The sequence below is a fragment of the Saccharothrix sp. CB00851 genome (assembly GCF_001905065.1).
Classification (GTDB): Bacteria; Actinomycetota; Actinomycetes; order Mycobacteriales; family Pseudonocardiaceae; genus Actinosynnema.
Window position 1 is genome coordinate 115,343 of the sequence record NZ_LWLC01000014.1, and the last position, 47,463, is coordinate 162,805.

General features: G+C 70.5%; 45 protein-coding genes (1 of these 45 running past the window's edge). 24 read left to right on the forward strand and 21 right to left on the reverse strand.

What is annotated here, in order from left to right; genetic code table 11:
• The 5 genes from ectA to A6A25_RS16420 all read left to right on the forward strand — a co-directional run.
• A protein-coding gene (ectA, locus tag A6A25_RS16400; protein WP_073890775.1) for a diaminobutyrate acetyltransferase crosses the window boundary here: on the forward strand, nucleotides 1-211 show its end. It extends 326 nt beyond the left edge of the window; only the last 211 of its 537 coding nucleotides appear in the window; its start codon lies off the left edge, out of view; its stop codon occupies nucleotides 209-211.
• The gene (gene ectB, locus A6A25_RS16405; protein WP_073890778.1) at nucleotides 208-1,464 is read left to right on the forward strand and encodes a diaminobutyrate--2-oxoglutarate transaminase; all 1,257 of its coding nucleotides are present in this window, start codon (nucleotides 208-210) and stop codon (nucleotides 1,462-1,464) included. The genes ectA and ectB overlap by 4 nt, the downstream gene beginning before the upstream one ends.
• Nucleotides 1,461-1,907: an ectoine synthase gene (locus tag A6A25_RS16410; protein ID WP_073890781.1), complete on the forward strand. Its 447-nt coding sequence runs from the start codon at nucleotides 1,461-1,463 to the stop codon at nucleotides 1,905-1,907. The genes ectB and A6A25_RS16410 overlap by 4 nt, the downstream gene beginning before the upstream one ends.
• Nucleotides 1,904-2,797, forward strand: a complete 894-nt coding sequence (thpD, locus tag A6A25_RS16415) for an ectoine hydroxylase (RefSeq protein WP_073890784.1) — start codon at nucleotides 1,904-1,906, stop codon at nucleotides 2,795-2,797. Before A6A25_RS16410 ends, thpD begins: the two co-directional genes overlap by 4 nt.
• A gap of 188 nt (nucleotides 2,798-2,985) precedes the next feature.
• On the forward strand, nucleotides 2,986-3,222 hold the full coding sequence (locus tag A6A25_RS16420) for a hypothetical protein (RefSeq protein ID WP_073890787.1): 237 nt from the start codon (nucleotides 2,986-2,988) through the stop codon (nucleotides 3,220-3,222).
• Nucleotides 3,223-3,448: 226 nt separating this feature from the next.
• Here the strand turns inward: A6A25_RS16420 and A6A25_RS16425 are convergent, their stop codons facing one another.
• The 8 genes from A6A25_RS16425 to A6A25_RS44055 form a co-directional block, all read right to left on the reverse strand.
• Nucleotides 3,449-4,120 (reverse strand): response regulator transcription factor, encoded by a 672-nt coding sequence (locus tag A6A25_RS16425; protein WP_073890790.1) that lies wholly within the window; start codon nucleotides 4,118-4,120, stop codon nucleotides 3,449-3,451.
• A gap of 101 nt (nucleotides 4,121-4,221) precedes the next feature.
• Nucleotides 4,222-4,509: a hypothetical protein gene (locus tag A6A25_RS16430; protein ID WP_073890793.1), complete on the reverse strand. Its 288-nt coding sequence runs from the start codon at nucleotides 4,507-4,509 to the stop codon at nucleotides 4,222-4,224.
• A gap of 14 nt (nucleotides 4,510-4,523) precedes the next feature.
• Nucleotides 4,524-4,811 carry a hypothetical protein gene (locus A6A25_RS16435; RefSeq protein WP_073890796.1) on the reverse strand — a complete coding sequence of 96 codons (288 nt, stop codon included), beginning with the start codon at nucleotides 4,809-4,811 and terminating at the stop codon, nucleotides 4,524-4,526.
• A gap of 242 nt (nucleotides 4,812-5,053) precedes the next feature.
• Entirely contained in the window at nucleotides 5,054-5,254 is a 201-nt protein-coding gene (locus A6A25_RS44050; RefSeq protein WP_158073746.1) for a hypothetical protein, read from the reverse strand.
• A 185-nt stretch (nucleotides 5,255-5,439) separates the two neighbouring features.
• Nucleotides 5,440-6,303: a hypothetical protein gene (locus tag A6A25_RS16445; protein ID WP_073890799.1), complete on the reverse strand. Its 864-nt coding sequence runs from the start codon at nucleotides 6,301-6,303 to the stop codon at nucleotides 5,440-5,442.
• The gene (locus A6A25_RS16450) at nucleotides 6,303-6,656 is read right to left on the reverse strand and encodes a type VII secretion target (protein ID WP_073890802.1); all 354 of its coding nucleotides are present in this window, start codon (nucleotides 6,654-6,656) and stop codon (nucleotides 6,303-6,305) included. The genes A6A25_RS16445 and A6A25_RS16450 overlap by 1 nt, the downstream gene beginning before the upstream one ends.
• Before the next feature lie 13 nt (nucleotides 6,657-6,669).
• On the reverse strand, nucleotides 6,670-7,203 hold the full coding sequence (locus A6A25_RS16455) for a YbaB/EbfC family nucleoid-associated protein (RefSeq protein WP_073890805.1): 534 nt from the start codon (nucleotides 7,201-7,203) through the stop codon (nucleotides 6,670-6,672).
• Between the two features lie 91 nt (nucleotides 7,204-7,294).
• Nucleotides 7,295-8,173, reverse strand: coding sequence for a hypothetical protein (locus tag A6A25_RS44055; protein WP_158073747.1), 879 nt, complete (start codon nucleotides 8,171-8,173; stop codon nucleotides 7,295-7,297).
• 259 nt (nucleotides 8,174-8,432) lie between these two features.
• Between A6A25_RS44055 and A6A25_RS46830 the strand changes: the two genes are divergently transcribed.
• The 5 genes from A6A25_RS46830 to A6A25_RS16485 all read left to right on the forward strand — a co-directional run bounded on the left by A6A25_RS46830 (nucleotide 8,433) and on the right by A6A25_RS16485 (nucleotide 11,286).
• Nucleotides 8,433-8,996: a class I SAM-dependent methyltransferase gene (locus A6A25_RS46830; RefSeq protein WP_083668402.1), complete on the forward strand. Its 564-nt coding sequence runs from the start codon at nucleotides 8,433-8,435 to the stop codon at nucleotides 8,994-8,996.
• Nucleotides 8,997-9,032: 36 nt separating this feature from the next.
• Entirely contained in the window at nucleotides 9,033-9,482 is a 450-nt protein-coding gene (locus tag A6A25_RS16470) for an NfeD family protein (protein ID WP_073890814.1), read from the forward strand.
• Nucleotides 9,467-10,480, forward strand: a complete 1,014-nt coding sequence (locus A6A25_RS16475) for an SPFH domain-containing protein (protein WP_073890817.1) — start codon at nucleotides 9,467-9,469, stop codon at nucleotides 10,478-10,480. The genes A6A25_RS16470 and A6A25_RS16475 overlap by 16 nt, the downstream gene beginning before the upstream one ends.
• 131 nt (nucleotides 10,481-10,611) lie before the next feature.
• Nucleotides 10,612-10,797 carry a hypothetical protein gene (locus A6A25_RS16480; protein ID WP_143193204.1) on the forward strand — a complete coding sequence of 62 codons (186 nt, stop codon included), beginning with the start codon at nucleotides 10,612-10,614 and terminating at the stop codon, nucleotides 10,795-10,797.
• A 300-nt stretch (nucleotides 10,798-11,097) separates the two neighbouring features.
• A complete protein-coding gene (locus A6A25_RS16485) occupies nucleotides 11,098-11,286 on the forward strand; it encodes a hypothetical protein (protein WP_143193205.1) in 189 nt (62 codons plus the stop codon).
• A 273-nt stretch (nucleotides 11,287-11,559) separates the two neighbouring features.
• Here the strand turns inward: A6A25_RS16485 and A6A25_RS16495 are convergent, their stop codons facing one another.
• From A6A25_RS16495 to A6A25_RS16520, 6 genes are all read right to left on the reverse strand, one after another.
• Nucleotides 11,560-12,102: an SRPBCC family protein gene (locus A6A25_RS16495; protein WP_083668394.1), complete on the reverse strand. Its 543-nt coding sequence runs from the start codon at nucleotides 12,100-12,102 to the stop codon at nucleotides 11,560-11,562.
• 60 nt (nucleotides 12,103-12,162) lie between these two features.
• The gene (locus A6A25_RS16500; protein ID WP_073890831.1) at nucleotides 12,163-12,537 is read right to left on the reverse strand and encodes an ATP-binding protein; all 375 of its coding nucleotides are present in this window, start codon (nucleotides 12,535-12,537) and stop codon (nucleotides 12,163-12,165) included.
• A gap of 615 nt (nucleotides 12,538-13,152) precedes the next feature.
• Nucleotides 13,153-14,391 carry a cellulase-like family protein gene (locus tag A6A25_RS16505; protein ID WP_073890833.1) on the reverse strand — a complete coding sequence of 413 codons (1,239 nt, stop codon included), beginning with the start codon at nucleotides 14,389-14,391 and terminating at the stop codon, nucleotides 13,153-13,155.
• The gene (locus A6A25_RS16510) at nucleotides 14,388-14,660 is read right to left on the reverse strand and encodes a carbohydrate ABC transporter permease (protein WP_198932734.1); all 273 of its coding nucleotides are present in this window, start codon (nucleotides 14,658-14,660) and stop codon (nucleotides 14,388-14,390) included. The genes A6A25_RS16505 and A6A25_RS16510 overlap by 4 nt, the downstream gene beginning before the upstream one ends.
• Nucleotides 14,563-15,330 carry an ABC transporter substrate-binding protein gene (locus A6A25_RS16515; RefSeq protein ID WP_198932728.1) on the reverse strand — a complete coding sequence of 256 codons (768 nt, stop codon included), beginning with the start codon at nucleotides 15,328-15,330 and terminating at the stop codon, nucleotides 14,563-14,565. Before A6A25_RS16515 ends, A6A25_RS16510 begins: the two co-directional genes overlap by 98 nt.
• Complete coding sequence (locus A6A25_RS16520; protein WP_073890839.1) at nucleotides 15,327-17,648, reverse strand: beta-galactosidase; 2,322 nt, start codon at nucleotides 17,646-17,648, stop codon at nucleotides 15,327-15,329. Before A6A25_RS16520 ends, A6A25_RS16515 begins: the two co-directional genes overlap by 4 nt.
• A gap of 129 nt (nucleotides 17,649-17,777) precedes the next feature.
• Here A6A25_RS16520 and A6A25_RS16525 point away from each other — a divergent pair, with 129 nt between their 5' ends.
• The 5 genes from A6A25_RS16525 to A6A25_RS16545 are packed head-to-tail and all read left to right on the forward strand — an operon-like array spanning nucleotide 17,778 to nucleotide 21,961.
• Complete coding sequence (locus A6A25_RS16525) at nucleotides 17,778-18,488, forward strand: FadR/GntR family transcriptional regulator (protein ID WP_073890842.1); 711 nt, start codon at nucleotides 17,778-17,780, stop codon at nucleotides 18,486-18,488.
• Nucleotides 18,485-19,240 (forward strand): SDR family NAD(P)-dependent oxidoreductase, encoded by a 756-nt coding sequence (locus A6A25_RS16530; RefSeq protein WP_073890845.1) that lies wholly within the window; start codon nucleotides 18,485-18,487, stop codon nucleotides 19,238-19,240. The genes A6A25_RS16525 and A6A25_RS16530 overlap by 4 nt, the downstream gene beginning before the upstream one ends.
• Before the next feature lie 29 nt (nucleotides 19,241-19,269).
• A complete protein-coding gene (dgoD, locus tag A6A25_RS16535) occupies nucleotides 19,270-20,415 on the forward strand; it encodes a galactonate dehydratase (protein WP_073890848.1) in 1,146 nt (381 codons plus the stop codon).
• A gap of 5 nt (nucleotides 20,416-20,420) precedes the next feature.
• The gene (locus A6A25_RS16540) at nucleotides 20,421-21,044 is read left to right on the forward strand and encodes a bifunctional 4-hydroxy-2-oxoglutarate aldolase/2-dehydro-3-deoxy-phosphogluconate aldolase (protein WP_241828747.1); all 624 of its coding nucleotides are present in this window, start codon (nucleotides 20,421-20,423) and stop codon (nucleotides 21,042-21,044) included.
• Nucleotides 21,041-21,961 carry a sugar kinase gene (locus tag A6A25_RS16545; RefSeq protein ID WP_073890855.1) on the forward strand — a complete coding sequence of 307 codons (921 nt, stop codon included), beginning with the start codon at nucleotides 21,041-21,043 and terminating at the stop codon, nucleotides 21,959-21,961. Before A6A25_RS16540 ends, A6A25_RS16545 begins: the two co-directional genes overlap by 4 nt.
• Before the next feature lie 1,055 nt (nucleotides 21,962-23,016).
• Here A6A25_RS16545 and A6A25_RS16550 read toward each other — a convergent pair.
• Complete coding sequence (locus A6A25_RS16550; RefSeq protein ID WP_241828748.1) at nucleotides 23,017-24,048, reverse strand: LacI family DNA-binding transcriptional regulator; 1,032 nt, start codon at nucleotides 24,046-24,048, stop codon at nucleotides 23,017-23,019.
• A gap of 320 nt (nucleotides 24,049-24,368) precedes the next feature.
• Between A6A25_RS16550 and A6A25_RS16555 the strand changes: the two genes are divergently transcribed.
• Nucleotides 24,369-27,098 carry an exo-rhamnogalacturonan lyase family protein gene (locus A6A25_RS16555; protein ID WP_073890861.1) on the forward strand — a complete coding sequence of 910 codons (2,730 nt, stop codon included), beginning with the start codon at nucleotides 24,369-24,371 and terminating at the stop codon, nucleotides 27,096-27,098.
• A gap of 22 nt (nucleotides 27,099-27,120) precedes the next feature.
• Nucleotides 27,121-29,004: a DUF2264 domain-containing protein gene (locus A6A25_RS16560; RefSeq protein ID WP_198932729.1), complete on the forward strand. Its 1,884-nt coding sequence runs from the start codon at nucleotides 27,121-27,123 to the stop codon at nucleotides 29,002-29,004.
• 11 nt (nucleotides 29,005-29,015) lie between these two features.
• Here A6A25_RS16560 and A6A25_RS16565 read toward each other — a convergent pair whose 3' ends face one another.
• From A6A25_RS16565 to A6A25_RS16575, 3 genes are read right to left on the reverse strand one after another with little or no spacing between them, the layout of a single operon-like run.
• Nucleotides 29,016-30,659: an extracellular solute-binding protein gene (locus tag A6A25_RS16565; protein ID WP_073890864.1), complete on the reverse strand. Its 1,644-nt coding sequence runs from the start codon at nucleotides 30,657-30,659 to the stop codon at nucleotides 29,016-29,018.
• A 55-nt stretch (nucleotides 30,660-30,714) separates the two neighbouring features.
• Nucleotides 30,715-31,602: a carbohydrate ABC transporter permease gene (locus tag A6A25_RS16570; protein WP_073890867.1), complete on the reverse strand. Its 888-nt coding sequence runs from the start codon at nucleotides 31,600-31,602 to the stop codon at nucleotides 30,715-30,717.
• The gene (locus tag A6A25_RS16575; protein WP_083668405.1) at nucleotides 31,599-32,588 is read right to left on the reverse strand and encodes an ABC transporter permease; all 990 of its coding nucleotides are present in this window, start codon (nucleotides 32,586-32,588) and stop codon (nucleotides 31,599-31,601) included. The genes A6A25_RS16570 and A6A25_RS16575 overlap by 4 nt, the downstream gene beginning before the upstream one ends.
• 238 nt (nucleotides 32,589-32,826) lie before the next feature.
• Here A6A25_RS16575 and A6A25_RS16580 point away from each other — a divergent pair, with 238 nt between their 5' ends.
• The 3 genes from A6A25_RS16580 (at nucleotide 32,827) to A6A25_RS16590 (ending at nucleotide 35,914) form a co-directional block, all read left to right on the forward strand.
• Nucleotides 32,827-33,840 carry a hydroxyacid dehydrogenase gene (locus A6A25_RS16580; protein WP_073890870.1) on the forward strand — a complete coding sequence of 338 codons (1,014 nt, stop codon included), beginning with the start codon at nucleotides 32,827-32,829 and terminating at the stop codon, nucleotides 33,838-33,840.
• A 39-nt stretch (nucleotides 33,841-33,879) separates the two neighbouring features.
• Nucleotides 33,880-34,668 (forward strand): sugar phosphate isomerase/epimerase family protein, encoded by a 789-nt coding sequence (locus tag A6A25_RS16585; protein WP_241828750.1) that lies wholly within the window; start codon nucleotides 33,880-33,882, stop codon nucleotides 34,666-34,668.
• Nucleotides 34,669-35,434: 766 nt separating this feature from the next.
• Entirely contained in the window at nucleotides 35,435-35,914 is a 480-nt protein-coding gene (locus A6A25_RS16590) for a hypothetical protein (protein WP_073890873.1), read from the forward strand.
• Between the two features lie 146 nt (nucleotides 35,915-36,060).
• Here the strand turns inward: A6A25_RS16590 and A6A25_RS16595 are convergent, their stop codons facing one another.
• Nucleotides 36,061-38,361 (reverse strand): rhamnogalacturonan lyase family protein, encoded by a 2,301-nt coding sequence (locus A6A25_RS16595; RefSeq protein ID WP_083668395.1) that lies wholly within the window; start codon nucleotides 38,359-38,361, stop codon nucleotides 36,061-36,063.
• Between the two features lie 40 nt (nucleotides 38,362-38,401).
• Nucleotides 38,402-39,436: a sugar-binding domain-containing protein gene (locus tag A6A25_RS16600; RefSeq protein ID WP_241828751.1), complete on the reverse strand. Its 1,035-nt coding sequence runs from the start codon at nucleotides 39,434-39,436 to the stop codon at nucleotides 38,402-38,404.
• Between the two features lie 743 nt (nucleotides 39,437-40,179).
• On the opposite strand from A6A25_RS16600, the gene A6A25_RS42260 reads away from it, so the two are divergent.
• From A6A25_RS42260 to A6A25_RS16615, 3 genes are all read left to right on the forward strand, one after another.
• Nucleotides 40,180-40,761, forward strand: a complete 582-nt coding sequence (locus tag A6A25_RS42260) for a zinc ribbon domain-containing protein (RefSeq protein WP_083668396.1) — start codon at nucleotides 40,180-40,182, stop codon at nucleotides 40,759-40,761.
• 373 nt (nucleotides 40,762-41,134) lie between these two features.
• The gene (locus tag A6A25_RS16610; protein ID WP_073890879.1) at nucleotides 41,135-41,671 is read left to right on the forward strand and encodes a hypothetical protein; all 537 of its coding nucleotides are present in this window, start codon (nucleotides 41,135-41,137) and stop codon (nucleotides 41,669-41,671) included.
• 3 nt (nucleotides 41,672-41,674) lie between these two features.
• Nucleotides 41,675-45,256, forward strand: a complete 3,582-nt coding sequence (locus A6A25_RS16615) for a WD40 repeat domain-containing protein (protein ID WP_073890880.1) — start codon at nucleotides 41,675-41,677, stop codon at nucleotides 45,254-45,256.
• Between the two features lie 36 nt (nucleotides 45,257-45,292).
• Here the strand turns inward: A6A25_RS16615 and A6A25_RS16620 are convergent, their stop codons facing one another.
• Nucleotides 45,293-46,399 (reverse strand): GDSL-type esterase/lipase family protein, encoded by a 1,107-nt coding sequence (locus A6A25_RS16620; protein WP_198932730.1) that lies wholly within the window; start codon nucleotides 46,397-46,399, stop codon nucleotides 45,293-45,295.
• Between the two features lie 398 nt (nucleotides 46,400-46,797).
• On the opposite strand from A6A25_RS16620, the gene A6A25_RS16625 reads away from it, so the two are divergent.
• Nucleotides 46,798-47,427 (forward strand): copper chaperone PCu(A)C, encoded by a 630-nt coding sequence (locus A6A25_RS16625; RefSeq protein ID WP_143193207.1) that lies wholly within the window; start codon nucleotides 46,798-46,800, stop codon nucleotides 47,425-47,427.
• The last annotated feature ends 36 nt before the right edge of the window (nucleotides 47,428-47,463 follow it).

Sequence of the window (47,463 nt, forward strand, 5' to 3'; positions counted from 1 at the left end):
CACGCGGTACGTCGAGACGACGGTCACCGCGAGCAACACGGCGTCGATCCGGTTGTTCACCGCGGTGGCACGCGACCACGGCGTCGGGCACACCCGCGAGCCGCTGTTCACCACCGGGGTCTTCCCCGACCCGCACGAAGCCGAGGAGCTGCACCGCCTCGGCCCCTGGCCCGAGCCGAACCACCCCCGGACACCACCAGGAGAGACGTGAGCATCTTCGCCAGCCTCGAATCCGAGGTCCGCAGCTACTGCCGGAGCTGGCCGGTGGTCTTCGACCGCGCCGTCGGCGCGCACCTCTACGACGAGGACGGCCGGGAGTACCTGGACTTCTTCGCGGGCGCGGGCGCACTCAACTACGGGCACAACAATCCCGTCCTGAAGAACGCGCTGGTCGAGTACCTGGCGGAGGACCGGATCACCCACTCGCTGGACATGCACACGGCCGCCAAGCGCGACTTCCTGGAGACCTTCGACGAGCTGGTGCTCCGACCGCGCGCGCTGGCGTACAAAGTCCAGTTCCCCGGCCCGACCGGCACGAACGCCGTCGAGTCCGCGCTCAAGCTGGCGCGCAAGGTCACCGGGCGCGAGTCGGTGGTCAACTTCACCAACGCCTTCCACGGGATGACGCTCGGCGCCCTGTCGGTCAGCGGCGACTCGATGAAGCGCGGTGGCGCGGGCATCCCGCTGGTGCACGCGACCCCGATGCCCTACGACAACTACTTCGACGGGCGCTACCCCGACTTCTTCTACTTCGAGCGGTTGCTGAGCGACGCGGGCAGCGGGCTCAACGCGCCGGCCGCGGTGATCGTGGAGACCGTGCAGGGCGAAGGCGGTATCAACGCGGCCCGCTTCGAATGGCTCGCCAACCTGGCCGCCCTGTGCCGCGAGCACGGCATGCTGCTGATCGTCGACGACGTGCAGATGGGCTGCGGTCGCACCGGTCCGTTCTTCAGCTTCGAAGCCGCCGGCATCGTGCCCGACATCGTCTGCCTGTCCAAGTCGATCGGCGGGTACGGGCTGCCCATGGCGCTCACCCTGGTCCGACCGGACCTGGACGTGTGGGAGCCGGGCGAGCACAACGGCACGTTCCGCGGCAACAACCCGGCCTTCGTCACCGCCACCGCGGCACTGCGCGCCTACTGGGCCGACGACCGGCTGGAGAAGAGCACCAGGACCAAGGGAGAGCAGGTCGAACGGGTGCTCCGGGACATCGCCGCGGGCGTGCCCGGCAGCGAGCCGAAGGGCCGCGGGCTCGCCCGCGGTCTGGCGTTCGAGGAAGCCGGGCTGGCGGGCCGCGTGGCGGGCGCGGCGTTCCGGCGCGGTCTGCTGGTCGAGACGTCCGGCCCGGACGACGAGGTGGTCAAGCTCATGCCGCCGCTGACCGTCACCGAGGACGAGCTCGACCGCGGGCTCACCCTGCTCACCGACTCCGTGATTGAGTGCACCACGGGAGGAGCACCGTGATCGTCCGTTCCCTGCACGACCTCGACGGCACCGACCGCGACGTCGTCACGCACAACTGGCGCAGCAAGCGCATCATCCTGGCCGACGACCGGGTCGGCTTCTCCATGCACGAGACGGTGCTGAAGGCCGGGACCGTCAACGACTTCTGGTACGCCCACCACGTCGAAGCGGTGCTGTGCGTGGAAGGTCACGGCGAACTGGTCGACAAGGAGACCGGCGAGGTGTTCGCGCTGCGGCCAGGCACGCTCTACCTGCTCGACAACCACGAGCGCCACCAGGTGCGGCCCATCACCGACCTCCGCACGATCTGCGTGTTCAACCCACCGGTGACCGGGCGGGAAGTGCACGACGAACGTGGCGCGTACCCCCTGATCCACTTGGCCGACCCGGAGCGCGGTGACGACCGGTCGAGCCTGCCATCCGACGAGGAGACCCGCGCATGACCGCGACCACGACCACGGACCGGTACCCGACCCGCACCGCGGCCGAGACACCGCCGATCGGCCGGACCGAGCCCGTCGTGTGGGCGGGGGACACCTCCGGGCCGCTCGACGCCGAAGCGTTGGCGTCCTACGACGCCAAGGGTTTCCTCACCGTCGAGAACTTGCTGAGCCGCGACGAGGTCGAGCTGTTCCGAGGCGCTGTCGGTCGGCTGCGCACCGACCCGGTCGTGCGTGCCGATGAGCGCACCGTCGTGGAGAAGCAGTCCGACGACGTGCGCTCCATCTTCGAGGTGCACCGGATCAGCGAGCTGGTCGCCCGGCTCGCCGCCGACCCGCGACTGCTCGACCGCGCTCGCCAGATCCTCGGCTCGGACGTCTACGTGCACCAGAGCCGGGTCAACTTCATGCCCGGTTTCACCGGCAAGGGCTTCTACTGGCACTCGGACTTCGAGACCTGGCACGCCGAGGACGGCATGCCGCTGATGCGCGCCGTCAGCGCGTCCATCGCGCTCACCGACAACCACCCCTTCAACGGTGGCCTGATGCTGATGCCCGGTGCGCACCGCACGTTCGTGCCTTGCGTGGGTGCCACGCCGGACGACCACTACCGGTCCTCGCTCAAGGAGCAGGAGATCGGCGTGCCCAGTCAGGCGAACCTCACGGCGCTGGCGGCCGAGCACGGCATCGAGCAGTTCACCGGACCGGCCGGCTCGGCACTGCTGTTCGACTCCAACAGCATGCACGGCTCGGGCAGCAACATCACCCCGTTCCCCCGCTCGAACATCTTCCTGGTGTTCAACAGCGTCGAGAACGCCCTGGTGGAGCCGTTCGCGGCGACCCGGCCCCGACCGGACTTCGTCGCCTCGCGCGATTTCACGCCGCTGGGCTGACGCCGATCGTCAGGGACTCGTCAGGTCCACCGGGCACCGTGCGAGGCATGATGGTGTGGCGACTCGCGGAAGGCGGTACCTGCCGCGAGTCGACCATTCAAGCGCCGATGTCGTCCTCGACCGCCGACACCCGCCGAAGGCCCACGCATCACCTTGTCCGAAAAGGACGGTACCCGACCGGGCTCACGATGACGGTGGCGTCGCGGCCGGCCGACGGGGACCAGGCGATCACGTTACCGACCGGGACGAACGTCTTCCTCGAACCCGAGGTGGGGCGCTACCTCGCCGACAAGGTGCTGGACGTGCGCGAGGACGTGGACGGCCGGTTCCACGCGGTGATGAACGGCGACTCGATCACCATCGACGTGGTGGACTACCAGCCGCACGACCGGATGTTCTGGATGGACATCCACCCGGTGACCTGACCGGAACGGGTGGTGGTCGGAACGATCGGCCACCACCCGGCCTTGCGGTCGCCGTCTTCCTCGCCGTCCGGAGGTCCCCGCGACGACGCCTGACCGACGGTGTTCCGCACTCGGGTCGTCCACAGCGGCCCAGGTCCCACTGGCCGACGGCTCACGAACCGGTGGTCTGGCGATCAGCCGGTTGACGTGGTCGGGGCCGACCAGGGCCGCGGTGACAGCTGCGGCATCAGAGGTCGGCCCGGTAGCCCGCGCCGCGCACGGTGACGATCAGCTTCGGGTCGTCGGGGTCGGGTTCGACCTTGCGGCGCAGGCGGCGGATGTGGACGTCCAGCAGCCGGGTGTCGCCGAAGTAGTCGTAGCCCCACACGCGCTGCAGCAGCTGCTCGCGGCTGACCACCCGCCCCTCGGCCGAGGCCAGCTCCACCAGCAGCCGGAACTCCGTGCGGGTCAGGTGCACCTCCACGCCCGCGCGCAGCACCGTGCCGACCTCGGGCTGGATCTCCACGTCGCCCAGGCGCAGGACTCCGTCCTGGCGGCCGGTGCGGCGCAGCAGGGCGCGCATGCGGGCGGCGAGCACGCTGGCCATCAGCGGTTTGGCGACGTAGTCGTCGGCGCCGGCTTCGAGGCCGGCGATCACGTCGCTCGCGTCGGTGCGAGCGGTGACGATGATGATGGGCAGGTCGCCCTGGGCTCGCAGGATCCGGCAGACCTCCAAGCCGTCGACTCCGGGCAGCATCAGGTCCAGCAGCACCACGTCGAACGTCGTCGTCTGCAAGAGGTCCAGGGCGTCTTCGCCGGACACGGCGTCGGTGACGGTGAAGCCCTCGTCGTCGAGCGCGAGTCCCAGCGCCTGCCTGATGTGCTCGTCGTCCTCGACGAGCAGCACGGAGAGCGTCATGCCTCGATTGTCGGATCCACGTGCTCCGCTCGCCGCGTGTGCGTGCGCTGCGGCGGCAGGATGCAAGCCGATTGGAAGGTACGTCGTCCACACCCCCGCGGTCAGAGCCGGTGGTTGATCGCGAAGCGGAACTGCCCGTCCACGTCCATGCGCACGTCCAGCAGCTTGCCGCGCAGGTGGCGGGCCGCGTCCGGGGCGACGAACACCCGACCGCCGGAAGGCGCGAGGAGCACCTCGTCGTGTGCCGCGGGACGGGCCGGGACGGCGAGCGTGATCGCCCGCACCCCGTCCCGCTCGGACCACCCGATCCGCAGGCCACCGTCGTCGCCGTCCGCGTCACCGGCCAGACCGGCGATCACCGCGCTGGCGGCGTGGGTGATGTCCAACATCGGGAGGACCCCTCTCAAGCCTGCGGGTAGACGCCGAAGTGGATGCGCCCCGCGTGACGCCGGCGCACGTCGAGCACCTTGCCCGTCAGTGCCCGCGCGGCGCGGGGATCGAGGAAGACGCGCACGTCGTCACGGACGACGACCACGTCGTCGACTTCCGGGTGCGGCTGGATGGACAACTCGAAGTCGCGGTCGGTCGAGTGGTCGGGGCACGTGATCCTCAACCCGCCCTGTCGTCCGACTCCGGTGGCCGTGGTCAGCTCGTCGATGGCACGGGCGGCCGTGGTGTCGATGTCGATCACCGTCGATCTCCTCCGTCGCTCGGTGGTCCGGTCACCCCGAGACTAGGTACCCGTCGCCGTCCTCGGACGGATTCGCCTTGTACCGCAAGGAGATCGTCAGCCAACGGTCCGGTTCCCGTTGGATGGCAAGGTAATCGTCAGGTGCACTTGAGCCGAGCAGTGGCATGCTAGGCGTTTTCCGGCAGGCGACACACCTTGCGGCCTCTCCGCGGCGCTCGACCGAGGTCGCCCAAGAGCGGGAGTCAGGCGGCGCCCCGGATCCGGTCGAGCCGGTGACGGGCGAGGTGGTGCAGCATCTCGGCGAGGGCCTCGTGCGCGACTTGGCCCTCGAGGTCCCGCCGGGCCGCGAGCACCGTCTCGGCGACCACCTCCCGGGGGAGCGCACCTCGGACCTCGGCGGTCAACCTGCTGATCGCTTCCAGGCAGTATCGGTCGGGTTGCACCTGTTGAGTGATCAAGGGACTCTCCAACTCTGTGGCTTCTCGTCCAGGATGCACTCGCTGTCGCGTCCCTGACCTGACGACTGGGTGACAATGATGGTCAGCGAGTCGGTTGTGCCGGCAGGGACGCGCAGCCGGTCGACGCCGCACGGAGCTGCGGCGCGGTGTTCCCGTGTGCGGGACCGAGGTCAGGCGGGGGCCGTTGCCTGGCTCTTCTTCAGCTCGTTGAGCGCACGCCAGAAGGCGTCGAACAGGTCGCGCAGCTGGACCAGCCAGGTCAGCGCGCTGGACAGCGCCTTGCCCAAGGCCTTGAGCAGGCTGGCCACGATGCGCACCACCTGGGCGATCTTGGCGGTGGCCTGGGCGACGACCAGCGGCGCGGCGGCGCCGAGGGTGCAGGCCAGTTCGATCGCCCAGCTGACCAGCGCGCCCGCCAGCGTGGCGAGCAGGTCGCGGATGGCCACCCGGATGCCTCCGACCACCTCGGCCATGGCCATGGTGATGCCCGCGATGCCGTGCGCGCCGCCCGCGGCGCCCTTGGCGATGCCGGCGATCGCGTCGGCCTTGCGCAGGTAGCCGTCGGCGGCGTCACCCGTCCAGGAGGGCACCCCGGTGCGAGCGGTCTGCTGGAACTCCTCGCCGAGCTTGAGCATCTCCTGCTCGATGTTGGTCCAGGTCTGGGCGTAGCCCTTGACCATGTCCGGGTTGCCGGTCACCGCGTGCAGCGCGGTCCGAGCCGGTTCGACGTGTTCGAGCATCCAGGAGAACAGCTGCCCGGCGACGTAGGCGATCGGGTCGACGGCCGCACTGGCCACGTCCAGCGCTGCTGCCGCCACCCCGGAGATGATCAGGCCGAGGTCGTTCTGGTCGATGCCCTGGGCGATGGTCCAGCCCGCTTCGAACGCGGTGATGCCCGTCATGAAGCCCGTGCCCTGTTCGGCGTCGGGCGCGCCCATGTTCTCCAGCGGGTTGGCGTCCTGCAGGTAGTTGTTCCGCAGGTCGGACCGCTGGTCGACCAGGGGGTTGGTGCTGGCGTCGTCCACGTCGACCATCAGTTTCCTCCTCCGACCCGCGGTGCCTCCGACACGGCCTCCAGCGACCTGACCAGTGCCTGCATCACCGCCGTGATCTTCTCTTCCGCCTCGCGGTAGACCTTCGCGGTGTCCCCGAGGCCGGTCACCAGCTCGTGCATGTTCTCCGCGGTGGCCTGAAGGGTGTCCACGCCGCGTTGCTGCGGTTCCTTGAGCAGGTCGGCGAACGGCCTGCACAGCAGCCCGTAGGCGTCGTCGAGGCTGGTGACGTGCCGGCCGGCGTCGGTGGCCGTGTCCGCGCGCGCGGCGAAGCCGTCCAACGCGGCGGCCTGGGTGGCCAGTTCGCCGGAGTCGACGGTGAACCCGTCTGCCATGGTTCGTGCCCTCTCAGCGCAGGAACGACCGGTCTTCCCAGCCGTCGTCGGGGTCGTTGCCGTCCGCTGCTTGCCGCGGCGGACGCGACGGCGGGGGTGGCGGTGGCGGCACGTCGTCCTCGACCCGGCCGATGCGCATCTCCTGGTGCACCTCGTGCCCCGTGTCCGGCTCGACGACTTCGTGGGGGAATCGCTGCTGGTACTGCGCGACGAGGTTGCGGGCGGGCTCGTCGTCCGCCGGCACGGTCGCCGCGACGAGTGTCTGGACCTGCTGCCGCAGCTTGGCCTGCGCGCTGTGCAGGGCCGCCATGATCTGGCCGGACAACGCGGCCGGTTCGGCGCCGCGGGTGCGGTCGGACAGCGCGATGTCGGTGGGGACGCCGTTGCTGTCCACGGTGACCCGGACGGAACCGTCGGGGGAAGCGGCACTGGCGTTGGTGGCGTCCATCCGCTGCTGCAGTTCCCGGTACCGCTGGGCCCGCTGTTCGAGACCTGCGGCCCACTTGTCCAGGTCTTCGGCCGCTTTGGCGGGGTCGGGATCGATCACGGGTGACCTCTCTGGTCGAGCACGGGTGCAGCGGGTTCGGACGTTAGCCGCTTGACGGGGTTCCGGTGGGTGTTTCGTCGTGTTCGTCCGGTTACGGGGCGGTCACACGCCGTGCCCAGCGGTCTCTTCGGGTCAGCACCAGGTTCCTGACCAACAGCGCGTCGTGGACGGGGACCATCCAGTCGCCGGAGGTGGTCCGCACCAGCACGGCAGGGCCGGGCGGCGCGTAAAGCGCGGTGCCGTCCGGGAGTCGCAGCCAGGTCAGCGGGGTGGATCGCGGTGGCAGCGCGGTGGGGACGACGTCCCGCAGGTCGGTGAAGCGGACGACGTGCTCGGCGCGCGGGCCGGCGCCCCGGCCCCGGTGCAGGCGGGCCGACCACGTGAGCCGGTCCTCCTCGACGTCGAGCCGCGCCGAGGCCAGGTCGGGGGTGGCGAGCGCGAACCGCACGGCGAGCGCGAGCGTGAGACCGGTGGCGCCCAGCTCCGGCACCACGGGCGTGGTCAGGGACCGGTTCGCCCGGTGGGCGAGCACGCAGGACGCGACCGCGCAGGCGAGCGCCGCGGTGGACAGCGCGCCGGTGAGCGCCTGCCCGCCACCGGAGGTCGAGGAGAGCGCGAGTCCGAGGCTGGGGATGACGCCGAGCAGCAGCTGGCAGCCCGCGACGAGGAACGCCGAGGGGAGCCAGGACGGTGGCCGGGTCAGTCCACTCCGGCGCAACCACCACGCGCCGCCTGAGGCCACCAAGGTTGCCGCGACCGCCGGCAGCGCCGCCCACCACGACCCGGCGAGGACCGCGAACGCCGCGCAGACGGCCGCCACGGTCGACGGCAGCACCAGCGCCGACCACCGCAACAGCGCCCTTGTCCGCACCCACCTCGGCTGCAGCGCCGATACGGCGCCGAGGCCGGTCACACCGGGGATCGTGCCGGGGAATGCCATCAGGCCGCCGTCCACCCGAACGGGATGCACGAGGAGGTCCGCTCCGGTCCGAAACGGCGCTTCGCCGGGTGACGCATGGAGTCCTCCGCCCACGTCGAACAGCCCACCGCGGTCGCGAGTGGGTGTGCCGACCAGACTTCCCGGCGCTCCGGGGAGAAACATGCCCTACCCGCCGGCCACCTGCAAGCGAATGGGGAAAATCGTGCCGGTTCGACGGGCTCGGACCGGTCGGCCGGTGGGGAAGGAGTCGGTCGTGGTGAGCGGGGCGGCGGGCACGGCGGTCGGGCCCATGGTGATCGCGGCCGTGGAGCAGCACCGCCCGCCGGGGGAACGCCTGGTCCACGACCCGTTAGCGATCTCGGTGCTGCCGCCCTTGTCGAGGTGGGTGGCGGGGCTGGCCCGACGGCCGGGCGTCCGGGCGGCGCTGATCAGGGCGTCGGAGCGGGCCGCCCCCGATGTCTGGGGTGGTGTCGCCTGCCGCAAGCGCTACATCGACGACCAGTTCACCCGGGCGTTGGATGACGGCATCCGGTCGGTGGTGGTCTTGGGCGCGGGGCTGGACACCCGTGCCCACCGGTTGGCCGTGCCCGCGGACGTGGTGCCGCCCCGGGCTGCCGGAGTCGCTCGCCCGGTGCGGACCAGACGAGCGGCCGCCGGTGCCCGGGATGGCGGAGGTCGCCGAACGGGCCGGCCGCGACGTGCGGGGCGTGGCGGCCGACCTCCTCGACGGCCACCTGAAAAGTTGGACGTTCCTTGCCGACATCCGGCAACGAGCGGCCCGTTCTGGCCGCCGGGTTCCCGCGTTGTCCCGGCACGTGGTGCGGGAGAATATTGGAGCAGGTCAAGGGCCTGACGACGAGGGCGTTGGCGGCCGGGGACGGAGCACTCCATGGACGCTTGGCTGGTCTGGCTGTTGCTCGGCTTGTTGCTGGGAACGGTCGAGGTTTTCACTCTCACCACCGCACTGGGCATCCTGGGTGGGTCCGCGCTGCTCACCGCCGGTGCCGCCGGTGTCGGGTTGCCGTTGCCGGCGCAGTTCGCGGTGTTCGCCGTCGTTTCGGTCCTGGGGTTGCTGCTGGTCCGCCCGCTGGCCCGCGACCACCTGCGCAAGCCGCAAGCCGCGCGGTTCGGGGTGGAGGCGCTGGTGGGGGAGTCCGGTTACGTGCTGCGTGAGGTGACGCGGCACGACGGCCGGGTGCGGATCGCGGGGGAGGAGTGGACGGCACGCCCGTTCGACGACAGCCTCGCGATCCCCGAGGGCGCCACCGTGGAGGTCCTGCGGATCAGCGGCAGCACCGCGTTCGTCTACCCGGGGAGTGGCTCGTGGAAGCTTCAGTGATCGTCGCCGTGGTCATCGCGCTGCTGGTGGTGCTGGTGGTGTTGAGCGCGGTGCGGATCGTGCCGCAGGCGCGTGCCCGCAACGTGGAGCGGCTGGGCCGGTTCCAGCGCACGCTGCAACCGGGGCTGAACGTGGTGATCCCGTTCATCGACCGGGTGCACCCGGCGATCGACCTGCGCGAGCAGGTGGTGTCGTTCCAGCCGCAGCCGGTCATCACCGAGGACAACCTGGTGGTGGAGATCGACACGGTGCTGTACTTCCAGGTCACCGACCCGCGTGCGGCGTTCTACGAGATCGCCAGCTACCTGCAGGCCGTGGAGCAGTTGACGGTCACCACGTTGCGCAACGTGGTCGGCTCGATGGACCTGGAACGCACGCTGACCTCCCGCGACACGATCAACAGCCAGCTGCGCGGCGTGCTCGACGACGCCACCGGCAAGTGGGGTCTGCGCGTGAACCGGGTGGAGATCAAGGCCATCGACCCACCGCGCACCATCAAGGACGCGATGGAGAAGCAGATGCGCGCCGAGCGGGACAAGCGCGCCGCCATCCTGACCGCCGAGGGTCAGCGGCAGTCGCAGATCCTGACCGCCGAGGGTGACAAGCAGGCGGCCGTGCTGCGGGCCGAGGGTGAGCGGGCCGCGGAGATCCTCAAGGCCGAGGGTCAGTCCCGGGCCATCGACCAGGTGTTCCAGGCCGTGCACCGCAACGATCCCGACCCGAAACTGTTGGCCTACCAGTACCTGCAGATGCTGCCGCAGCTGGCGCAGGGACCGGGCAACACGTTCTGGGTCATCCCCAGCGAGGTGACCTCCGCGCTGCAAGGGGTCTCCCGCGCCTTCACCGAGGCCCTGCCGAAGATCCCGGCCACCGGGCCTGCGGCTACCAGCGATGATGCCGCCGCTCGGGCGGCCGACGACGCGAACCGGGCCGCGGAGGCTGCGGCTGAGGCGGCCGCGGACGCCGAGACAGCCGGCCGGGTCACCGCGCCCGCCTGACCCACCCCCGACCACGGGGCGGTCTCCTCGAGGGACCGATCGCCGCACCGGAGCACTGCCGACCGAGGCGTGCTCCGGTGTGCTCGTCCGATGTCCGGAACGGCGGGGTGCCCGGACGGGGGGTGGGGGACTTGATCGAAGCCACGATCCGGATCGTGCGGCGGTTGCGGTGGACCACGGTGCTCGTGCGCGGCCAGGACGACCTGACGCGGCCCGCCCAGTACACCGTGTCGGACGCGGTGGCGACGCTCGCGGCGCGGCCGGTTCGATCGAGGTGCGCTACGCCGTCGACGGTGTCGAGCGGACCCGCTGGATGAACCTCGACGACACCAGCCCGGTGTTCGACGTGGGAGACCCGATCACCGTGTTCCACGACCGGCAGGACCCGGAGCGCATCGCCGCGCCCGGGGTGGCCAACGACCCCTACCTGCCGTCCATGCTGACCATCGGCGCCTTGGTGGTGTCACTGGTGCTGCTGCCTCCCGGGGTGATCGGGTCGGTCAGGTGGGGGCGCCGGGCCCGTGCCGTGCGTCGCCACGGCTGGCGCCGAGGTGGTCCAGGCCCGGGGCAAGCGGCTGCACCGCATCGAGTTCCCCGCGGACCCGTCGGAGCGTGCCGTGACCGTGGTGACCACCCGCCCGGTCAATCATGCGATCCCGCCGGAGTTCCGCACCGGTGAGGTCCTCGTCGGCGGTCGCGGCCGTCGCCTGACGCTGGTGTTCACCCTCGGCCCGGTCCTCGCCGCCGCGCGAGCGACCCGGACCGGGGCCCCTGCGCCGACCATGGATCATGGTGTTGTCGACTGACAAGTGTCAGTCGACAACAGTGCGTTGGTGCACGTCCGGGATGCCGTCGTGGTCGTCGTCCCGCGTCTCCTCCTCGTGGATAGGCCGGTGAGCTGACCGTCGCCGTTCCCGTCGCGGCTGCGGGCGCGGAACCGGTCGGCTGCTCCGACCCGGACGTCCGCTGAACCCGCGGTCCGGTGGACGCGACCTCGCCCGAGGTCCGTGCCGGCTCACCGGCGATGACACCGACATCGCGCGGTCGACATGTCGTTGACCCGATGGCGCAGCCGGTCCTCACCCCGGCGTGATCGCCGTGGCCACGCCTGCGTTGCCAAGGGATTCCGCCGTCCACGGCGCGGTCGGTTGTTTCGCGCGGACCACGGTGGCCAGTGCGTCGAGCGCCCGCTCCAACCAGTCGTCCAGCAGCGGCACGGGCAACTCCGCGGGACCCGTGAGTTCCACGGAGACGGCGCTGCGCCCTGGTGCGAGGCGCAGCACCCGCAGGTTGCCGGTGTAGGTCGTCGCCGTGTTCTCGCCCCAGCACACCCGCAGGCCGTCCCAGTCGATGCGCACCTGCCGCTCACAGGGCTCGTCGCGGAAGCCGCGCAAGGGCCACAGGCGCAGCAGGCCCGGTCCGTACAGCTCGATCTCGACACCGGGCGGCAGCCAGGCGGACAGGTGCTCCACGTCGGTGATGACGTCGAACACCACGTCGGCGTCGGCGGGCATGGTCTTCGTCCGTGCGGTGCGAGCGGGGACGCGAATCCCCGTGCCCGGGTCACCTTGGGGTGCCGACTGGTCAGCGATCATCGGGGTCCTCTCGTCCGGTTCCCCCATCCTCTGCCGCCGTGCCCGCGGGTTGACCTGACGGATTGGTGACGATCGTCGGTCGTGGCGTCAACCCTCGAAGTCCAACTTGGCGTACACGGTGGTGGTGCCGTCGTGGGAGAGCACTCCCCACCGGCTGGACAGTGCGTCGACCAGCAGCAGACCGGCCGAGGGTCGCCACGGCCAAGCTCGCCTGCATGCGCGGTCGCGCACGGTCACCATCATCGCTTCGCCGAACTCGTCGAGGTCGAGTTCCAGGACGTATGGAGCCAAGCCGTGGGCGACCGCGTTGTCGAACAGTTCCCCGGCGACCACGCCCACGAGCACGACGTCTTCCGGTGGCCAGCCTTCCAGGCGCTCCTCGATCCACCGGGCCACTCCCACCGACGAGATCGACTCGTCGTCCCGGATCACCAGGACCACCGCGCCGTCACCGACCTCCACCCGACGATGCTCGCACTCCGCTCGGACTCGGCACCTGACGACAACCTTGCGATCGCGAAGTGAACCGGCCGGTTGTCCCGGGGTGTGGCCGCCCACCGCTCCCGCACCTCATCGCAAGGTGAACGCAAGGTCGATCAACGGCCTTGTCGGGGACAGTGGTGGGGAGTCCGCGAGACGATGAGGGTGCGAAACGGGTGTCGGCCGCAGTGACGCGGCCGACACCTCGCTCCCACTGTCATCCCCGATGAGGAAGTCGACCGCCGGTATCGTGACCGCCATTCCCCTTGAGGGTGACCCCGTCGTCGCACTTCTGCTCATCTGCGACGATTGCGGTCGTCAGTTCGACAACGGCAGTGGCGAGAGTTGGATCGTGCTCTGGTCCCGAGCGCTCGTGAAAGGTTGGGCGGGCCGGGATCGGGCGATCGGCCCACACCGTTGTGATTCGTGTGCGACGTGAGGCCGACGAGCCGCACCGCCAGAGGCACGGGCGGGTTCACGAGTCGTCGACGACCCGGGTCAGCTGTTGGGCGCTGAGAGCGCGATCGACGCGGGGTCAGCGCGGTGGTGTGTGCGCAGCATCGGATAGTTGCGTATCTCTAGGTTCGGAGCGGTGAGTCAGTCGCTGAGCAGGGCGTTGCACTCGCGCTGGAGCGTGATGTCCTGCCACATGGGGTGGTGCGGGGCGGCGTTGGAGCACACGACCGAGCCCCACACCCCGACGCGTGCGGCTTCGGTGGCGGCGGTGCGGCAGAAGGCCGCGCCGACAGGTCCTTCCTCGAAGGTGCCGTGCAGCGGGGTGTAGCCGATCCAACCCTCGCCGAAGACCAGGGGGACGCGGGTTTCGGCGGCCCAGTCGGCGGCGGCGTCGATCCAGGTGGTGAGCTGCTGGTGCATGGCGGTGCGGTGGGTGGCGTAGCGGTCGTAGAGCCAGGCGTCCCACTTGGCCGGGTCGCACCAGTCGTGCACGTACACCTCGCGCCGTCCGACGATCGTCGCCTCCAGTCGCCACCGCTGGTCCGGTGGCGGTAGCCAGTCGTCGAAGTCGGGAGCGCCGGGGCGCAGCAGTTCCCGGTGCGCGCGATCCTGCGGGAACGGGCGGGACGGGTCGCGCAGGGCGAACTCGTCGAGCAGTTCGTCCAGTACGCCGTAGACGTAGGGGAGGAACACCGCGACGTCCACGTCGCGGGGGATGCCGCGCATCGAGCCGACCGGGACCCGCGCGTAGTTCACGGTGACGAGCCGGGCGGGGTGGCGCTGCTTGAACCGCGCGATCCCGCGTTCCAATCGAGGTCGCAGCGCGACCACGGGGTCGCCGTCGAGCCCGTCGGCGAGGTGTCCGGCCTGGACCTCGTTGTGCAGTTCGGTGAACGCCACGCGGTCGTCCAGGCCGTGCGACGCGAGGAAGTCCACCAGGTCGGCCAGCGCGTCCGCCAGCGCCACGGCGCGGTCCTCGGGGTCGATCGCCATCACCGCGTCGAACCAGGCGCGGTCCAGCGCGAACGACGGGCTCTGCTGGTACTCCCAGCTGGACAGGATGACGTGGCAGTCGTGCCGCCGCGCCGCCCGGAACAGCGCCAGCAGGTGGGCACGGGCGTTGATGACGGTCTCCGCGCCCACGTCGTACCAACGCACCCGCGATCCGTACCCGCCGCCCAACGGGCCCAGCCGCAATCGCGTGGTGTCCACCCCCGAGCCGAACAGCAGCAGGGGCATGGCGCAGATCCGCACGGTGTTGTAGCCGCGCTCCACCGCCTCGGCGAAGGAGGTGTCCAGGTCCTCGAACGGCTCGCCCGGACCGGTGCGGGTGTACCAGGTGAAGTCCCACAGCGTGATGGCCAGCTTGTCCGGGGTCATGCCTTCACCGCCCCCGCGGTGAGACCTTCCAGCAGTTGCTTGCGCAGCAGGAAGAACACCAGCAGGCTCGGCACGGCGGCCAGCACGGACCCGGCGAGCACCAGGTCGTACTGCCGCCCGGTGGCGCCGAACAGCGCCTGGATCCCCATGGGCAACGTGTAGTCCTCCGGTTCACTGATGACGATGAGCGGCCACAGCAGGCTGTTGTAGCTGTTGAGGAACGACCACACGCCCAGCGCGCCCAGCGCCGGGCGCAGCAGCGGCAGCACGGCCGCCGCGTTGCAGCAGCATCTGGGTGTAGCCGTTGACGATCGCGCCGTTGTCGCCGACCGACACCATGCCGAGGCTGATCTGCTCGTCCCGGGCCAGGCGCTCGCCGTGCTCGGCCAGTTCCTCCCACGTCGACACGTCCTCGGGGACGCCGTGCTCGGCGAAGACGTCCTGCCGGTAGTACAGGACGGTGATCGAGTTGTCCGAGTCCAGGCCGTAGGGCTTGCCGCCCACTGCGTAGGGTGCGAGTTTGAGCAGGTCGTCGCCGAGGGGCGCGACGGTGTCGGTCAGGTCGACGAACAGGTTCTCCGCGATGACCGAACCCATGACCCTGGGGAACTGGTCGATGACCAGGCCTGCCAGGTCCGGCGTGTTGCCGTCGGCCACGGCTTGGGCGATCATCCGCGTGACGATGTCGCCCGGCGCGACCGAGGTGGTCCGCGGCCGGAAGGCGAACTTCGATCCGCCGGTGAGGGCGGGGTCGGCGGCGGCCTTGGTGAAGGTGGTGACGTAGCCGGGGTCGTGAGTCCAGATCCGCAGGTCCACCCCGCCGGAGGTGATCGGGGCGGTCGAATGCGACCCGCACGCGGCCAGCGCGCCCGCCGTTGCGGCGCCCAGCGCGCCGCGCAGCAGGGAGCGCCTGGTGAACGGGTTCCTCGGCGCGCTCACCACAGCTCCACCCGCGTGCGGCGCACCAGCCGGACCGAGTCGACCGAGGCGGTGTCCAGCGCGGCCTTGTACTGCGCGCGCACCGACGGATCGACGTACACCGCGGCTTCCGGTGGTCGCGGCAGGACCCTGATCTCGATCCCGTGCTCCGCCACCTCGTCGGCGAACCGGCGCAGACCGATCTCCCACGGCGGGCCGTACCAGAAGTGGTCGGCCACGAGCCGGCCGCCGACGTACGCGCGTGCCACGTCGCCGGTGAAGCCGACCGCCAGCAGGACCTCGTCGTCACCGCGCAGAGCTTCGGCCGGCACGTCGAGGTGGAACACCGCGGCGTGCCCGAAGTCCTCGTCCAGCGGCGCCGAGCCCCTGCGCTGGGGACCACCTGTCCTGGCGGGTGGGGACTGCGCGTCGGCGCGCACCACCTCCAGGGCCGGTTCGTGCTCCGTGCCGCCCGCTTCGAGGCGGATGCGGGTGAACGCGCCGTGAGGCTCACCGACGACCCGCCCGGGAGCGGGGAGGAACGACACGTCGAGGTGGTCGGCCGTCGTCTCCGCCCACAGCGCGTCGCCGTCGGCCACCAGGGCCTCGTCGCACAGCACGAGGGTGTCGACGCCGGCCACGTCCAGGCGCTGCAAGCGCAGGCCGCTGGCCTCGTCGAGCACCAGCAGCCGTGCGCTCGCGCCGTCCGGTGTGGTGGCGGTGAGCACGGCGTCGACACCGGTGCGGGCGACGGTGACCACGCCCGACTCGTCGATCGGAGCACCGGACACCTGAGTGCCGGCGGGGAAGGCGAACTGCGGGCTGACACCGGCGGTGGCGACGAACACGGCTGTCGGCACGCCGTCCCAGTCCGGGCGCGCCACCGGTGTGGCGCTCGCCCAGGCCAGTTCCACCTCGCCGACGCGGTAGGCGATCGGCCACGCGAAGTGCGCGCCGGAGCGGATCGTCACGCCCTGGGCGGGCAGCTGCACGGTGCGGTCACCGAGCACCACCTCGAAGCGCACGTCGTGGTGGTCGGGCAGCGGCTCGTGCGGCTGGTGGTTGTTCACGAACAGGAAGGCCGGGCCGCCGCTCCAGCGCACCGACCAGCGCAACGTGCCCCGGTCGTCCAGGTGCGGCGGCTGCTCGTCGGGCAGGTGCGGTCCGGCCGGGGCGAGGTCGGCGCCGCAGTCGCGGAGGAACAGGTGCTGGAGCCGCAGCGCGGCGAACGACGGGCGGACCTGCCCGTACTCGCCCAGCGGCGCCTGGAAGTCGTAGTTCACCACCGGCAGGTCGTTGGGGTAGCCGGTGGCGTGCGATTCCTGGTTGCGGGTCGCGAGGTCCAGCCGCTGGGAACAGCCGTGGTAGAGGTAGTAGCCCTGCCACGCCGACCCGCTCGCCAGCTTGGCCAGGGCGAGCGCGGACACGTCGGCCGCCGGGACCAGCGGGCGGCGGTGATAGGCGATGGCCATGCCCCCGCCCAGCTCGCACGTCGCGTACGGGTAGCGCGTGTCGTCGGGCCCGCTGCCCTTGGGGGCGGTCGTGCGCAGGTCGGCGCCGATCGCGTGGTCGTCGCGGATCAAGGTGGCGAAGTAGTGGCGGCGCACCTCGCGCGCCCACCCGTCGGAGGCGTCCTCCCAGAACGCCTCGGGGTAGCCGCCGTAGAGGGGGAGCAACAGGTCCGGCGGCAGCTGCGCGGCGCCCCACCCGGTCGCGGTCCACAGAGGAGCGCTGATGCCCACCTCCTCGGCCAGGGCGCGGAGGGTGGCCAGGTGGTCGGGCTGGTCGTACAGCTCGTTCTCCACCTGAACCGCGACGACCGGGCCGCCGTCTCCCCACCACAGCCCGGCCAGCTGTTCGGCGATGGCGGTGTAGTAGGGCCGCACCAGGGTCAGGTACGCCGGGTCGTCGGTGCGCGGCGTGCAGTCCACCTCGGACAACCAGTCCGGGAAGCCTCCGTTGCGGCACTCGCCGTGCGACCAGGGACCGATGCGCGCGGACACGGCCAGGTCGAGTTCGGCGCACAGCTGCACGAAGCGGCGCACGTCGCGGTTGCCGTCGAAGCGGCGCTGCCCGCGGACCTCCTCGTGGTGGTTCCAGAACAGGTAGGTGGCGACCACGTCGATGCCGCCCGCCTTCATCAGTGACAACTCACGCCGCCACAGCGACTCGGGGAAGCGGCTGAAGTGGAATTCACCCATCACGGGCAGCCACGGTCGCCCGTTCCGGCTCAACGCCCGGCTGTCCACCCGGACCGGCCTCGCGTCGCCGGGGGCGGAGCCCATCGGCAGGTGCCCCGCCCGAGCCGGGCCGGGGTCGTGCGCGTGCAGCGAGAGCATGCGGTGCTCCTGGACTCCTGTGTCAGCGGGCGGGTTCATCGTGAGCAGCCGTCACCCGACTGTCAAGAAGTATTCATAAATAATGACGATTTGGTAGGCTGTCGCCAATCACCGCTGGGGAGGAGCAACATGGCCCGCTACACCGGCCGCGGGGTGCACTACCAGGTCATGCAGGACATCGGTTCGCGCATCGTCGGGGGCCGTTACGCGCCCGGTGACGTCCTCGACCTCCGGGCGCTGGGGGAGGAGCTGGACGTCAGCCTCACCGTGCTGCGCGAGGCGCTGAAGGTGCTGACCGGCAAGGGCCTGGTCGACGCGAGGCAGAAGCGCGGCACCTTCGTGCGGCCCCGCTCGGCGTGGAACCTCCTGGACGCCGACGTGATCGACTGGCGCATCGACGGCGGTGACGCCGAACGCGTCCTGCGCGACCTGGCCGACCTGCGGTCCGTCATCGAACCCGCCGTGGCGCACCGCGCCGCCCTGCGCCGCACGGACACCGACCTGACGTCGCTCGACGCCGCTTTGGACGCCATGGCCGCGGCCGGTGACGACGCGGCGGCCGCCGCGGAAGCCGACGCCGCCTTTCACCGTGCGCTCCTGGTCGCGACCGGCAACGAGCTGTTCGCGCGCATGGACCTGCTCCTGGAACCCGGCCTGCGCGCCCGCGACCGCCTGGTGCACGCCCACACCGACGTTGACGACCCCGTGCCCAGCCACCGAGCGGTCCTCGACGCCGTGCGCGACGGAGACGCCCCGCGCGCCGAGCTGGCGATGCTCGACCTGCTGGCCAAGGCACTGGAGGACATCGACACCATGGCCGCGCCCGCGGAACGCCGGTGACCGGGCCGCTCGCCGGGCGCGTCGCCGTGGTCACCGGCGCCGCCCGGGGCATCGGGGAGGCCACCGCGCACCGCCTGGCCCGCGACGGCGCGGCCGTCGCGCTACTGGACGTGTCCCCCGAGGCGCAGGCCGTGGCGTCGGCCATCGCCTCCGCCGGCGGATCGGTGATCGCGCTGCACTGCGACGTCGGTTCCGAGACGGACTGGGCCGACGCGGTCCGGACGTGCCGCGAGCGGTTGGGGCCGGTCGACGTGCTGGTCAACAACGCCTACACCGTCGACGTGCGGCCCGCGCACGAGACCACCACGGCGTCGTGGGAGCGGCAGCTCGCGGTCAACCTCACCGGCGCGTTCCTCGGCGTCCGGGAGTGCCTGCCCGACCTGCGGCGCGACGGGCGCGGGGCGGTGGTGCTGACCTCCTCGGTGCACGCCCTGATCGGCCTGCCCGGCCGCGCCGCCTACGCCTCCGCCAAAGCGGGGCTCACCGGCCTGACCCGTCAACTCGCCGCCGAGTACGGCACCGAGGTGCGGGTCAACGCCGTGCTGCCCGGTCCCGTGCTCACCGCGGCCTGGGACGACATCGGCGAGGACGACCGCCGCGCCAGCGCGGAGCAGACCGTCGTGCGCCGCCTCGGCCGACCCGAGGAGGTCGCCGCCGTCATCGCTTTCCTGGTCGGCGACGACGCCTCCTTCGTCACCGGCGCCAGCGTGCCGGTCGACGGCGGCTGGAGCGTCTACAAGACCTCGTCCTGACCGGTCCCGACCCGAGAGAAGCGCACCGCGTGAAGATCACCGCCGTCGAGACCTTCCTGGTCCCACCCCGCTGGCTGTTCTGCCGCATCGCCACCGACGAGGGCGTCGTCGGGTGGGGGGAACCCGTCGTCGAGGGCCGTGCCGAGACGGTGCGCGCCGCGATCGGTGAACTGTCCGACCTGCTGCTGGGCGCGGACCCGCGCCGCATCGAGGACCTGTGGCAGCTGATGACCAAGTCCGCCTTCTACCGGGGCGGACCGGTGCTCTCCAGTGCCGTCGCCGGTGTCGACCAGGCGCTGTGGGACATCCTCGGCAAGTCGCTGGGCGTGCCCGTGCACCAACTGCTCGGCGGCGCGGTCCGCGACCAGGTCCGCGTCTACGGCTGGATCGGCGGGGACGAGCCCACCGAGGTCGCCGACGCCGCCGCGGCACAGGTCGAAGCCGGGCTCACCGCGGTGAAGATGAACGCCAGTGGCCGGATCGGGCGGCTGCCCAACCGCGCCGAGATCGCCGAGGTCGTCGACCGGCTGGCCGCCGTCCGCGAGGTCATCGGCGACACCCGTGACGTCGCCGTGGACTTCCACGGCCGCTTCAGCACCGCCGCCGCCCGTCGCGTGCTGCCCGAACTGGCACCCCTGCACCCGCTGTTCGTGGAGGAGCCCGTCCTGCCCGAGCACGGCGACCGGCTCGCCGAGATCGTGAACGCCAGCCCCGTGCCCATCGCCTGCGGCGAACGCCTCTACTCGCGCACGGACTTCCTGCCCGCCCTGCGCGCCGGGATCGCCGTCGCCCAACCCGACCCCTCCCACGCCGGCGGCATCTCCGAGGTGCGCCGCATCGCCTCGCTGGCCGAGGCGCACGACGCGCTGCTGGCACCGCACTGCCCGCTCGGACCGATCGCCCTGGCCGCGAGCCTCCAGGTCGCCTTCGCCACGCCCAACTTCCTCATCCAGGAGCAGAGCGTCGGCATCCACTACCACCAAGGCGCCGAGCTGCTCGACTACGTGGTGGACCGCACGCCGTTCGCCTTCCCCGAGGGTGCCATCCGCCGGTGGGAGGCCCCCGGGCTGGGCATCGAAGTGGACGAGGACGAGGTGCGGCGCGCCGACGCCGTCGGCCACCGGTGGCGACCACCGCTGTGGCGGCACGACGACGGCTCGTTCGCGGAGTGGTGACACCGATGGGGAGGACGACCTTGAGCATCACCGGCGCCCTGGCCGAGCACCGACTGCTCGCCATCATCCGCGGCAACGACCCCGACGCGTGCGTCGACACCGCCAAGACCCTGCTCGACCACGGCGTGGCCATGCTGGAGGTGTCGCTCACCAGCCGCGACGCGTTCACCGTCCTCGAACGACTGTCCGGGTCGGGACCGTGGATCGGCGCGGGCACCGTCCTGACCGCCGACGACGCCCGCCGAGCCCGCGACGCCGGTGCCACGTTCACCGTCACCCCCGCCCTGGGAGAGGGGGTCACCGCGTCGGTCGAACTGGGCCTGCCCGTGCTGGCCGGCGCGCTCACACCGACCGAGGTGCACGCCGCCGTCAGCGCCGGAGCCGCCGCCGTGAAGCTCTTCCCCGCCTCGACCCACGGACCCGACTACCTCACCGCCCTGCGCGGCCCGTTCCCCGGCGTGCCGTTCGTGCCGGTCGGCGGCGTCGGCGCGGCCGACGTCGCCCGCTACCTCGCCGCCGGCGCGCTCGCCGTCGGCGTCGGCAGCCCGCTGGTGGGCGACGCCCCAGACGGGGGCGACCTGTCCGCGCTGGCCGACCGCGCCACCCGCTTCCTCCGGGCGGTGTCATGACCGACGTGGTGCTCGTCGGTGAGACCATGATGTCCTTGCGCGCACGCGGCACCTGGCGGCTCGGCGCCGACGCCCGCACCTCGGTGGCCGGCGCCGAGGCGACCGTCGCGATCGGACTGTCCCGCCTCGGCCACGCGGCGCGCTGGGTCGGCCGGGTCGGCGCCGACGAACCCGGCGAACTGGTCCTGCGGACCCTGCGCGCCGAGGGCGTGGACACCGCGGCCGTCGTCCGCGACCCGGACGCGCCCACCGGCCTGATCCTGTTCGAGCAACGCACTCCCGATGTCACCCGCGTCGTCTACCACCGCGCCGGGTCCGCCGGGTCGCGCCTGGACCGCAACGACGTGGCGGCGGGTGCTGACTGCGATGCACGCCTGCTGCACCTCACCGGCATCACCCCGGCCCTGAGCACCACCGCGCTCGACGCCGTGCACGCCGTCCTGGCCCACGCCCGTGAACAGCGGTGGACCGTGTCGTTCGACGTCAACTTCCGTGCCAAGCTGTGGTCGGCGGACCGCGCCGCCGACGTGCTCTCGCCCTTGGCCCGCAGGGCCGATGTGGTGATCGGCTCGCCGGACGAGCTCGACCTCGTCGGCGGGCCCGAACAGCTGATGGCGGCCGGCGTCGCCGAAGTGGTGACCAAGCACGGCGCGGACGGCGCCTCGGTGCGCACCGACGACGGGCACTGGACCGCGCCCGCGCACCGCGTCACCGCCGTCGACACCATCGGCGCCGGTGATGCGTTCACCGCCGGGTACTTGTCCGGACTGCTCGACGACCTGGAGCCCGAGGAGCGCCTGGCCCGGGGCAACGTGGTCGGCGCGTTCGCGGTGATGGCCATCGGTGACTGGGAAGGACTGCCGAGCAGGGACGAGCTGACGCTGCTCGCGTTGGGCGACGGGGTGGCGCTGCGCTGACCAGCGCTCGGTGAGGCTGGCCGAGCTGTTCGAGGAGGGCTGGGAACCGATCCTCGCCGGCTGGATCGGATGCCTCGGGCGTTGGTCCGGGACAACGTGTCAGCGGTCGGCCAGGGGCGCGGCGGGAACCGGTGCCGACCGAGGCGATGAACGCCTTCCGCGGCACGCTGGGGATCAAGGTGGTACGGCTACTTCGAGACCTCGATCCTGCCCGGCCGCGGTTCGTCTCGCCAACCGACTTCAGCGCACGGCACGCCGGGTGGCTGTTGTTCACCACACGTCCCGGTGCCGAGCGGGAACTCGGCACCGGGGCACGAGGCCGTGCGGCGCTCCGCGGTCACGTCGGGGCGACCGTCAGGCGGCCGTGCGGGACTACTGTTGGTTGGTGCCTGTGCCGCAGGGGTACTGGGCGAGTTCGGCTGTTCGGTTCCCACGGCGGAAGGAGTCGGGTGGAGCTCCTGTGAACGTGCACAGTAATTGGCCGCCTCGCGGATGTAAACACGGCCTCTTCGTTGGTATTACTCGACAATCGGAGTGACAATCGCTGTGAACGTTCCCAGGCCATCGTCTGTTCGGTCGAGTCTGGATCTGGCGAACGGCGCTATCTGTCGAATGTTCGATGGAAGGTGCGGTGGGTCCGCCGGTGCACGTTGGTCGCCGCTCGGTCCACAGGGTCCCTGGAGGTGGTTCCGAGGCCCGGTAAGAACGTTTACTCCGACGCTGTTGGAGGTCGAGGACGCAGGCACGAGGCGTCCAAAGGGGTCCCGGCGAGAGTCAGGCTGTTGACAGGCGCAGGCGATCCTCTAAGCTGTGTCGGAGAGTAAACGTTTTAACCGCTGGGTTCCGACTGCTTCCGCGCAGACGGGTGTGGTCGTCGAACCGTCGGTCGTGCAGCAGACGATCCTCGGGTTCGGCGGCATGAACCACCACGTCGGCGAGGGCGCAGACGGCAGGAACTCTTCTGCTCGCCGTCCGACATCGCCTGGCGGTAGTCGACGACCTCGGCGTGCGGTGAGCGACTCCGCCACACTGCCCACTCGGCTTGAGGAGAGGTTCTAGCGAACCGGGGGATCGGTGTGGATGAGGGGGCGGACGGAGTCGCGGATGACGATGTGGGTGCCCAGCATGACGTGCTCGGCCGTCTGGGACTTGTTCCGGACGCGTTCGAGGGCCATGCGCACGGCGGTGCGGCCCAGTTCCTCGTGGGGCACGTGGACGGTGGTCAGGTCGATGTCGGCGGACGGTGGCAGGTCGTCGAAGCCCACCAGTGAGATGTCGTCGGGGACCCGCAGGCCGTGTTCGCGCAACGCCTGGCGTGCGCCGGCGGCGATGAGGTCGTTGCAGGCGAAGACGGCGGTGAAGTCGGGTGGTCCGGCGGCGAGCCGTTCGGTGATCATCCGGTGGCCCTCGCGGCGTTCCATGCTGCCCACGACTTCCAGGGCGGGGTCGTGGGGGACGCGGTGGTCGGCCAGGGCCTTGCGGTAGCCGGCGATGCGGCTGCCCTGCGTGCTGTAGTCGTCGCGGCGGCCGAGGAACAGGATGCGGCGGTGGCCTGCTGAGAGCAGGTGGCTGGTGATGGCGTGGGCGCCGCCGGTGTTGTCGTACTCGACGACCAGGGCGGGCACATCGGGGCCGAGGGTCGGGCGGCCGCAGAGGACGAGTTGGGAGCCCGCCAGGGTCAACGCGCGGGCGTAGTCGACCATGCGCTCGCGGTAGGCCTGGTCGGCCACGATGTTGCCGACGAGGATGACGCACTCGGCGTGCTCCTGGCGCATGAGCTGGACCGTGGCCAGTTCGCGCTCCGGGTCGCCGCCGGTGGTGCCGACGATGCACAGCTTGCCGTCGATGGCGGCCTGCGTCTGCACCCCCTGCGCGACGTGGGCGTAGTGCGGTGAGACGACGGAGTTGACGATGATGCCGACGCTGCGGCTGCTCGCACCGGCGAGGCCGCGCGCGTTGGCGTTGGCCACGTAGTCCAACTCGCGCACGGCCTTCAAGACCCTGGTGCGGGTGGCGGGGGCGCTGGGGTAGGTGCCGGACAGGATCCGGGACACCGTGGCGACGGAGACGCCCGCGTGTGCGGCCACGTCCCGGATCGTCGTGGGGCGTGGTGCCCCGCTGTCGGACGCCGCGCGCCGGACCATCCCGCCCCCTCGAAACCCGGTGGTAAACCGCTTACACGAGATGTTTCCGGCTGACCGTCCTGCTGTCAAATCACCGCAGGTGGAGCAGTGCGCGCCAGGTGTCACCGCGATCGGTCCTCCGGTGCCGCTGGGGCCGTAAACGCATTCCGACGTGAGCGGATGACGTTGACAGGAACCGCAGGTAATGCTGCGATGATACCGCTGTAAGCGGTTCAACAGCGTGTCGTTCCACCGGTGCAACGCTCATCTCTCGTGGAGTCCGCATGTCGATGATCTCGCGACGAAATCTCCTGCTCGGTGCGGCCGCGGTCGGTGCGGCCGGGTCCTTCGTCCACCCCGTGGCCCAGGCCGCCGCCGAACCCGGCACGGGCGCCGCTGTCAGCGGCCTGCCGGAGGACGGCGTCCGGCTGAAGTGGCTGGAGGGCGGCACGCCGCGGCAACTGGCCGCCGGGTCGACGTGGGGTGTGCCGTGGCCGAAGGGCAAGGTGCCCCGGGAGCAGGCGTTCGCGCTGCGGACCGCCGCGGGACAGCAGGTGCCGGTGCAGACGTGGGCGACCGCGTACTGGCCGGACGGTTCGCTGAAGTGGACCGCGCACGCCATCGGCACCGACGTGCCGCCCGCCGAGCAGTACGTGCTCGCGGCGGGGACGCCTGCCGCGCCGGCGACGGCAGTGACGGTCAAGGACGGCCGCAACGAGGTGGAAGTTTCGACCGGAGTCGTCCGGTGCGTCATCCCGAAGAAGGGTGATCAGCTGGTGCGCGCCCTGTTCCGGGGTGACCGTGAGATCGCGCGCAACGGCCGGTTGGTGTGCCTGCGGCAGGAAGACCCGGGTGACGATGAGGGCGGCGCGGCGAAGCCGGAGAGGTTCACGGGCCGGGTGGAGAAGGTGACGGTCGAGCAGTCCGGCCCGGTCCGTGCGGTGATCCGGGTCGAGGGAGGGCATCGGCACGGCAACCGGACGTGGTTGCCGTTCACCGTGCGGCTGTACTTCTACGCGGGCAGCGACGGCATCCGGGCTGTGCACACGTTCGTGTACGACGGTGACGAGAAGAAGGACTTCATCCGCGGCCTGGGCATCCGGTTCGAGGTGCCGATGCGCGACGAGCCGCACAACCGGCACGTGCGCTTCGCCGGGTCGGGCGACGGCGTGCTGTCCGAGGCGGTGCGCGGCATCACCGGCTTGCGCCGCGACCCCGGTGCGGCGGTCCGCCGGGCGCAGGTGGCCGGGCAGGCCACCCCGCCCACCGCGACCTGGGACACCCGGGTCAGTTCCCGGCTGCACCTCATCCCCACCTTGGGCGACTACTCGTTGCGCCAGCTGTCCGCCGACGGCTTCCAGATCCGCAAGCGCACCAAGGCCGGCCACGGCTGGATCCCGGTCGACTCGGCGGGCCGGGCGGGAGGTCTGGGCTACGTGGGCGGTCCGAGTGGCGGGTTCGCGTTCGGCATGCGCGACTTCTGGCAGCTGCACCCGACCCAGCTCGACATCCGGGGCGCGGCCGGCGACGCCGCCGAGGTGACGGTGTGGCTGTGGTCGCCCGACGCCGGGCCGATGGACCTGCGCTTCTACCACGACGGCATGGGCCAGGACACCTACCCGGAGCAGTTGGAAGGCCTGGAGATCACCTACGAGGACTACGAGCCGGGCTTCGGCACGCCGTACGGGATCGCCCGCACCACCGAGCTGGTGTTCTGGGCGCTGGAGGCCACACCGGCGGCGGACCGGGTGGCGGGTCTGGCCCAAGCGGTCCGGACGCCGCCGCTCGTCGTCGCGCCGCCGGCGCACCTGCACGCGGCCGGGGTGTTCGGTGACTGGGCGCCGGTCGACCGCTCGACCCCGGCGAAGGCGCGCATCGAGGACCGGCTCGACTTCGTGTTCGACTTCCACCGGGGGCAGGTGGAGCAGCGGTCCTGGTACGGGTTCTGGGACTACGGCGACGTCATGCACAGCTACGACCCGGACCGGCACGTGTGGCGCTACGACGTCGGCGGGTACGCGTGGGCGAACTCCGAGCTGTCCCCGGACCTGTGGCTGTGGTACCACTACCTGCGCACCGGCAAGGCCGAGGCGTTCCGCTTCGCGGAGGCGATGACGCGGCACACCGGCGAGGTCGACGTCTACCACCTGGGCAAGTGGCAGGACCTGGGCACGCGCCACGGTGTGCAGCACTGGGCCGACAGCGCCAAGCAGTTGCGGATCAGCACCGCGGGCTACCGGCGCTTCCACTACTTCCTCACCGCCGACGAGCGCACCGGCGACCTCATGCGCGAGCTGGTCGACTCGGACAAGACGTTCTTGGCGCTGGACCCCCTGCGCAAGATCCGCACCGGGCCGTACGAGCCGGATCCGCACGCGCTGGCCGTGGGGACCGGCACGGACTGGAGCGGTCTGGCGATGGCGTGGCTGACCGAGTGGGAACGCGGCGGCGACCCGATCGCCCGCGAGAAGCTGCTCAACGGCATGCGCACCATCGCCGCTATGCCCAACGGGTTCGCGCAGGGCGGCGGCCTGTACGACCTGGACAACGGCGCGTTCGCGCCCGCGCAGCCTGCGGTGAGCGTCGGTTCGTTGGGATCGGTGTTCGGGCTGGTCGAGGTGTGCAGCGAGCTGATCGACCTGACCGGTGACGAGGCGTTCACGAGGGCGTGGCTGCAGTACTGCCGCCTCTACAACGGCACCGCCGCCGAGCAGCAGGCCGAGACGGGCCAGTCCTGGGGCAGCCTCAACCTGCGCCAGGCACACTCCCGGCTCACCGCCTACGCCGCCGCCAAGCTCGGCGACACCGCCTTGGCCGCACGCGCGTGGAAGGAGTTCGACACCGGCCACGCCGGTTACCCGGCGAACCGCGCGTTCACGTCGGTGCGGGTGGAGGGCCCGACCGTGCTCAAGCCGGTCGACGAGGCCACCTTCGTCTCCACCAACGCCAGCTCCCAGTACGGCCTGGCGGCCATCCAGTGCCTGGCCCTGGTGGGGGACCACCTCCCCTCCTGACCCTTCCGGAAGGATCCCCACGGTGCAGCACCTCCCGTTCCCGCCGCCCGATCCACGACGGTCCCCGCACACCGGCTGGACCCGGGCGCACTGGGAGGCGGCCGCGGACCACCTGCTGGCGTCCGTGGAGCCGTACGCGACGGCCGGCTTCGCCCAGTACCGGCTGCCCGGCAGGCCGAGCCGGGCGGGGGAGCGCAGCGACGGGCTGGAGGGCTTCGCCCGGACGTTCCTGCTCGCCGCGTTCCGGATCGCGGGCGCGGGCGGCGATGTGCCGCCCGCGCTCCTGGAGCGCTACGCCGCGGGCCTGGTCGCCGGGACCGATCCGGCGCACCCGTTCGCGTGGCCCGCCCTGGCCGACATGTCCCAGCAGCTCGTGGAGGCGGCCTCGGTGGCGCTGGCCCTGCACGAGACGCGACCGTGGCTGTTCGACCGCCTGGCACCGGGCGAGCGCGAGCGGGTGGTGGCGTGGCTGGCCGGGTTCGTCGGTCGGCGGACGCCGGACAACAACTGGGTGCTGTTCCGGGTCGTCGTGGAGCAGTTCCTGGCGCAGGTGGGCGGGCCGCACGAGCCGGACGAGATCGCCGGCGGGCTGGCGCGGATCGAGGACTGGTACGTCGGTGACGGCTGGTACTCCGACGGCAAGGGCAAGAACTTCGACTACTACTGCGGCTGGGCGATGCACCTGTACCCGGCGCTGTGGGCGCGGATGGCCGGCGACACCGTCCGCCAGGAGCTGTACGCGTCGCGACTGCGCCGGTTCCTGGAGCAGTACCAGCACTTCTTCGCCGCCGATGGCGCACCGGTGCACCAGGGGCGGTCCCTGACCTACCGGTTCGCGACGGTGGCGCCGTTGTGGCTGGGCGCGCTGACGGGCGCGTCACCCCTGCCGCCGGGCCGGACCCGGCGCCTCGCCAGTGGCGTGCTGCGCCACTTCGCCGAGCACGGCGTGCCCGATGAACGGGGGCTGCTCACCCTGGGCTGGTACCAGCCGTTCCTGCCGACCGTCCAGGACTACTCAGGCCCGGCGTCGCCGTACTGGGCCAGCAAAGCGTTTCTGGGCCTGCTGGTGCCGCCCGACGACCCGGTGTGGGCCGACCAGGAGGAACCGGCGCCGGTGGACGTGGCGGACCAGGTGGTGTCGCTGCCCGCACCCGGCTGGCTGCTGCACGCCACCCGCTCGGACGGCGTGGTGCGACTGGTCAACCACGGCAGCGACCGCGACCGCGTCCCGCCCCCGGACGGCGTGCCGGACCCGCACTACCTCAAGTTCGCCTACACCAGTCACACCGGACCGGAATTCGGCGGAGCGGCGTCGGGGGTGGACAACCACCTCGCCGTCGTCGCCCCCGACGGCACGGCCTCCGCGCGCCGGCGCATCGAGCCGCTGACCGTGGCGGACCGCTTCGCCGCCTCGGCCTACCGGGACGGCGCCGTGCACGTGCTCACCGCCTCGGTCGTGCACGGCGCGGCGGAGATCAGGATCCACCAGGTCAACGCACCGGCGGGGCACCGGGTGCAGGACGGCGGCCACGCTATCGCCGGACCTGCTCCACTCGAGCTGCGTGAAGGCGACGGCGTGGCGCTGGCACGGCGTCCGGACGGGCTGACCAGCGCCGTGCGGGCCCTGCACGGCTACACCGGTGCGGGGGTGCTGAAGGCCGAGGGCACCAATGCTTTCGGCCCCTGTTCGGCCACGCCGTACGTGATCGCCGACGAGCACAGCGGGGGAACCGCGATCTACGTCAGCCTCGTGCAGCTCGGCGTGATGGACGAGCCGCCCGCGGTCGGCGTCCGGGTCCAGGACGACGTGGTCGTCCTGGAACTGCCGGATGCGCGGGTGGCGACGGTCCGACTGGACGGTGTGCCGACGTGCGAATGGGCGTTTCAGGGGCGGCAGCGCCCCTGAAACGCCCCGGCTCACTGGTTCGCCGCGTGCTCCTTGGCCAGTTCCTCGGCGACCTGGTCGCCGCCGGCCTGCTGCCACTGGGTGACGACGTCCTTCCAGGCCGACAGCGGCTTGCGGCCGAACGTGATCGCCGCGATCCCGTCACCGATGATCTGCGAGAGCTGTGCGCCCTTGCTCGCCTCGGTGGCGGAGCGCAGGCCGGTGGCGGGGTTGCGCACGCTGCGGGGCAGGGTGGCCTTCTGCCAGTCGTGCACGGCCTTGGCTGTGTCCGGGTGGCCGGGCAGGTAGAGCACGGCGGGCGCGGTGCCGAGGTACTTGGTCGGCAGCAGGGAGTTGTTCTCCTGGTTGTACAGGTCGGTGGTCTTGATGCCGTCGGCGTCCTTGGTGAAGTGCTCGCCTTCGACGCCGTAGTTGGCCAGTTCGTACTCGGTGGTGCCGAACGGGGCGCTGAGGTAGTCGCAGATGCGCAGCAGCAGCTTGATCCGGGCGGGTTCGGCCTTCTTGAACGTGACGTAGCCGAAGGTGCCCGAACCCTGCCACGGGGTGGCCTGCGGCCCGTACGGGCGGCCGAGGTCGAGGGCGAACCGGCCGTTGATCTTCTTCATCGTCGCCAGGCTGACCGAGCCGAAGCCGTCGTTCATCGAGGCGACCGTGCCGTTGTGGAAGTAGCTCTGCATGTCGGTGGAGCTGGTGGTGAGGCTGTCGGGGTAGTGCGCGCCCGCCTCGACCAGCTTGCGCATGACCTCCAGGGCCTGCTCGAACTGCGGCGTGGTCAGGGTGGACGTGAACGCGCCGCCGCCCTCCGACCACGTGTTGGGCGCGCCGAGGGACCCGGCGTGGTAGGTGATGCCGCCCAGCCCGCCGAAGAGGGTCTTGAACCAGCCGACGCCCCACTTGCGGTCGCCGGTGAGCTGCTTCATCGCGTCGAGGTACTGCTCGGTCGTCCAGTCCTTCGGGATGCCCGCCGCGTCCATCGCCGACCGGTTGACGAACAGGCTGTTGGCGGGCATGGGGCGTTCCAGCGGGATGCCGTGGATCCGGCCGCCGATGCGGCCCATGCCCTTCCAGGCGTAGGTGGGGATGTTGGCCAGGTTCGGGAACTCCCTGACCGCGTCACCGCCGACGAACTCCGACAGGTCGGCGCACCGGGCCTGGACGAACTCGGCCGCGTGCGGCAGCGCCAGGTTCGAGAACATGATCACGTCCGGCAGGTCGCCGCCGGAGGCCATCAGGGTGGCCATCTTCTGCCCGTACTCGGGATCGGGCACGACGATGACCTTCAGGTTGACGCCGAGCGCCTGGTTGACCGCCTGCCAGTACCGGTTCTCGGCGACCGGCTTGGGCGGCGCGCCGTAGGACACGACCATCACCGTGACGTCGGAGCCGTCACCGACCGGGTTGTGCACCGACCGCACGACCTTCTCCGGGTAGGTCAGGAACAGCGGCTGCACGCCGGAGTCGTCGCCGGGGGCGTCCGGGGTCGGGCCGGCGAACGGCACGTACGTCGGCCACGGGGCCAAGTCCTTGCCCGCGTTGGAGACGCCGCCACCCGACGAGCCCGAACCACATGCCGTGAACAGGGACGGTGCGGCCAGGCCGAGGGCGCCGAGTCCCGCGAGCCGCAGCAGGGAACGGCGGTCGATGCGGTGGTCCATGTCGAGGTTCCTCTCCCGGCGTGACGCCGAAAGGAGTGGTTGCGGTGGAAGGGGTTCAGGCCTTCACGGCCCCGGTGACGACACCCTTGACGAAGTAGCGCTGCACGAAGGGGTACACGCACACGATGGGCAGCGTCGCCAGCATGACCACGGCCATCTGCACCGACTGGGGCGAGGCGGTGGCCAGTTCCCCCGAGGTCTCGGCGAGCGAGGCGCCGCCGGTGACGTACTGGCGCAGGACGGTGCCGATCGGCCACTTGGTCTGGTCGTTGAAGTAGATGATCGCCTCGAAGAAGCGGTTCCAGTAGGCGACCGCGTAGAACAGGCCGATCACCGCGATGACCGCTTTGGACAGCGGCAGCACGACCTGGCGCAGGATGCCCAGCTCGCCCGCGCCGTCGATCCGGGCGGCGTCGATCAGCTCCGGCGGGATCGACTGGAAGAAGCCGCGCATCACGACCAGGTTGAACACGTTGATCAGGAATGGCAGGACCAGCGCGGCGTAGGAGTCGAACAGCCCGGAGCCCTGCACCACCAGGAACAGCGGCACCATCCCCGGCGGGAACAGGAACGTGAACAACACGAGCAGCAGCATGGGCTTGCCGCCGTACACCTTCGGCCTGCTCAACGTGTACGCCAGACCGATCGTGCACACCAGGCTCAACGCCGTGCCGACGATCGTGACACCCGCGCTGACCAGCAGCGCACGGGTGATGATCCCGCCTTGGAGGATCTCGGAGTACGCGTCGAACGAGAACTCGTCCGGCCAGACCACCCAGCCGCCGTTGGCGATGACGTCCTGCGGACTGGCCAGGCTGGTCGCCAGGACCGTCCACAGCGGGAAGACCACCAGCGCGACCACCACGGTCAACGCCACGGCCTTCGCCACCCGCACAGCGGGGGAGGGACGGCCCATCCAGGCCGGCGCGAGTGCTCTGCTCATTCCTTGTACACCCCTTGCTCGCCCAGCCGGTGCGCCACCTTGTTGGCCGTGTAGATGAGCACCACGCCGATCACGCCCTTGAACAGCCCGACCGCCGCGGCGTAGCCGAAGTCGCCGCTCGCGAAGCCGGTGTAGTAGACGAACGTCTCCAGCACCTCGCCGGTCTCGGGGCCCACCGACTGGCGCTGGAGGAAGAACTGCTCGAACCCGATGGACAGGAACTCGCCCAGCCGCAGCACCAGCAGCAGCACGATCACCGGCCGGATCGCGGGCAGCGTCACGTGCCACAGCCGCCGCCACCAGCCCGCGCCGTCCAGCGCAGCGGCCTCGTACTGCTGCTCGTCCACCTGCGACAGCGCGGCCAGGAAGATGATCGTGGCCCAGCCGCACTCCTTCCACACCAGCTGCGCGACGACCAGCGGCCCGTAGGCATCGGGGTTGCCGATGACCGAGATGCCGCCCAAGCCCAGGGTCGACAACCAGCCGTTGACCACGCCCGCGCCGCCCAGCATCTGCTGGAACAGCGCGATCACGATCACCCACGACAGGAAGTGCGGCAGGTAGACCACGCTCTGCACGAACCGCCGGATGGTGTCACCGACGATGCTGTTGAGCAGCAGTGCGAGCGCCAGCGGTGCCGGGAAGAAGAACACCAGCTGCAGCACCGCGATGACCAGGGTGTTCCGCACGGCGTTCCAGAAGGCCGGGTCGCCGAACATCCGCTCGAAGTGCGCCAGGCCCACCCACCGGCTGCCTCCGACGCCGAGGAACGGCACGTACTCCTGGAACGCGAGCACGTTGCCGAACAGCGCGCCGTAGTGGAAGAACAGGAAGTACGCCAGACCCGGCGCCGCGACGCCCAGCAGCACCCGGTTGGCCAGGATGCGGCGCAGGTGGCCCGGGCGCGACCGGCCCGTCCCGGCGTGGTCGCGTGCCTCGTCGGTCGGAGGACTGGTCCTGCCGGTGCCACCGCGGACCCGCGTCATGCTCACAGCGAACGCCTCTCTCGCGGTGCCGAACCGAAACGGAACGGTCACAAAGTAAACCGCTTACATGCCAACGTCAACAACCGTTCATGTCAGGTCCCTGGACCGGGATGCCGCCCTGATCGCGAGTGTCCTTCGACAGACATCGTTGTCTGCGGAGAACGCGGACCTCTAGAGTGGCGTCGGTAGGTAACCGTTTACACAAGCCTTCGTCGATCTGCCGAGAGGGGTCAGCACTGTGCCACGGCGACCCGTCGCGGTCTTCGCCCTCGCCTCGTGGGCGCGCCGCGACGTCTTCCCTGCCGACCTCGTCACCCGGTTGCGGCAACTGGTCGACATCGACCCGGACACGACCTTCACCTCGTTCCGGGACCCGGACGCCACGGCGGTCCTGGCCGAGGCCGACGTGCTGATCACCGGGTGGGGCGGCCCGTTCATCGACCTCGATGTACTGGTCGCCGCGCCGAGGTTGCGCGTCGTCGTCCACGCCGCCGGCACGGTGAAGACCCGACTGGACCCCGTCGTCTTCGAACGCGGCATCATCGTGTCCTCCGCCGCCGGGGTCAACGCGGTCCCGGTGGCCGACTACACCATGGCCATGCTGGTCCTGGGCGCGAAGCAGGCGTTCAGCCGTGCCGAGCGGTACGCCACCGCCGTCGAGGGCGCGCCCCGTGACTGGCTGTCCGGGGATGGCACGGGACTGCACGACTGCACCGTCGGGGTCGTCGGCGCCTCCAGGATCGGGCGGCTCGTGCTGGACCGGTTGCGGTCGTTCGACGTCGAGGTGTTGCTCTACGACCCGTACGTGACCGCCGCCGAGGCCGCCAGCCTCGGCGCGGAACGCGTGGGCATGGACGACCTGTGCCGCCGCAGCAACCTCGTCACCGTGCACGCCCCGGCCCTCCCCGAGACCCGCCACCTCCTCGACAGCCGCCGCCTGGAACTGCTGCCCGCGGGTGCGGTCGTGATCAACACGGCCAGGGGCTCGCTGGTCGACACCGAGGCGTTGACCCGGGTGTGCCGGACCGGCGCGGTCTCCGCCATCCTCGATGTCACCGACCCGGAGCCGCTGCCGCCGGGTCACCCGCTGTTCGCCCTGCCCAATGTCCTGATCACCCCGCACCTGGCCGGCGCGCAGGGCCGCGAGCTGCGCCGGCTGGGCGAGTTCGCGGTCGCGGAGGTGGACCGGTACCTCAAGGGCGTACCGCTGCTCGGACGGGTGGAGCCCGCGCGCCTCCCGTACATCGCTTGAGACCGTGGCAGTCCGTCCGTCCGGACGAGTGGAGGTGATGTGACCGTGGTGTGGCGGTTCGCGGTGAGCACGCTCGGCATGCCGGGCACTCCGGTGCGCGACAGCGCGCGGGTGGCGGCGGAGCACGGCTGCCACGGCCTGGAGATCCGAGTTCATCCCGACGAGGAGGTGCGCCTCGGCCTGCCACCCTCGCGGACGGCCGTCGTGCGCGCACAGGTCGAGGACGCGGGGTTGGCGGTTGCCTGCCTGGCCGGCTACGCCAAGGTCTGCGCGCCAGGCCCTGACGAGCCGGTGGTCGCCGAGCTGCGCGACCTCGTGGCGCTGGCGTCCGGACTCGGCGCTCCCGCGGTGCGGGTGTTCCCCGGCGGGACGGCCGGTGAGATCGGTCCGGCGTTGGACCGGATCGGCGCGGTCCTGCCCGACCTGCGCGACAGCGGGGTTCGGTTGCTGGTCGAGACCCATGACTCCCACCCGACCGGCGAGGAGGCGTTGCGGCTGGTCGAGCCCTTCGAGGACCCGGAGCTGGTCGCCGTGCTGTGGGATGCGGTGCACCCGTGGCGGGCGGGGGAGCGGCCTGCCCGGACCAGGCAGGTGCTGGGCGAGAGCCTCGGCTACTTCCAAGTCAAGGACGTGGCCGCGGGCGAGCCCACACCGGTGCCGCCGGGTGAGGGTGCGGTGCCTCTGGAGGAGTGCGGGGAGTCGCTGCGTTCGTGGTCGGGCTGGATCTCCCTGGAGTGGGAACGTGCCTGGTACCCCGACATTCCTCAGGTTCCGGCGGCGCTCAGCGCCGCCGCTACCTGGTTCGAGACGTGGCGTCCACGTGGCTGACACGTCCCCGTCCTGACCGCCTCCGTGATCACCGGCGAACCGGCCGGGCGGGACCTGCGCGGCCGTAGTGTTCTCTCGTCATCGACAAGAATGCGGAAGCGGCCATCGATGTGCCGTCAGTGATCGAGGGTGGCCCCGGATCGCTCGCCGCGGTGCGCCCGAACGATGCTCCGAGCGCTGTCGGCCAAGCGTCCGGTTGCGGCAAGTCCGGCAGAACATAAAGCGCTTACCCGGTTCAGTCAACCGGTTGACCTGCCTGGATCGATGCCTCTACCGTTACCGAAGGTAAACGGTTACATCGCAGGGTCCATGCTCGAGCGGCGCGCGCGGGCAGGTACCCCTCGCGGTAGCTGCCGCGGGCTTCGGACGGCTGTCCCGTTCGCCGAAGCTCGTCGAACCGCCTGCGACCACCGGTCCGCTTGGTGCTCGACCGGGCCGGACATCGTTCGCCCGGCAACGCCCGACATGAGGTGGACGGTGCCCGCTGCACGAGATGACCCGTTCCGAGGAGAGACGATGAAGTCTGCCCGTTCGGCCCAGCCACACGCGCGTCACATCGCGATCCAGCCGTCCGCGGACATCTGCCGGCAGGCCGGAAGCCGGCCATGAGGATCATGAGGCTCGGCGCCGCGGCGGTGCTGGCGTTGGCCACCTCGGCCGCATCCTTTGTTCGGACGAGCACGGTGAGACAAGGACCTGCGTCGGCAACACGACGCTCGCAAGTGAAGGCCCGACGCGACACCCACCTCTAGTGATGGGACGTTCCATGACACTGATCGCGACCTCATCGAGGCGGTCGCTGATCACCTTCGCGGTGATCACGTTGACCGCGGTGGCGAGCCTCGTCGCCATCGTGCCGCAGGCCAACGCCGCCACGAGCCAGTTCCGGGGCATGAACTGGGCGGTGCTGGGTGACAACTTCAGCACCGGCGCGCTGGTCGTGCAGGGCCTGAGCCAGTCCGACAGCAACGCGACGGTGCGGGCCAAGGCCAATGCCCTCTACGACGACATGGCCGCCACGATGGGCGTCAACACCGTCCGGCTGCCCATCAACACCCACACCGTGGCCAACACGACCTGGTGGAACGGGGGTGGAGTTGTTGCCGATCACGTCGAGGCAGCGCCCGGACGAGGCGTTGATCAGGGGTGGTCCGATGGCCGCCGACGCGGTGGGGGCGGTGACGAGGGTCGTCAGCAGCGCGGCCACCGGGAGAAGGGCTCCGGTGAGCCTGGTCCGAGCGGTTGACAAGGGGTACCTCCGTGGGCGATCGGGGTGAAGGCGTCGAGATCCGGACGTAGCCGGACGGCGGTCCCGTGCCGGCAGGAGCGGTCCACCGCGGGTGTTGACCGCGGTGGACCGCTCGTGGGGTCGACCGACCGCGCCGAACGTGTCTACCTGGGCTGGTAGGTGATGTTCGGGCGGGGTGGGGTGGCCATGCCCGCGCCGAGGAAGTAGTCGACGTGGTTGGACTGGATGTAGCCCTTGAGGGTCATGGCGTTGCGGTAGGCGGGGTTGTGGGCGAGGGTGTAGAGCCTGGTGTTGCCGGGTCGGTCGGTGGTGAAGATGATCAGTTCGTTGAACGCGGCGTTGGTGTAGAGGACTTCTTCGCGCCAGTCGCCGTGGATGTCGCCTTGGAGGACGGGGGAGTTGCCCTGGGCGGCGTCGACCGCGCCGTAGTTGGAGGTGGTGAGCAGGCGGGGGACCCTGCTCGTGGTGGTGGGGTTGTTCGGGTCCCACTTCTCGAACTTGCCGTCGTTGAGCAGTTCCATGGCGGTGTCGCCGTCCCAGTACAGGCCCAGTTGCGGCCAGGGTTGCAGCGAGGTGTCGGACTGGGTGAGCCGGTTGGTGGGTGCGCTGTAGAGGCCGTCGAAGGACCAGACCTCCATGCCGGGGTGGCGGGGGTCGACGTCGCCGACCATGCCGCGGCCCACGTCGACCACGCCCGAGCCGGTGTGCCGCCAGATGATGCTGCCGTTGGCGGCGTTGTAGTAGTACTCGCGCAGGCCGCTGGGGTTGTTCTGCTGGACGCCGTAGCCCTCCAGGCCGGGACGGGCGGGGTCGATGTCGGTGATGTGGAAGCGGTCGCCGTGGATGACGCCCTGTGGGCCGAGGGAGTAGCGCAGGCGGCCGTCGCCGTTGAGCACGAAGCCGATCTCGGCGATCTCGTCGCGGCCGTCGCCGTCCACGTCGATGATGCGGGTGTTGTGCCCGTCGGGCAGGTTCTGGTTGCCGCGCAGGAACTTCCACTGCATGGTCAACGCGCTGCCGGTGAACCGCCAGGCGGTGAACATGAGGTTGAAGTCGCCGCTGCCGATGCGGTTCTTCATGAACGCGACCAGGCTGGGGTTGACGCCGTCGAGGTAGCCGACGCCGAAGCGGGCGTACATCGGGCCGTCGGCCAGGTAGTCGGTCGGCACGGGTGCGGTGGCGCGGGGCGCGCCGGTCATCCCGTCGAGGATGGCGATGTGCTGGCGGTTGTTGTTGCTGTCGGTGAACCGGACGCCGTTGCCGAACGTGACGCCGTTGGCGATGCGCACGGCGACTTCGGCGCGGCCGTCGCTGTCGAGGTCCTGGACGGTGACGCCGTCGTTGTGGCCGACGTTGATGGTCGCGGAGCCGCCCTCGATGTTGTTCTGGTTGGTGCTGTTGGGGCCCATGTCGACCTGCCAGAGGAACCGGCCGTCGCGGCGGTAGGCCTCGATCTTCTGCGGTGAGGTCTGGCGGTCCAGCACGTAGTCGTACTCGCCGTCACCGTCGAGGTCGCCGACCCACAGGAACTTCACCGCACCGCCGGAGCGCAGCGGCACGCGCACCACCGGCTCGGTCGCGGCGTTGGCGCGCAGGGTGAACGCCCCGCTGGGCGCCTGCTCGACACCGTTGACGACCGGTCGGACGCGGTAGCTGCTGGACTGTGAGAGGTTCGCGGTGGAGTCGACGTAGTTGGTGCCGCCGGTCAGCACCGAGCCGTTGAGCTTGACCTCCGCGCCGCCCCCGGTGGAGCGGTAGACGTTGAAGCCGATGCCGGCCGGGTCCAGTCCGAGCAGTCGCCAGGACACCAGGACCTGGCTGCCGCCGGATCGCACGGCCACCACGCCGCGGCCCAGGCTCTCCATCTTGCGGCCCTCACCGGGTGGTGTCTGGTCGTCGACCTTGACCATCCGCCACTGCTGGTTGACCCCACCGTTGTCGGTGTACTGCGAGATGCGGCCACCGTCGCCGGTGGACCGCTCCCAGACGTCCATCGCCTTGCCGCTGTTGCGGTTGACCAGCTTGACGTGGCCGCTGTCGGTGTCCAGCACCTGCCACTGCTGGTTGGCCGCGCCGGTGTCGGGCCACTGGATCAGCTCGGCGCCGTTGGCGGTGGACCAGTCCAGCACGTCGATGACCTTGCCGGAGTGGCGGGCCTTGAGCCGGTAGTAGCCGTCACCGGAGGAGACGAACTGGAACTGCTGGTTGGCCTGGTCGAGCGGTGCCCACTGCTGGACGCAGGCGCGGTCGGCGGTGGACTGCTCGCACACGTCGATCGCCTTGCCGCTGTGCCGGGAGACGAGCTGGTACCAGGCGTTGGTGTCGATGGTCGCGGCGGCGGCAGGTGTCGAGGCGACCGCCGTGACGACGCCTGCCACCACGGCCAGGACGGTCGCCAGGACGGCGGGACGCCATCTCCGACGCGCAGGGGTGGAGCGGGTCATGGATCTTCCTTTCCACGTTCGGGGACTGGGTTCGGGTGCGTCAGTAGCCGGCCGGCATCCGCGTGGTGAGCCCGCCGGGCAGGGTGATCGGGCTGGAGGTGACGGTGGCGGTCGCCGCGGTCAACCCGCTGCAGGTGGCGCGCAGGGTCATCTCGCCCGCTGTGCGGCTGGCGCGGAGGAACACGCGGTTGATGCCGGCCTCGGTGTCGACGTAGGGCTTGTGGACGCTGCCGGGTTTGTTCGGGTTGAAGCCGCCGAGGAACTGGTCGATGACGTTGGCGGACACGGTGACGGTGCGGGGATCGCCGTGCTCGTTGCGGACCTGGGCCTCGGCCGTGACGGTCGCCGAGCGACCGGCGATGTCGAAGTTGCTCGCGTACACGTAGGTGCCGGTGGTGCGGAGGTTCGTGTACAGCGGCAGGGTGAAGTAGGTCCTGGGAAGCACGTAGAGCCGGACGCTGCGGGTCAGGCCGCCGTAGGTGGGGTTGAAGTCGCGGCTGTCCCACTGGAACGAGGTGTTGGTCGCCTGCTCGGGACGCCACTTCGTGTTGTCCGCCTTGACCGCGATCACGTTCTCGGTCCCGAACCGCACCTGGGCTGTGATGTCGAGCCCGAACGGGGTCACCCCGTACTCGTACAGCCCGACCTGGACGCCGTTGACGAAGACCGTCGTGGCCTGGCGGACGCCCTCGAACTCGATCAGCACCTTCGAGCCGGCCTGCTCGGCGGGCAGGGTGAACCGCTTGCGGTACCAGGTGATCTGCATGGCCACGGCGGACTCGCCCGAACTGGTGATGTGGTTGTCGAACGAGTCCACGTCGTTGTACGTGTGCGGCACGCTCACCTTGGTCCAGGTCGAGTCGTCGAACGACACCGCCTGGGCGTTGGCCACGTCTCGCTGGGCGAACCGCCAGAACGGGTTCATGTTGTACACCGTCCGGCTCGACGGTGTCGCCGCGGACGCCTCCGCCACCGTGCCGAGGACACCGGACGCGACGGCCACCGCCGCGCCCATCCCCGCCAGCACCGTTCGACGGCTCACGCCGTCGGGCGCGTATTCCCTCGCAACGTCCATGCGTTCCACTTCCCTGGAGTAGGTGGCGGCGGTACGACTGGCCTTGAGAGCAGCGCAAACAGATGCGGACCGCGGCGGCAGGTGACATGTCGGTCACCGTTGCCATCCCGCGCACGAGGCGCGGCATGGGGCGGCATGGCACTCGCAGTCAGCGCGACCAGGGGCGGCTTGACGTTCTGTTAGCGCTAACAAAAATGGCAGCACGCAGCCGCTGCTTGCCGCGTGTGCCCACCTCGATGGCGGCGACCGAGAAGGGGAGGGCTCGGCTTCAGGAGCGCTGCGGCATGAAGGCCGACCGGACGAGCTTCTTGCCGCGCAAGGGCGGTCCAAGCGGCCTTACTCTGCGGTTCTCCATGCATCGCCTCCTTGCGAGCAGGATCCTGACCGTCCGTCGACTCGTGCCGGCCCACTTGTCTGGGAGCGTTCCCAGAAGACGATAGCGCAACTTTTTCGAGGCCGACAAGACCATGAAGGTCAAGAACAAGCTGGGTTAGCGTTCACATGACTGCGGTGCCATCGCTGGCTGGCCTGTCGGGGTGACGCCTCCGGGGGGCATGCCGGAGCGTTCGACTGTCGCTCGGCTCTGGCCTGCTCGTCACGTCAGCCTCCCGTCGTCATTGGCGGTCGCCCGAACAGGGCGAGGCGAACAGAAGATAAAACGTTTACTGGGAGCCGTCAACTGGTTGACCACGTTGGATCTCGGGTCCTACGCTGGCGAGTGAGTAAGCGGTTACGTTCCTTCGATGTCGAACCGTCACAGGTCCCGACCGCGTCGGCAGCGGGCGCTGGCGCGAGGCGAGCACGTCAGCGCCGGAGGACACGAAACCCGGCTCCTGCACGGCACCGACCATCTCTGCCTGATCGGTAGAGGCGAGCGCGTCTACCTGTTGGCGGGCCGACTTCAGTGCGGGCTATGCGGGCGGAAGATGAACTCGCATTGTTCCCACGGCCGTGCCGCCTACCGCTGCCGTCACGGTCACACCAGCGCCCGCACCCGACCGGAAGGCGCACCGGGCAACCTCTACCTACGCGAAGACCACCTGCTCACCCGCATCGCCGCACACCTCACCGCCGCGGGCATCGCCGACAACCCGGGCCAGGAGCAGACCGCACGGCTGGTCGACGAACTCGGACTCGTCTTGCGCTGCGACGCCGCCGGGGTCGCTCTGCTCGACCGCTCCTGCCCTCGCACCGGCAGACACCCTACGAGCAGCGACCATCCGAGTAGGCTCAAAGCGAGGTCGGGAAACACAAAGCCCCACGAGACTTCCAGATACCTGGAAATATCTCGCGGGGGCAAATTATGTATCCGAGAGCCGCCGTAACCACCCTGCCCACGCCATCCGTCCACAACAGACGCCGCGAAGGCTGAGTGCCACGATGCCCAGTCTCGTCTGCGAATCGGGGAGCCGGGTAATCGGAAGCTGACATCTTCGGATGCCCAGCGACTTCTCGTCGAGATCGGAAGGCTGTGAAGTTGTCCCCGAAGACCGGACACCGGATCTCATACCACGAGGGTGTGGCCTTGACGGTTCGGCGACGGCGTTGACGCTCCTATAGTTGTCAAGCGGCCTGTGCGGTAGTCGGGCGAGTTCCTCAACGCGGCCTTCGACCGGCTGGGTGATGCGGCTGACGCAGCAGCCACCTCGGTGCCACACTCGTGCCCCACGACCCGCGCGGCTGGATGAAGGGTGTCACATGGCGGATCCGCTGACCTTGGCTGTCGTCGGCGCTGTCGCGCTGACCGAGGGCGTGCAGTTCCTCTACGCCCAGGCTGGCGAGGCGCTTGAGGCCCGGCGCGAATCGCGCAAGTCCGAGGTGGAGTTGGATCCGCCGGACGTGTTCGAGAAAGCGCCTTGCCGCGCGCGGGTCGACCTCGCCGCAGTCGGTCGGCTGGAGCGGGATCTGCGCGAACTGCGATCGGCCTTCGCCGAGGTCCATGCCGGCGTGGACGAGATCGATGCTGGCGACCTCGACACCCTCGAACGAGTCGAAGCCCTACGCCGGGCGCTGGAGACTGTCTACCACGCGCCCTTCACGTTCCGCGGTGAGCCGGCGCGGGCAGCAGCGGTCGCGACCGCGCACGGTGAGGTCGATGTGGATGAGGTGCTGGGCCATGTGGCCGGTCTACGGGCGCGGAAGGTGCTCGGCGGATCCGTCACCGGCAGCCTGCGAGCCGGTCGAGTGGCGGGCGGGGCGCGCGCGGTCGGCGTCGAAGTCGACCGGATCGGGTAGGCCGTGGCGGAGTTCGCCGGACGGCAGTGGCTATTCAGTCGCCTGGCCGCATGGGAGCGCGGCGACGCGCGGGTCCTGCTGATCGAGGGGCCGCCGGGAAGCGGGAAGACGGCGTTCGCGGAACGGCTCGCCGAAGCCGGCGGGCTGGCGTACGCCCATTTCTGCCGCAGCGGCAAGACGTCCACGACCAGCCCGCTCACCTTCGTCCACGATCTCAGTGAGGCTCTGGCCGCCCGGGACGAGAAAGTACGGCGGGCGCTGCTCGAGGCCCACCCGGTGCGGGTGAACGCGGTCGGCGCCGTGCAGGTGCGGGAAGTGCATCCGGGTGCCGAGGTCAGCGGCGTCCACGTCGACATCACCATGCACCGCTATCCGGCCACGCTGGCGTACGAGGAGCTGGTCCGCAAGCCACTCGAACGGGCTGGCAGCACCTCCCCGACTGTGCTGGTTGACGCACTCGACGAGGGCGCCGAGTTGGGCCTCGACAGCATCGCCGAGCTGCTGTCGCAGGTTGTCACCGACACCGCTCCCGGCGGAGTGCGCTTCGTGCTCACCTCCCGCAGCGCGGACCCTCGGGTCGACGACCGGTTCCCGGACGCGGAACGGATTCACCTGGTCCGCGACGCCCCGCCCGGCGAGCGGGACCTCCGCGACTTCCTCGTCGTCCGGCTGGCCGCGATGCCGGAACGGGAACGGCAGGTTGCCGTCGACCGGATCGCCGGGGCCGCCGGCGGGATCTTCCTGTATGCCCGGCACGTCGCCGACACGCTGCTCGCCGATCCTGCGGCTTGGTCGCGGGTCGAGAGCGTTCCGCTGCCCGGCTCCCTGACCGAGGTGTATGGCAAGTTCCTGACACGGTCGCTCGTCCGAGACGAACAGCAGCCGGCATGGCGGGAGCGCCTGCGTCCGGTACTCGCGCTGCTCGCGGTGGCTCGAGGCGACGGCTTGCCGGAGTGGCTCCTCGCCGCGGTGTCCGGGTTGGCACGGCCCGAGGCCCACGACGCCGTCACCGACTGCCGGCAATTCCTGGAGATCGGTGTGAACGACCGGATCCGGATCTTCCACGAGTCGTTCCGCGAGTTCCTGCTGAGCACCTCGCCCTACCCGCTCTTCACCGACGACGCCCGCGACGCGCTCTGCCGTCATCTCCTGCTGCACCACGCACCCGACTGGCGGAGCGAGGACGACCGGTATTCCGTGGAGAACCTTCCTCGGCACCTCCTGGACTCCAGCACCCCAGGACAAGCAGCGACCCTGCTCACCGACTTGGCGTTCGTCGAGGCCAAGATCGCGGAGTTCGGCGTGCCCGCGCTGATGCGCGATCTGGCAACGGCCGCCGGCGAGGTGCCCGCCGCGGAGGACGCAGGTCGGCTGCGACAGCTGTATGACGTGATCGACCGGTCCGCGTACCGGCTGTGGACCGACCCCGCCGGGGATCGGCCCGGCCGCGTCGGCCAGCAGCTCCTGCTGGCGGTGCGAGACCGGGAGCACGCCTGGATCGCCGAGCTCGCCGAACGCCACCTCGAGCAGATCGGCACGCCCTTCCTGCGCACCAAGTGGCACGTCCGATCAGAGAGCCCTGCACTGCTGCGTACCCTAGCCGGCCACCGGGACGGCGTGGTGTCGGTCACCACCGACGCATCGAGCAAGCGGGCACTCTCGGCCTCGGCCGACGGCACGGCCCGGCTGTGGGACATCGGGACCGGCGAGCCGCTCGCGGTCCTCGGCCCGCATGCTGCGGGCCTGGTCACGGCCGCGTTCGTCCGCGACGAGACCGCGATCCTGACCGCGGCCACGGACGGTTCGCTGGGCGTGTGGGACGCGCGCACCGGTGAGCTCATGGATTGGCACGACGTCGAAAGCGGCATCGCGGTGGTGGAGGTCGCCGGCGACGGCAGCTCATGTCTGGTGGGTAGCCGGGAGGGCACCCTGCTCAGCTGGGACTTCGCCACGGCGCCCGATGAACTGCTCCCGGCCGCGGCGTCGGCGATCTCCCTGATCCGCGCGGACGACCGTGTCGTCGTCGCCGGCACGGCCGGCGGCGAACTCCACGTGTGGCGGGCCGATGACCGCACCTATCTGGGCGTGCTGACCGGCCACACCGATCGCGTGTCCGGGCTACGGCTGGTCGGGCAGATGCGCGCGGTCTCGATGAGCGCCGACGGTTCGCTGCGGTGGTGGGACCTCGCGTCGCTCACCTGCGTGCGCGAGATTCGGCCGGATGGGGTGAGCCAGTACTACGACCTGGCCTGGGTGCCCGGATCGCCCGTCGTCCTGTGCGCGGGCAACGCCTGGTCGGTGGATGTGTACGACGTGCTCACCGGCGATGCGCTTGAGCGGATCCGTTCGGACAACCTGCTTCCCATGGTGCTCGCCATGGCACCGGATGGCACGACCGCTCTGGCGACCTCCGTCGAGGATCGGCGGATCCGGGTCGTGGACATGGCTTCGCGGGAGGTGACTGGTGAGCTATGCGGGCACGGCGACCTGGTGGATGGCGTCTGCGTCACCGCGGACTCCCGGCTCGCCCTCACGGTGTCGCACGACCGCACCGTGCGTGTTTGGGATCTCGCTGCTGCGAGCGGCGATGGCTTCGACGGTCACGGTGCGGCTGTCCGCGCGATGTCGGCCGCGCCGCACCGCAATCTCCTGCTCTCCAGCAGCTCCGACGACACGCTCCGCGGGTGGGACCTGGAGACGGGCGAGCCCCGGCTGTTCTTCTCACGGATCCAGCAGTTCATCTACGCGATCGATGCCGCCGCGTTCGAGAACTTCGCTCTCGTCGGCGACCAGCGCGGCGACCTCCTGCTCTTCCCGACCGGCGACGACGCGCAACTGACCGCGCTGGACTACAGCCGCGGCGCCCCGCCTTCCGCCATTGCCGAGACCGAACGCGGGGTCAGCTCGATAGCCGTGTTCTCGAATCTGCGGCTGGTCGTGTCGGCGCACTGGCACGACAGCGACGTGCGCGTGTGGAACCTGCTCGGCGGTACCCGGCTGGTGCACACCCTCTCCGGGCACACGAAAGGGGTGTGGCGACTCGCGGTGCTGCCCGGTGGGCTCGTCGCGAGCGCGGGTCAGGACGGCGTCATCCGAGCCTGGGACGTCGTGGCGGGCACGTCCGCCTTCACGCTCAGCGGCGGTGACGACGCCGAGGTTCTTGCGCTCGCCGCCGACCCCAGCGGGCGCTTCCTACTGGCTGGCTGCGCCGATGGGACGCTGCGGCTGTGGGACGTGACAGAACGGCGCGAGCTTCGGCGGATCGCGGCGCATGACGCCGAGGTGATCGCCGTGGCGTGGCCGTCGCCCGGCGTGGCGTACTCGTCGGGCAGCGACCGACGCTTGGTCGAATGGGCCGTACCGGAATGCACGCAGACGATCGCCGTCGACATGGGTTCGGTGATCACCACCGTCGCGGCTGCCGGCGGCGCCGTCTGCTGCGGCACGCTCGCGGGCGAGGTCTTCTCCCTCACCCGCGTCCCGGCTGTGGAGTACCCAAGCGGCTTCCAGGGCGACGACCGGTTCCAACTTCCCAGCCCTCCCGCGGCCCGGCGCCGCTGGCTGCCAAGACGGCCGCCCGCCTGACGTCCCTCTTTTCCTTTCGCGTTCTCGACCATCCGGTCACCGCGGATGCCCGACGGGGACGCTGTCGCCCGACCGGCTCGGGAGGTCCGTCGTGAGGCGGAGATCGCCGTTGTCACCGGGGACACATGCTGCCTCGCGGTCCGCGGTGCCCAGGAACTCGCCGATGCAGCCGGCGAACTGCCGGTGGCCTTCGCTGTTGGGGTGGAACGACTGCACGCTGGCGTGCTCGGCCCGTTCGGCGTCGCCGAAGGAGTCCCAGTCCAGGGTGAGTCGGGTGAACCACTCGCTGCCGGGGTCGTCGCCACCGGTGCACGCTTCGTGACCGTGCCCGGCCCGGGACAGGTCGAGGAAGCGGGCGTCGGCGCGTTCGGCCGCCTCGCGCAGCGCGTCGGACAGGCTGCTCACGGCGTGGTCCCGGATCCACGCCAGGTCCTCGCTGTGGAACGGGCAGGCGCTGAGGTTGCGCAGCTCCTCCGGGATGCCGGGGGCCAGCGGTGAGGCGTAGGAGAGCTGGATCAGCTGGTAGCTGTCCTTGCCGTACCCCGCCTCGGCCAGGACGGACCGGATGTCGCCGAGCGCACGGCTGATCTTGGGGACGACGGCGTCCAGCCGTTGCCACCAGTCCTGCTTGATCGCTTCGCTGCACGGCGGGGCGAGCCGGAGGCGGGCGTACAGGCAGTCCGACATCAACCGGGAGAAGCCGGGGTCGTCGTTCGCGCCGACGGAGACCACCACAGCGGCGATGCGATGGAGCCCCGCGAGCTCGCGGAGCCGGTGGGTCTGACTGGACTCGGTCCACTGCGTCGTCCCGTCCAAGAGCAGGTCTTCGGTGGACGCGCCGGAACAGGCCAGATTGATCCGCGCCTCCACACCGGCCACCTCGAGCCGGTGGACCACGGCGTTGGCGGAGCGGTGGCACCAGTTGCCGTTGACACCGTCGGTCACGGTCTCGTACGCGCCCGCACCCTCACCCGACAGGATGCTGTCGCCCAGCGTCACCACCGTCAGCGGTCCAGCCGGGGCCGTTGTCGGCTGTCCGGAGTCGCTCGGGCGATTCCAGGGGCGCACGACCACCACCAGGATGCCCGCGACGAGAACCAGCACCGAGGCCCCGATCAGCCAACGCCCACCTCGACCCGTCATGATCACATCCCTTCGCTCGCCGCTGCCGGCTCCGGATCCGCACCCGGCGGCTACCCCTGAAGCCTGCGAAGGATCGAGTGATGGTGCTCTGTATGGCAATCGCAAGCTTCCATCGAACGCGACGGGCACCTGGTTCCCGGTGTGACCGAGCTGGTTCCACGATCGGTGGCTTCTGCCCATGAGCGCCACGCTGTTCGAGGAGAACGGGTAGGAGCTTCCGGACGGTGGGGACCTGTGCACTGTCGTTGTTCTCGATGTCGAGCGTGTCCTCGAGGACGTCGGTTTCGGGGTGAGCGGAACCGGGCGTTGCGCTGTGGGCGCTGCCGCTGTCGCCACCGGATGACGACTCTGGCCTTGGACGTTCACTCGTTCGAGGGGTTTGGGTGACATCGTGGCGAGTGGTCGCACCCCTCGCCTTGCGGTTGCGTGACGGTCCCACCCGTTCGTCGTCGACGGCGTGGAGGAGGGTAGCCGGATGTATGAAGCGAGCATGCCTTCTCGCCACAGCGGCGGCGTCGCTGATGGCGCTCACGTCCTGTTCCGAGGACGTGGATCAAGCCAGCACCATGGGCAGCAACGAAGAAGTCGGGACCGTGAAACTGCGCAACGTCTTCGTCGAGGCCCCGCCCGAGATCAAATACCAGTACGACCCCGGCGACGAGGCGATCGTGCGGTTGGAGCTCTTCAGCGAGGCTGACGACCCCGCCACCCTGGTGTCCGTGCGCACCGACCTCGCGCAGCGGGTGGAGATGCTCGCCGACCCGGACTGCGACGGTGATCGCGAGCAGGTGTCGAGCATCCCCGTCCCGCCCGAGGGCGCGGTGAACGAGCCCGGCAGCCTCCACTCCGCCTACCACCTCAAGATCGTCGACTTCAACCGCGAAGTCCTCGCCGGTACGACCGTCCCGCTGGTCTTCACCTTCCGGGACGCGGGAGAGGTGACCGTCGAAGCGATGGTGGAGGCCACCGACGACGGCGATGTTCCTCCTCCTCAGACGTGCCTGCCCATCGCGGAATACAGATCTTGAAAGGCCAGCATTACGGTGGTTCCGGTTCGAGGTCCA

Bases quoted from the DNA above. Each gene is read 5' to 3' on its own strand.
- A6A25_RS16470 (WP_073890814.1), top strand. From the start codon at position 9,033: ATGGACGCTTGGCTGGTCTGGCTGTTGCTCGGCTTGTTGCTGGGAACG.
- A6A25_RS16495 (WP_083668394.1), bottom strand. From the start codon at position 12,102: ATGGGGGAACCGGACGAGAGGACCCCGATGATCGCTGACCAGTCGGCA.
- A6A25_RS16620 (WP_198932730.1), bottom strand. From the start codon at position 46,399: ATGACGGGTCGAGGTGGGCGTTGGCTGATCGGGGCCTCGGTGCTGGTT.
- A6A25_RS16555 (WP_073890861.1), top strand. From the start codon at position 24,369: ATGTCGATGATCTCGCGACGAAATCTCCTGCTCGGTGCGGCCGCGGTC.
- A6A25_RS16520 (WP_073890839.1), bottom strand. From the start codon at position 17,648: ATGCTCTCGCTGCACGCGCACGACCCCGGCCCGGCTCGGGCGGGGCAC.
- A6A25_RS16590 (WP_073890873.1), top strand. From the start codon at position 35,435: ATGACACTGATCGCGACCTCATCGAGGCGGTCGCTGATCACCTTCGCG.
- A6A25_RS16525 (WP_073890842.1), top strand. From the start codon at position 17,778: ATGGCCCGCTACACCGGCCGCGGGGTGCACTACCAGGTCATGCAGGAC.
- A6A25_RS16425 (WP_073890790.1), bottom strand. From the start codon at position 4,120: ATGACGCTCTCCGTGCTGCTCGTCGAGGACGACGAGCACATCAGGCAG.
- A6A25_RS16430 (WP_073890793.1), bottom strand. From the start codon at position 4,509: ATGTTGGACATCACCCACGCCGCCAGCGCGGTGATCGCCGGTCTGGCC.
- A6A25_RS16505 (WP_073890833.1), bottom strand. From the start codon at position 14,391: ATGACCCCGGACAAGCTGGCCATCACGCTGTGGGACTTCACCTGGTAC.
- A6A25_RS16610 (WP_073890879.1), top strand. From the start codon at position 41,135: ATGGCGGATCCGCTGACCTTGGCTGTCGTCGGCGCTGTCGCGCTGACC.
- A6A25_RS16565 (WP_073890864.1), bottom strand. From the start codon at position 30,659: ATGGACCACCGCATCGACCGCCGTTCCCTGCTGCGGCTCGCGGGACTC.
- A6A25_RS16545 (WP_073890855.1), top strand. From the start codon at position 21,041: ATGACCGACGTGGTGCTCGTCGGTGAGACCATGATGTCCTTGCGCGCA.
- A6A25_RS16420 (WP_073890787.1), top strand. From the start codon at position 2,986: ATGACGGTGGCGTCGCGGCCGGCCGACGGGGACCAGGCGATCACGTTA.
- A6A25_RS16600 (WP_241828751.1), bottom strand. From the start codon at position 39,436: ATGGACGTTGCGAGGGAATACGCGCCCGACGGCGTGAGCCGTCGAACG.
- A6A25_RS16445 (WP_073890799.1), bottom strand. From the start codon at position 6,303: ATGGTCGACGTGGACGACGCCAGCACCAACCCCCTGGTCGACCAGCGG.
- A6A25_RS46830 (WP_083668402.1), top strand. From the start codon at position 8,433: ATGGTGATCGCGGCCGTGGAGCAGCACCGCCCGCCGGGGGAACGCCTG.
- thpD (WP_073890784.1), top strand. From the start codon at position 1,904: ATGACCGCGACCACGACCACGGACCGGTACCCGACCCGCACCGCGGCC.
- A6A25_RS42260 (WP_083668396.1), top strand. From the start codon at position 40,180: ATGTCGAACCGTCACAGGTCCCGACCGCGTCGGCAGCGGGCGCTGGCG.
- A6A25_RS16575 (WP_083668405.1), bottom strand. From the start codon at position 32,588: ATGACGCGGGTCCGCGGTGGCACCGGCAGGACCAGTCCTCCGACCGAC.
- A6A25_RS16450 (WP_073890802.1), bottom strand. From the start codon at position 6,656: ATGGCAGACGGGTTCACCGTCGACTCCGGCGAACTGGCCACCCAGGCC.
- A6A25_RS16570 (WP_073890867.1), bottom strand. From the start codon at position 31,602: ATGAGCAGAGCACTCGCGCCGGCCTGGATGGGCCGTCCCTCCCCCGCT.
- A6A25_RS16595 (WP_083668395.1), bottom strand. From the start codon at position 38,361: ATGACCCGCTCCACCCCTGCGCGTCGGAGATGGCGTCCCGCCGTCCTG.
- A6A25_RS16540 (WP_241828747.1), top strand. From the start codon at position 20,421: ATGGGGAGGACGACCTTGAGCATCACCGGCGCCCTGGCCGAGCACCGA.